This window comes from Pseudomonas sp. PD9R (assembly GCF_019200975.1).
Classification (GTDB): domain Bacteria; phylum Pseudomonadota; class Gammaproteobacteria; order Pseudomonadales; family Pseudomonadaceae; genus Aquipseudomonas.
The window spans coordinates 114180-171850 of the sequence record NZ_JAHTMR010000003.1; the positions used below are offsets into that span (position 1 = coordinate 114180).

46 protein-coding genes (2 of these 46 cut by a window edge) are annotated in these 57671 nt (G+C 59.0%); 11 read left to right on the forward strand and 35 right to left on the reverse strand.

What is annotated here, in order from left to right; genetic code table 11:
* The 11 genes from KUF73_RS08225 to KUF73_RS08275 form a co-directional block, all read right to left on the reverse strand.
* Window positions 1-881, reverse strand: partial view of an AAA family ATPase gene (locus KUF73_RS08225; protein WP_218437541.1) — the beginning only. Its footprint begins 2761 nt before the window's first position; 881 of the gene's 3642 nt are visible here — the first part of the coding sequence; the start codon lies at window positions 879-881; its stop codon lies off the left edge, out of view.
* On the reverse strand, window positions 878-2122 hold the full coding sequence (locus KUF73_RS08230; RefSeq protein WP_218437542.1) for an exonuclease SbcCD subunit D C-terminal domain-containing protein: 1245 nt from the start codon (window positions 2120-2122) through the stop codon (window positions 878-880). The genes KUF73_RS08225 and KUF73_RS08230 overlap by 4 nt, the downstream gene beginning before the upstream one ends.
* Before the next feature lie 204 nt (window positions 2123-2326).
* Entirely contained in the window at window positions 2327-3967 is a 1641-nt protein-coding gene (locus KUF73_RS08235; protein ID WP_218437543.1) for a BatD family protein, read from the reverse strand.
* Window positions 3964-5703, reverse strand: a complete 1740-nt coding sequence (locus tag KUF73_RS08240; RefSeq protein WP_218437544.1) for a tetratricopeptide repeat protein — start codon at window positions 5701-5703, stop codon at window positions 3964-3966. The genes KUF73_RS08235 and KUF73_RS08240 overlap by 4 nt, the downstream gene beginning before the upstream one ends.
* The gene (locus KUF73_RS08245) at window positions 5700-6779 is read right to left on the reverse strand and encodes a VWA domain-containing protein (RefSeq protein ID WP_218437545.1); all 1080 of its coding nucleotides are present in this window, start codon (window positions 6777-6779) and stop codon (window positions 5700-5702) included. The genes KUF73_RS08240 and KUF73_RS08245 overlap by 4 nt, the downstream gene beginning before the upstream one ends.
* Window positions 6772-7266, reverse strand: coding sequence for a DUF4381 domain-containing protein (locus KUF73_RS08250; protein ID WP_218437546.1), 495 nt, complete (start codon window positions 7264-7266; stop codon window positions 6772-6774). Before KUF73_RS08250 ends, KUF73_RS08245 begins: the two co-directional genes overlap by 8 nt.
* Complete coding sequence (locus tag KUF73_RS08255; protein ID WP_218437547.1) at window positions 7263-8207, reverse strand: DUF58 domain-containing protein; 945 nt, start codon at window positions 8205-8207, stop codon at window positions 7263-7265. The genes KUF73_RS08250 and KUF73_RS08255 overlap by 4 nt, the downstream gene beginning before the upstream one ends.
* Before the next feature lie 5 nt (window positions 8208-8212).
* Window positions 8213-9172, reverse strand: a complete 960-nt coding sequence (locus tag KUF73_RS08260; RefSeq protein ID WP_008150800.1) for a MoxR family ATPase — start codon at window positions 9170-9172, stop codon at window positions 8213-8215.
* Window positions 9173-9341: 169 nt separating this feature from the next.
* Window positions 9342-11096 (reverse strand): ABC transporter ATP-binding protein, encoded by a 1755-nt coding sequence (locus KUF73_RS08265; RefSeq protein ID WP_256345501.1) that lies wholly within the window; start codon window positions 11094-11096, stop codon window positions 9342-9344.
* Window positions 11072-12259, reverse strand: coding sequence for a YcaO-like family protein (locus tag KUF73_RS08270; protein ID WP_218437548.1), 1188 nt, complete (start codon window positions 12257-12259; stop codon window positions 11072-11074). Before KUF73_RS08270 ends, KUF73_RS08265 begins: the two co-directional genes overlap by 25 nt.
* Window positions 12260-13055: 796 nt before the next feature.
* Window positions 13056-13409 (reverse strand): hypothetical protein, encoded by a 354-nt coding sequence (locus KUF73_RS08275; RefSeq protein ID WP_218437549.1) that lies wholly within the window; start codon window positions 13407-13409, stop codon window positions 13056-13058.
* A 515-nt stretch (window positions 13410-13924) separates the two neighbouring features.
* On the opposite strand from KUF73_RS08275, the gene KUF73_RS08280 reads away from it, so the two are divergent.
* A complete protein-coding gene (locus KUF73_RS08280) occupies window positions 13925-18820 on the forward strand; it encodes an NAD-glutamate dehydrogenase (protein WP_218437550.1) in 4896 nt (1631 codons plus the stop codon).
* Window positions 18821-18982: 162 nt separating this feature from the next.
* On the opposite strand, the gene KUF73_RS08285 is transcribed toward KUF73_RS08280, so the two are convergent.
* The 4 genes from KUF73_RS08285 to KUF73_RS08300 form a co-directional block, all read right to left on the reverse strand.
* A complete protein-coding gene (locus KUF73_RS08285; protein ID WP_218437551.1) occupies window positions 18983-19693 on the reverse strand; it encodes an ATPase in 711 nt (236 codons plus the stop codon).
* Window positions 19694-19922: 229 nt separating this feature from the next.
* Entirely contained in the window at window positions 19923-20333 is a 411-nt protein-coding gene (locus tag KUF73_RS08290) for a cupin domain-containing protein (protein ID WP_218437552.1), read from the reverse strand.
* Window positions 20334-20525: 192 nt separating this feature from the next.
* Complete coding sequence (locus KUF73_RS08295; protein ID WP_218437553.1) at window positions 20526-20819, reverse strand: antibiotic biosynthesis monooxygenase family protein; 294 nt, start codon at window positions 20817-20819, stop codon at window positions 20526-20528.
* A 122-nt stretch (window positions 20820-20941) separates the two neighbouring features.
* On the reverse strand, window positions 20942-22375 hold the full coding sequence (locus KUF73_RS08300; protein ID WP_218437554.1) for a PLP-dependent aminotransferase family protein: 1434 nt from the start codon (window positions 22373-22375) through the stop codon (window positions 20942-20944).
* Window positions 22376-22579: 204 nt separating this feature from the next.
* Here KUF73_RS08300 and KUF73_RS08305 point away from each other — a divergent pair, with 204 nt between their 5' ends.
* The 3 genes from KUF73_RS08305 to KUF73_RS08315 all read left to right on the forward strand — a co-directional run bounded on the left by KUF73_RS08305 (window position 22580) and on the right by KUF73_RS08315 (window position 24726).
* Window positions 22580-23020 carry a carboxymuconolactone decarboxylase family protein gene (locus tag KUF73_RS08305; RefSeq protein WP_218437555.1) on the forward strand — a complete coding sequence of 147 codons (441 nt, stop codon included), beginning with the start codon at window positions 22580-22582 and terminating at the stop codon, window positions 23018-23020.
* 110 nt (window positions 23021-23130) lie between these two features.
* The gene (locus KUF73_RS08310) at window positions 23131-24051 is read left to right on the forward strand and encodes a LysR family transcriptional regulator (RefSeq protein WP_218437556.1); all 921 of its coding nucleotides are present in this window, start codon (window positions 23131-23133) and stop codon (window positions 24049-24051) included.
* 153 nt (window positions 24052-24204) lie between these two features.
* Complete coding sequence (locus KUF73_RS08315; protein ID WP_218437557.1) at window positions 24205-24726, forward strand: GNAT family N-acetyltransferase; 522 nt, start codon at window positions 24205-24207, stop codon at window positions 24724-24726.
* Between the two features lies 1 nt (window position 24727).
* Here the strand turns inward: KUF73_RS08315 and KUF73_RS08320 are convergent, their stop codons facing one another.
* Window positions 24728-25420, reverse strand: a complete 693-nt coding sequence (locus KUF73_RS08320) for an aspartate/glutamate racemase family protein (RefSeq protein WP_218437558.1) — start codon at window positions 25418-25420, stop codon at window positions 24728-24730.
* A gap of 78 nt (window positions 25421-25498) precedes the next feature.
* Here KUF73_RS08320 and KUF73_RS08325 point away from each other — a divergent pair, with 78 nt between their 5' ends.
* Window positions 25499-26275: a helix-turn-helix domain-containing protein gene (locus KUF73_RS08325; RefSeq protein WP_218437559.1), complete on the forward strand. Its 777-nt coding sequence runs from the start codon at window positions 25499-25501 to the stop codon at window positions 26273-26275.
* A 70-nt stretch (window positions 26276-26345) separates the two neighbouring features.
* Window positions 26346-26840 (forward strand): hypothetical protein, encoded by a 495-nt coding sequence (locus KUF73_RS08330; RefSeq protein ID WP_218437560.1) that lies wholly within the window; start codon window positions 26346-26348, stop codon window positions 26838-26840.
* Here KUF73_RS08330 and KUF73_RS08335 read toward each other — a convergent pair.
* Window positions 26796-27380 carry a hypothetical protein gene (locus tag KUF73_RS08335; protein ID WP_218437561.1) on the reverse strand — a complete coding sequence of 195 codons (585 nt, stop codon included), beginning with the start codon at window positions 27378-27380 and terminating at the stop codon, window positions 26796-26798. The genes KUF73_RS08330 and KUF73_RS08335 overlap by 45 nt on opposite strands.
* 140 nt (window positions 27381-27520) lie before the next feature.
* On the reverse strand, window positions 27521-29878 hold the full coding sequence (locus KUF73_RS08340; RefSeq protein ID WP_218437562.1) for a tetratricopeptide repeat protein: 2358 nt from the start codon (window positions 29876-29878) through the stop codon (window positions 27521-27523).
* Window positions 29879-30090: 212 nt separating this feature from the next.
* Here KUF73_RS08340 and KUF73_RS08345 point away from each other — a divergent pair, with 212 nt between their 5' ends.
* Window positions 30091-30762, forward strand: coding sequence for a DUF3313 domain-containing protein (locus tag KUF73_RS08345; protein ID WP_218437563.1), 672 nt, complete (start codon window positions 30091-30093; stop codon window positions 30760-30762).
* Between the two features lie 57 nt (window positions 30763-30819).
* On the opposite strand, the gene KUF73_RS08350 is transcribed toward KUF73_RS08345, so the two are convergent.
* From KUF73_RS08350 to KUF73_RS08430, 17 genes are all read right to left on the reverse strand, one after another.
* Window positions 30820-31812 (reverse strand): DUF3829 domain-containing protein, encoded by a 993-nt coding sequence (locus tag KUF73_RS08350; protein WP_218437564.1) that lies wholly within the window; start codon window positions 31810-31812, stop codon window positions 30820-30822.
* Window positions 31809-33437, reverse strand: coding sequence for a J domain-containing protein (locus KUF73_RS08355; RefSeq protein ID WP_218437565.1), 1629 nt, complete (start codon window positions 33435-33437; stop codon window positions 31809-31811). The genes KUF73_RS08350 and KUF73_RS08355 overlap by 4 nt, the downstream gene beginning before the upstream one ends.
* A gap of 102 nt (window positions 33438-33539) precedes the next feature.
* Window positions 33540-36053, reverse strand: coding sequence for a fused MFS/spermidine synthase (locus KUF73_RS08360; protein ID WP_218437566.1), 2514 nt, complete (start codon window positions 36051-36053; stop codon window positions 33540-33542).
* Window positions 36054-36246: 193 nt separating this feature from the next.
* Window positions 36247-37836 carry an arylsulfatase gene (locus KUF73_RS08365; RefSeq protein WP_218437567.1) on the reverse strand — a complete coding sequence of 530 codons (1590 nt, stop codon included), beginning with the start codon at window positions 37834-37836 and terminating at the stop codon, window positions 36247-36249.
* Between the two features lie 74 nt (window positions 37837-37910).
* Window positions 37911-38939 (reverse strand): HAD family phosphatase, encoded by a 1029-nt coding sequence (locus KUF73_RS08370; protein ID WP_218437568.1) that lies wholly within the window; start codon window positions 38937-38939, stop codon window positions 37911-37913.
* Entirely contained in the window at window positions 38936-40363 is a 1428-nt protein-coding gene (locus KUF73_RS08375; RefSeq protein ID WP_218437569.1) for a BatD family protein, read from the reverse strand. The genes KUF73_RS08370 and KUF73_RS08375 overlap by 4 nt, the downstream gene beginning before the upstream one ends.
* Entirely contained in the window at window positions 40360-41940 is a 1581-nt protein-coding gene (locus KUF73_RS08380) for a VWA domain-containing protein (RefSeq protein WP_218437570.1), read from the reverse strand. The genes KUF73_RS08375 and KUF73_RS08380 overlap by 4 nt, the downstream gene beginning before the upstream one ends.
* A 1-nt stretch (window position 41941) precedes the next feature.
* Window positions 41942-42934 (reverse strand): VWA domain-containing protein, encoded by a 993-nt coding sequence (locus KUF73_RS08385; RefSeq protein ID WP_218437571.1) that lies wholly within the window; start codon window positions 42932-42934, stop codon window positions 41942-41944.
* Window positions 42921-43502, reverse strand: coding sequence for a DUF4381 domain-containing protein (locus KUF73_RS08390; protein WP_218437572.1), 582 nt, complete (start codon window positions 43500-43502; stop codon window positions 42921-42923). Before KUF73_RS08390 ends, KUF73_RS08385 begins: the two co-directional genes overlap by 14 nt.
* Window positions 43499-44434, reverse strand: a complete 936-nt coding sequence (locus KUF73_RS08395; protein ID WP_218437573.1) for a DUF58 domain-containing protein — start codon at window positions 44432-44434, stop codon at window positions 43499-43501. Before KUF73_RS08395 ends, KUF73_RS08390 begins: the two co-directional genes overlap by 4 nt.
* Window positions 44431-45411, reverse strand: coding sequence for a MoxR family ATPase (locus KUF73_RS08400; protein WP_218437574.1), 981 nt, complete (start codon window positions 45409-45411; stop codon window positions 44431-44433). Before KUF73_RS08400 ends, KUF73_RS08395 begins: the two co-directional genes overlap by 4 nt.
* Before the next feature lie 14 nt (window positions 45412-45425).
* Complete coding sequence (locus tag KUF73_RS08405; protein WP_218437575.1) at window positions 45426-46469, reverse strand: hypothetical protein; 1044 nt, start codon at window positions 46467-46469, stop codon at window positions 45426-45428.
* A gap of 13 nt (window positions 46470-46482) precedes the next feature.
* Window positions 46483-47430 carry a transporter gene (locus KUF73_RS08410; RefSeq protein WP_218437576.1) on the reverse strand — a complete coding sequence of 316 codons (948 nt, stop codon included), beginning with the start codon at window positions 47428-47430 and terminating at the stop codon, window positions 46483-46485.
* A 12-nt stretch (window positions 47431-47442) separates the two neighbouring features.
* The gene (locus tag KUF73_RS08415) at window positions 47443-48849 is read right to left on the reverse strand and encodes a DUF1254 domain-containing protein (protein ID WP_218437577.1); all 1407 of its coding nucleotides are present in this window, start codon (window positions 48847-48849) and stop codon (window positions 47443-47445) included.
* Between the two features lie 25 nt (window positions 48850-48874).
* A complete protein-coding gene (locus KUF73_RS08420; protein WP_218437578.1) occupies window positions 48875-50326 on the reverse strand; it encodes a DUF1254 domain-containing protein in 1452 nt (483 codons plus the stop codon).
* A 10-nt stretch (window positions 50327-50336) separates the two neighbouring features.
* Window positions 50337-51128 (reverse strand): hypothetical protein, encoded by a 792-nt coding sequence (locus KUF73_RS08425; protein WP_218437579.1) that lies wholly within the window; start codon window positions 51126-51128, stop codon window positions 50337-50339.
* A 324-nt stretch (window positions 51129-51452) separates the two neighbouring features.
* Entirely contained in the window at window positions 51453-51878 is a 426-nt protein-coding gene (locus KUF73_RS08430; protein ID WP_218437580.1) for a YciI family protein, read from the reverse strand.
* Window positions 51879-52189: 311 nt separating this feature from the next.
* Here KUF73_RS08430 and tpx point away from each other — a divergent pair, with 311 nt between their 5' ends.
* The 4 genes from tpx to KUF73_RS08450 all read left to right on the forward strand — a co-directional run.
* Window positions 52190-52690, forward strand: a complete 501-nt coding sequence (gene tpx / locus KUF73_RS08435) for a thiol peroxidase (RefSeq protein ID WP_008030203.1) — start codon at window positions 52190-52192, stop codon at window positions 52688-52690.
* Between the two features lie 441 nt (window positions 52691-53131).
* On the forward strand, window positions 53132-54448 hold the full coding sequence (locus KUF73_RS08440) for an MdtA/MuxA family multidrug efflux RND transporter periplasmic adaptor subunit (protein ID WP_218437581.1): 1317 nt from the start codon (window positions 53132-53134) through the stop codon (window positions 54446-54448).
* Window positions 54445-57549: an MdtB/MuxB family multidrug efflux RND transporter permease subunit gene (locus KUF73_RS08445; protein ID WP_218437582.1), complete on the forward strand. Its 3105-nt coding sequence runs from the start codon at window positions 54445-54447 to the stop codon at window positions 57547-57549. Before KUF73_RS08440 ends, KUF73_RS08445 begins: the two co-directional genes overlap by 4 nt.
* Window positions 57546-57671: the beginning of an efflux RND transporter permease subunit gene (locus tag KUF73_RS08450; protein WP_218437583.1), read on the forward strand. Its footprint extends 2982 nt past the window's final position; 126 of the gene's 3108 nt are visible here — the first part of the coding sequence; its start codon is at window positions 57546-57548; its stop codon lies off the right edge, out of view. Before KUF73_RS08445 ends, KUF73_RS08450 begins: the two co-directional genes overlap by 4 nt.

The following is a 57671-nucleotide window of genomic DNA, read 5'->3' on the forward strand; positions in this document are numbered from 1 at the left end:
TCACCGACCAGGCTTTCCCAATGTTGTTGGGCCGATTGCAGTTGTTCGGCGGCGCTTTGTTGCTCGTCCTGCAATTGGCGCAGCTGTTTGAGCCAGGTGTGTTGCTCTTCAAGCTGTTTGAGCTGTGCCTGCTGGGCCTTGAGTTGCTGCTGCGCCTCGTTGAAACGTTGATCCAGTTCCGCTCTTGCTTCGGGCGACAACGGCGTGACGCCGCTGGCCTGATCCTGCAACTGCTTGTGGGCGTCACGGGCCTCTTTTGTCTTGTCAAAGGCGCGACGACCGAGGCGCGTATAGAGCGCCGTGTCGGTGAGCTTTTCCAGCAACTCGCTGCGTTCGTTGTCGTCGGCCTTGAGGAAAGCGCTGAACTCGCTCTGCGCCAACAGCACGGCGCGGGTGAACTGCTCGAAATTCAGGCCCAGTGCGGTTTCGAGTTGGGTCTTGTACTCGCCTTTCTGGCTGGCCAGCAGTTGATCCTGATCGATATCGCGCAAGCTCTGGCGACTGGCTTGCAGCTTGCCGCCGGCCTTTTCCCGGGCGCGATTGGCTTCCCAGCGCGCACGATAACGACGGCCATCGACACCGACGAAATCCACCTCGGCATAACCTTCGCCCGTACCGCGACGCAGCAATGTGCGCGGGTCGCCGGTGCCGATTTCGCCATCGGCGTCCGGCACCTTGGCGTCGCGACCGGTGTTGTTCAAGCGCGGTACGGCGCCGAACAGCGCCAGGCACAAGGCGTCGAGCAGGGTGCTTTTGCCGGCGCCGGTCGGTCCGGTGATGGCGAACAGGCCGGCACTGGCCAAGGGTTCAGCGGTGAAATCGATTTCAAAAGGCCCGGCCAGCGAGGCGAGGTTTTTCAGGCGGATCGCGAGAATTTTCATGGTTGTTCGCTCTCCATCTGTACGTCTTGCAGCAACTCGGCAAAGTCCTTCAACGTTTGTTCATCGACCTCGCTGCCGTAGTTGTCCTGCCAGGCGCGGCTGAACAGTTCCTGCGGCGTGAGCTGATCCAGTTCGATCAACGTGGCACCGTCATTGGTGCCTTCGTGGCTGCCATTGCCGGCGTATTCGGCGGCAATGCGCACCAGGCGCACAGCTTTGCCTTGCAGGGCGGTTTCCACTTGATGGCGCAAATCGGGTTGCGGCTCATCGAGGCGTACCCGTACTTCCAGCCAAGGTTGGCGATCGACGTCGGCGAGCAAGTCGATGTTTGGCAAGTCCGCCAGTTGCAACAAGATATCCGCCAATGGCGCCGGGCCGATGCGTTGCAGGTTCACCGCGCGGGGGATGAGTTTGGGCTCGACGCTGACCAGGGTTTCGCCATCGAGTGTGATGTCGAGAATCTGGTGCTGATAGCCGATCTCGGAGAACGACAGCGGGATCGGTGAACCGCTGTAGCGAATGCGCTCTTCACCGTTGACCTTCTGCGGCTTGTGCAGGTGACCAAGAGCGACGTAGCTGATGCTCGGGCCGAACAGACTGGCAGGCAGGGCTTCGGCATTGCCGATGATCAGGCTGCGCTCGGAGTCTTCCGAAACAGAGCCGCCCGCCATGTGCGCATGGCTGATAGCGATCAATGCCTGGCCCGGCTGGCGTTTGGCATTGGCCGCTTCGATCAGCCATTCGTGAACCTGACCGATACCGCGCAGGTAGTTGTCGCCCAGATGCGCGCCGGTTACTTCCGCCGGGCGCAGGAACGGCAGCGCCAGGCACCAGCCGGCGATTTCGCCGCTGGCATCCGGCAACGGCAGCAACAGACGTTCGGCATCCAGTTGACCGTCATCCAGCCACAACACTCGGCCCAACGCATGGGTGCGCAAACGGCGCATCAATGGCGCAGGCAGCTCGATCCGCGAGCCGGAGTCGTGGTTGCCGGCAATCATCACGATGGTCAGTAACGGTTGCTGCTCATGGGCGCTGACGATGAAGTCGTAGAGGCGCTCCTGGGCTTTGACCGGCGGGTTGACCGTGTCGAAGATATCGCCGGCAATCAACAGCACATCGGGCTGATCCAGTTTGAGTTGGCGCAGCAGCCAGTCAAGAAAACAGCCGTGCTCGAAATCGCGATCCTGGCCGTGCAGGTTCTGCCCGAGGTGCCAGTCGGAGGTGTGAAACAGACGCAAGGGCAACTCCGCTACATAAAAGTGATGGCCGCGAAGCAAAATGACAGCGGCGAAAGGGGAGAGAGTTTACTGGCAAACGCTCAAAAGATCGCAGCCTTCGGCGGCTCCTACAGAGATCAAAAGATCGCAGCCTGCGGCAGCTCCTACAGGGATCGATGTAGGAGCTGCCGCAGGCTGCGATCTTTTGATCTTTATCTTCTGATCTTATTTGGGATAAAGCGGCGGCAACCCAGCATCACCGGTCACGTCCTGAACCCGCTCGGCAATCGGGATCGTCCGAATCGCTCGCCACAGTTCTTCACCTTGCCAATGCTGGCCGGTTTCGCTGTACAGCGCGCCGTTCAGACCGTCGAGGGCGTCGGACAGGGGTACGAAGCGGGCGGCCATATCGGCGAGGGTTTCCGGTTGCTGCCGGGCCCAGGCGTCGAGGGCTTGACGGGTGGTGTGGGGATCATTGGCCTGGCAGGCGCGTTTGAGGTCGTCGAGTACGGTGCGCGGGCTCGGGCCGGTTTGCGCGGTGCGCAGGATTGCCGGTTGCCAGCGTGCACGCCACCAGAGGCCGAAGCCGAGCAGGGTGGTGCAGGCCAGGATCAGGGTGCTGAATTTCCAGCGCCAAAGGGTTTCGCTGTCGGCGCTGGCATTGACCGGGGCGTTGCCTGCCGGGGTGTCAACCATCAGGCTTGGGTTGGCCGCTACCTGCAGGGTTCGGGCGGGCAGGCTGGTGTGTTCGAGGTGGTCTTCAAAGGTGTTCCACCAGACCACTTCAACCGATGGTAATTCGATTGCGCCGCTACGAGCCGGCACCAGCGCCTCGCGGTCTTCGCGGCTGCCGACCAGGCCGCGTTCGCTGTTCTGGTTGCCGAGCACCGGTTGGTCCGGATAACGGCGCAGGCCGCTGGCTTCGGTGCCGGGCAGCGGCGGTAACTGCGCGCTGCCCAGTCCCTCGGCTTTGACAATCAGGCTGCGGGTCAGCGACTCACCGACCTGAAGATGATCCGGTTCCGGGTTCCAGCTCTCGCTCAGGGTCAGGCTACGCGCCGGCAACCAAGGCAAGTCTGCGGGATAGGTAATGGGTTTGGCCTTGACCGTCAGTAACAATTCGCCGGAGCTGACACGCATCAATTTGCCGGATTTTGGCGACTGCGACGTTGAGTCCGCAGTGGGTTGTGCATCCACCAGCGCGGCATTGAATATTTGCCCCGGAATGATCAATTCGCCGCTGTGTTGCGGGTAGATCGCGTAGCGCATTTCGATCACACCATGGCGAACGCCATTGATGTCTTTTTCATAAGTGCGCGATTCGCCGAGCTGTTCGATGCGTGCATCGGGAATCTGCAACGGCGGCAGGCTACTGTCGTCATACAGCGACACCGAGTGGTAGATGCGCAATGTCAGGATCGTCTGCGCCTGCACGTACACGCTGGTTTGATCGAGGCTGGCATCGATGAAGACCGGGGCCAGTTTGTTCGGGTTGTCCTGGGTTTCACTCTCGACCACTTGGACGGTGATCGGCTGGCTCTCGACGTCGCCCAGCTTCAGCGGCGGAATGACCACGCTGCCGTTCTGTCTCGGCAGCAGGGTGACGATCCAGCGGGTGGTGGCACGGTTGTCGCCGCTCAGGGTGTTGAGTTGGTTGACCTGGCGGGTGCCGCGCACTTCGAACAGCGGCTCCAGCGGCGTCAGGTCAGGTTTGCCGAACTGCGTCACGTCGGTGGATTCGAGGGTCAGTTCGATCGTCTCGCCGGAACTCAGGCGGGTGCGATCGACACTGGCGACCAGCTCCGCAGCCTGCGCCTGGGCAGTCCATAACAGTGAGGCGAGCATGAAGGCGGTGAAGCGGTTCATCGAGTTTTTCCCTGATCCTGATGTTGTTGCTGTTCGTACCAGAATTTGCGTCTGAGCAGTTCGCCAGGGTCATCCGGAATCTGCCGCAGCCATTGCTCCAATGCCTGCTGTTGTTCGCCTTGGATGCTGTCGTTGGCCGGGCGCATAGGCGGCGTGGTGTGCTGCTCATCCCCCAACTCACTGCCGGGGACTTCGTTGGTGCCGGAGCGCGCGGGTTTCGTGCGCGCTGGCTCGGTGGCAGATTCAGCCGGCGACTCGGCGGTTTTCGGTTCGTCAGTGTTCGATGGTTGCGCCGTGGCGTCGGACGGTGACTGTTGTGGCGACGTCTGCGGCTCCTCGCTGGCCGACTTGTCCGGCTCGGCAGCGGGCGGGGTGTTTTGCTGCTTGAGCAGGCTTTCTACCAGTGCCTTGTTGGTCAGTGCCGGACGCAAGTCAGGTTGGCGCTCAAGCGCCTGGTCGTATGCATCCAGCGCCGCTTCCAGCTCACCACTTTTGGCCAGGGCATTGCCACGATTGTAGTGGGCGTGGGCGTCATTGCCTTCGGCGAACCGCTGGGCGGCGCTGCTGTAATCGCCAGCCTCATACAGGGCGACACCTTGCCACTGGTGATCTTCGAAATGTTGCGCGGCCTCGGCCGGACGTTTCTGCTTGAGCAGGTGCTGGCCCTGTTGATCGGGGCGCAGCCACAAATCCTGAAAGTCGAAGGCGTAGCTCGGTTGCGGCAGCGCCAGCAACAGCGGCAAACAGAACAACCAGCCACGACGACCGGCGCAGGCTGCCAGGAATAACAGCGGCAAGAGCAACCAGTAACCCTGGTCGGCCCAAGTGTCCAGGCGCAACGTCTGGCCATCGTTGCGCAGGTTACGTGGGCCGTCGAGCAGGCCGAGGGCGCGCAGATCGGCATCGTCCAGGCGCGCGTGGCGATAGTGCCCGTCGAGGTCGTCGGCGAAGGCTTTGAGGCCGGGTTCGTCCAGATGGGGTACTAAAATCGCGCCCTGTTCATCCTTGAGGAAACTGCCGTCTTCCTGAGTGATCGGCGCACCTTCGGCGGTGCCGACACCGAGCATCAGGAACTGCATTGACTTGCCGCGCAACGCGCTGCGAATGCCCAGGCGTTCCTGTTCCGTCAGGGACGAGCCGATCAACAGGATCCGGCCATCGCCAAGGGCACCTTGCTCCAGCAGCGTCAAGGCCTTGAGCACCGCCAGATCGGCGCGATGACCCGCTTCAGGCATCAACGACGGCTTGAGTGCATCCAGCAGATTGCGGCTGGTGGAAAGGTCGTCCGACAGCGGCACGAGGGTGTGCGCACTGCCGGCGTAAACCACGATGGCAGTCTGCGCGTCACTGCGGTTTTGCAGGAGGTCGAACAGTTTTCGCCGGGCTTGCTCCAGTCGGTTCGGCTGGACGTCGGTGGCGAGCATTTCCGGGGTCAGCTCAAGGATCACCACCAACGGGTCGGCGGGTTTCTGGCTGAGTTGCTCGACACGCTCCCAACTCGGCCCCAGCAGCGCAAACACGGCCAGCAGCCACGCTACGCCGAGGGCCACCCACGGCAGTTTGCTTTCACGGCCGTTGCCGCCACTGAGCAGCACCGCGTGAAACGCTGGCGGCAGGATCATCTGCCAGCGCCCGGCACGTTTCTGCCGATGCCAGAGTTGCCAGAGCAACCAACCCAGCAGCGGCAACAGCAGCAGCCACCAAGGACGGAACCAGTACGGCCAGAGCGCACTCATCGGCGCCTCCGCAGGCGCAGGCGTTTGAGTCGCTGGCGCCATTCAGGCAGTTGCGTTTGCAAAAACAGATCCTTGGTAAACAGGCGTTGCAGCGGGTTATCCGGCCAGAGCTCGCGGGCGACCATCAACATGCTCATCAACAGCGCCATCGCCAGCGGCCAGTGATACAGCGCTTGGGCGGGGCGGGCCTGGGTCGGTTGCTGGGTCACCGGTTCCAGCTGGTCGAGCGTTTCCTTGATCGCTTGCAGTTCCTTGCCGTCGCGGGCGCGGAAGTACTGGCCACCCGTGGCCTCGGCGATCGCCTTCAAGGATGGCTCATCAAGGTCCAGGCTTGGATTGATTCCGAGGAAACCCAAAGTGCCCGTTTGTTCCGGGTCGGCACCAATGCCGATGGGGTAGATTTTTACGCCTTCCTTGGCGGCCAGTCGCGCAGCGGTGAGCGGGTCGATTTCGCCACCGTTGTTGGCGCCGTCCGTCACCAGAATCAACACGCGGCTTTGCGCCGGACGCTGACGCAGGCGCTTGAGCGCCAGCCCGATGGCGTCGCCGATGGCGGTGTTCTTGCCCGCAATGCCGATACGCGCTTCGTCGAGCCAGACGCGCACGGTATGCCGGTCGAACGTCAAGGGCGCTTGCACATAGGCCTGGCTGCCGAACAGGATCAGACCGACCCGGTCACCATCCCGGCTTTCAAGGAAGTCACCGAGCAGATGCTGGACCAGATCAAGGCGACTGACGTCTTCGTCCTGCCACTGCATGTCGGGGAAATCCATAGAGCCGGACACGTCCACCGCCACCAACAGATCACGGCCGCTGGCGGCAATCGGCAGCGGTTCACCAAGCCATTGCGGGCGCGCGGCAGCGGTCAGCAACATCAGCCACAACAGCATGAACGGTGCCTGTTGGCGCCAGGCCGGAAGATTGGCCCGGGCGCGGCGTCGGGCCAGGCCTTCGAGGTCACTGAGGAAACTGACCTTGAGCGCCGGTTCGCCGCTGTCGGCCACCGGCAACAGCATGCGCATCAGCCACGGCAGTGGCAGCAGGGCGAAGAGCCACGGCCAGGCGAACTCAAACATGTTTGCGAATCCAGGTATCGACCGCCTGGGTCAGGCCGGCGATAGCCTTGTCGTCGAGTTTGCATTCCGGTTTGTAGGCACCTTCGACCAGCACCATCCAGCGGGTCAGGCCCGCAGCCGGGCAGCGGTTGTCGAGGAATGCCAGCCATTTACGGCCGTTCAGGGTATGGCTCTGGCTGTAGGGGTAGTGATTGCGGCACAGGCGTTTGAGCAAGCCATTGAGTTGCTGCAGCCAGGCGCCGGCGGGTGCGCCGTCGTAGGGCTTGGGCATCAGCGCCAGTTCCGCCAACGCGGCGACGCGCACGGGGTCAAGGGGTTGTTCGGCGCGTACGATTGGCCGCTTGTTCGGGATGAAGCGCCGCAGTTTCCATAGACCGAAACCGATCAAAGGCAGCAACAACAGCAGCGACCACCATCCTGGCGCGGGTGGCCAGAACTCGATCGGCGGGGGGGTGATCAGCGGTTGCAGTTGATCGAGACTGTTCATCGACCTTTACCCGGCTTCTGTGGGTTCAGGTATTCGCGCAGCTGTTCGACCATCTCGCTCTGTGTGCTCAGAGGCATCAGCAACACCCGCAGCTTTTGCGCCAGCAATTCCCAACGGGCAACGCGTGTTTCGGCCTGGGCGCGGTAGGTTTGCCGCAAGTCGTAATTCAGGGTGTCGAGTTCCAGTTGCGCACCGCGCTCGGCAAAACGAAGCAGGCCGGCGGCGGGCAGGGCGTGGTCGAGCGGGTCGGAGACTGGCAGCAGCAACAGGTCGCAATGGCGCGACAGCAGGCTCAGCTGTTGCTCGGCACCCTCGGTCAGGGCTCGTTCGTCGCAGATCACGATCACCAGGCTGCCCGGACGCAACACTTCCCGGGCACGGCGCAGGGCAATGCCGAAAGCATCGCGATCGGTCTCGTTTTCGGTGTGCAGCGACTGGTTGACCCGCACCAGTCGGTTGAGCAATTGCAGCAGGCTTTGTTTACTGCGGCGCGGCTTGATCTCGTAATGCTCGTTGTCGCCGAATACCAGGCCGCCCACCCGGTCGTTATGGCCCAACGCAGCCCAGCCGATCAGGCTCGCAGCCTGGGCGGCGAGCACCGACTTGAACATCAGTCCCGAGCCGAAAAACAGCCTGCGGCTTTGCTCGACCATGATGAAAATCGGCCGTTCGCGTTCTTCATGGAACAACTTGGTGTGCGGTTCCTGGGTTCGGGCGGTGACGCGCCAGTCAATGCTTCGCACGTCGTCACCGGCCTGGTAGACCCGCACCTGATCGAAGTCAACGCCACGGCCGCGCAGCTTGGAGTGGTGCAGCCCGATGAGCGGGCTGCGCTGGCTCGGGGTGGAGAACAACTGCACTTCACGCACGCGATGGCGCATCTCGATCAGCTCGGCGAGCGTGATGCGGATACCCGGTTGGGGCGGCAGGAGGGCGTTCATCGGCGTCAAGCGACGGCTACGACGTCGAGGATCCGCTGGACCACCCGGTCCTGATCGATGCCAGCGGCTTCGGCTTCAAAGGAAAGAATGATGCGGTGACGCAACACATCGAACAGCACCGCTTGAATGTCTTCCGGGCTGACGAAGTCGCGACCGGCGAGCCAGGCATGGGCGCGGGCGCAACGGTCGAGGGCAATCGAGCCACGCGGGCTGGCGCCGTAGGCGATCCATTCGGCCATTTCCGGGTCGAACTTGGCCGGTGTGCGCGTGGCCATGACCAGTTGCACCAGGTATTCCTCCACGGCGTCGGCCATGTACAAACCGAGGATTTCCTTGCGTGCGGCGAAGATGGCCTGTTGGCTGACCCGGCGCTCGGGCTTGGTTTCGCCGTTCAAGGCTTCGCCACGGGCCTGCTGCAGGATGCGGCGTTCGACCGCCGCATCCGGGAAACCGATTTTCACGTGCATCAGGAAGCGGTCAAGCTGAGCTTCGGGCAGCGGATAGGTGCCTTCCTGCTCGATCGGGTTTTGCGTGGCCATCACCAGGAACAGCGGCGATAACTCATAGGTACTGCGCCCGACGCTGACCTGTCGCTCGCCCATGGCTTCCAGCAGCGCCGACTGGACCTTGGCCGGGGCACGGTTGATTTCGTCCGCCAGCACCAGGTTGTGGAAGATCGGGCCTTGCTGAAACACAAAGCTGCCGGTTTCCGGGCGGTAGATTTCCGTGCCGGTGATGTCGGCAGGCAACAGGTCGGGGGTGAACTGGATGCGATGGAACTGTGCTTCGATGCCTTCTGCCAGTTCTTTGATGGCCTTGGTTTTCGCCAGGCCAGGGGCGCCCTCGACCAGCATGTGGCCATCGGCGAGCAGGGCGATGAGCAAGCGCTCGATGAGTTTTTCCTGGCCGAGAATCTGCGTTGAAAGAAAGGTTCGCAGCGCTAGCAGCGCTTCACGATGTTCCATCGATGACTGTTCCTGGAAAGGGTGACCGAAAACGTTCGAATAACGCCACGGCTGGGGGCGTTACTTTAATCCATCGCGGGGGGCGGCGACTAACGGCATTTTGTGCAAAGTGCGGGGATTTGAGTTCGGTTCCATCGCTGCACGGGAAATGTTGACGATGCTTCTCGTTCTACTCCACCGATTCGAGGTCACTCAACAACAGTCTGATTGCTGTCCTGTTAACCAGATCGCACCACGGACCGTCGTCAATTATCGTGCCGTTTTGCATGACGATAACCCGGTCGAAGCGGTGCAGATGACTGACATCATGTGTCACACAAATCAGGCCTCGGCTGGCGAAAGTGTCGAATAGCAAGTCCCAGACAGGGGTGGCAAGCTTCGGCTCGATTGATGCGCTGGGCTCGTCGAACAGATTAAATCGTCCCGGTTTGTTGATCAGGCGCAGCAGTGACAGCCGTTTGGCTTCGCCACCAGAAATATTGGATGCGCTTTCAGTGAGATTGCGATGGGAAACGATATCTTCAAGGTTCAGTCGCTGTATTGCCTGGTTCAGATGTGGCGACGGAGTCACTCCGAACAGCACCGAGTTTTCAAAGGTGCCTTCCAGAAACTGCGGGGACTGAGGGCAATATCTGATGACGTTCAAATGCGTCTGCGCGCTCAATTTTGAAACTGGTATGCAGTCGATTTTCAAGTGACTTCTCAGCGGAGCATGCAACCCGGCCAGCGCTTCCAGTAACGTAGATTTGCCCGCACCACTGGGGCCGGTGATAGCGATCGACTGACTTTGGGTGAACGTGATGGCGTTTTCGATAGACAAACGAATTGTTCTGTTGTCGTTCACAACGCAGGGTTCGAGACACAGCGTCGATTCGTCTCGCGGCTTGATTTCAGATTGTCGATTGTCGTCAAAGTTTGGCAATGACAGAAGCTGTTGGAGCCGACGCTGGTCCGCAAGGAACTGATCCAGTACCCGATAGCCCTCGGTTAGAGCAGTGATATTGAGCAAGAAACTTCCTGCAATAGAGAAAATGGCAACCATTTGCCCAACGCTGATGCTTGGCTCGTTCGTCAATTGATCGAGAACCCCCCAGCTGAGTAATCCTCCCGTGGAAAGACTTACAAACAACACTTTTGCTCCGCTCAAAACTCCACCGGAACTTGCCACGGTGATCGCCGCCTTAGAGTACTGCTTAAATGCACTGTTCAAGGGTTGCGTTGCCGTGTACTCGGCAGCTTCGAGTTTTATCGATTTGCCGGTGCTCATGGTGCTGAACAAGAGTGCGCTGAGTTCATCCTCTTGCTCGTTAACCGCATCAATGTGTTTCCTGCGCCACCTGATGATTCGATGGGCGACGAATAGATAGACGACGCCAAGCAGGCTGATCGCGAAGAATACGCCACTGCCGCCTATGTAGATAAAAGCGCTACCTACGATCAGAAACTCCAGACACAGTGGCAGCCCAACGGTGACGAAAAACGTTAACAGTTGCTCATGTGCCGTAATCCCGCGCTCCACTGACTTTATAAAGTGACCGATACGCCACGAACTGAACTGGAAAAACTCTTTTCGCATCAGCTGGGCAATCCAGTGAATGGATGCGTTCAGTATTACTTTCTGAACCAGTTTGGATAAAAAGAATATTTGCATCGGATTAATTATTGCTTGTATACACCCGGCCAGAATGAAGCTCGTAGTTAGAAGTAATAGCGTGTTGAGTGCTGCGTGGTTATTGCTATTCAGTATGTCAACCACTTCGCCCAATAGTAGTGGTGGTGCAAGCGCCATTATTTTTAACGTTATTATTGTCGCAACCGTTGATATCAATAAGGCCGCGTGCGTTTTACAGGCTGTTCTAATGAAGTTCTGCATTGGTAGCCTATAGCTGTTCGCAAGAATTAAGTTGTTGTCGTCGTTTGGCATAGGATTCGCTGTGGAGCAACAAGGCACCCATTCCTAATAAGGTTGAAACGCTCCAATCCCGGAACGTAAGACTGACAAACAATGCCGTCGTCGGCGTATTGGGTGATCACTCTGTAGTAAAGAGTTTTGCCAATAGTTAAGAGGCTGTATTCTAATGAGTCGAGTTGTGTCGGAACGCTTTTTGCGAAATGTTCCAGCGGAGAGTCGAGTGTTGTAAGGGTCAGGTTTTTGACAGAATTGAAATCTATAAGAGATTTCAGTGTTTTTGAGTTTTCTAGAAAATCAAGTGTTTTCCTATCGATTGCTTCTTGCGCATCGTCATACAATTCATTGACTTGAAATTGCTCCGTCACTGCTCTTTGGATTGCAGTGCAAATGTCCAATGAACACCCTGAGCCGATGGGTGACAAATGGTGATATCCAGGTCCGGATTTAGGTAGCGCAACTGCAAAATAAACATTCATTACATCTTTTATGATGATGATTTGTAGCTTGTTTGCTAATGAAAGGGCGTAGCCGTTGTTCTGCAGCGCTTTGGTAAGCAAAGACTTAGTGGGTGTATATAGTTTCATGGCCGGGCCGATCTCACAGACCGCCATAAAGAAGCAAGATAGAATGTGCCTTTCGATGACCTCGTTGGTTCCGTGAAGCAATGCTTCAGCTTTGGTGCAGCCAAAGGCGATCCCTGAGTTGGAGGAGTAGCGGGACAGGAATTGCATGCCTGCATTTGCACTGCTCAAAGAGTCAATCTCCATCCTCGGACAAAGAAGAATATTTGGAACGAACAACTCTTTCGCTTGATCGAGTGTTGTGAGCCTCAAGCACGTTATGGGCTCTGATGAATTCCGCAGGCTAGTGAGAAAGCCATCGTGTTCTGCATCTTTCTGAGAAGCGATAAATCCACAGGGCTGAGTAATAAAGTCGTCTGTGTTGAAGTGGAAAGTGCTGAAGTGTTCGATGCTTTCAGCTAGAGCTCCAATGAGTGAGTTGGGACCTTTTCCTGCACCGGACTCTATAAGCTTATGGTTGTTGTCAAAAAGCTTTGCTGTGGCTACAAGTTCGTTGCAATCAGTATGGTGTGTGACAGCATACAGATTTAGAGAGTTAATAATTTTTCGGATTTTTTCCAAAGCTGCGGCAGGGTTGGTTTCACGCTCTGACATAAGTAACCTCATAGGGTATCAGAATGCCGAAAGGGCCCTTTCGGCATTTATCGCATATGTGCTTCTGGTGTATGTCAGTTGGTTAGCGAGGCAAAGAAGTTCACTTCAGTTGCCAGGAAGCCATTTGACAGACTCATTGCTTGGGGAAGATCATCCCAAGGGGTTATTTCAGTGCGTTTTTTACCCATGATGTTTACTCCTTGTTGTCAATGAAGCAGCACTAGCAAGTAAGTGCTGCGCTTGCGAAGTTTGTTTTCGCAAGTGACTTATTGATAGCAGTAGGGTTCTAGCGGTTCAATAGCACGGCGTCGCGAAGTTTCCTGTGTAGGTGTGAGTTTGTTCTTGCATGAAGGTGGGATGGATCTCGGAGGATTTGCAATTCTGTTGAAATTCGCGTGTTTGTCCTATCGTTTCAGCAGGTTGTGATGTTTAAAAGGATTGGATAAATGATGATTTTTTCGAGTCGGGAATTATCTATTGCTTGCGCGGAAGGCACATAAAGGGGCTTGGGTATTGGTGACGTAGAGTACAGCCCGAAGAACTCGGCTTTGTGGTGGTGTCGGGCGTTCTTGATGACGGCATCGCGAGCAAGTCTTACGCCTAGAGGCTTCGAATCGCAGACAATCTGTGGGGAAATCGTTGGGGATTTGTAGAGTATGAATACTGAGGGGGGATCTTGCGGGTGCCTTCGGGGGCAAGCCTCGCTCCTACGAAACCAAGGCGCCCGCGCGATATTGCGTCCAGCTCGAAACTGTAGGAGCGAGGCTTGCCCGCGAAGAGGCCCGCCCAGACACCATCAAAGCTGGCTGATATAAGTCCCGGTCCCCTTGAGAATGTTCTGCAAGGTTTCCTCAACTTCCGCGAGATCACTCGCATCGGTGCTATGAGTGATCTCCAGCACATCATCACCATTAAGCGCATCGGCATCCGCCGCAGCGATTTCGATCAACAGGCGGATAGGGCTGAGCGTGACTTTCACCCCGTCCAGCGTCGAAGGCTCGCCGTCGAGGGTGATTTCCAGCTCGTCTTCGTCCGGGTAGCGGGTCATCAGGAACATCTCGCCCTTGTCGCTGTGGCAGCAGAGCATGGCCATGTTGTCTTCTTCGTCGTCGCACGGGTTGACGATCAAGAGGGCGGTTGTCATTTGCATGGGGAATTCCTGGCTCGACGAGCGTTGTAAAGACGAACAAAGGGCGATTCTGCCAGCCCCGGTGAATTTCTGCTCGTCCAAGTGTCAGAGGATGTGTTGTGAACGGGCAAAGTGTTGCTGGTCATTTCTGGTACGAATGTGCCGTAAAGGCAGGCATAAAACGCCCATTTTTCCGAGCGGCTGCTAGTGTTGTTCGAGGCATCGGACGCAAGCAGCGTACCGTTGACCGAATATGTCGCAGCACCGCAAGCACAGGCCTTGCCGCACTCGTTAAGCTGCGCAACGGATGAGCACCTGTAAAGGCATTGCGCTGTTCGCGGCCCAGTCGTTTTTGCAGATGCCCATTCATGGAAGGTGAATGTGACCTGAGTGTCTCGTCCAGCTTCACCCACCTGTCGCCCTGTTTCCTCTGCCCGAGAATCAGGAACAGGGTGACGGCTAGCTTTGAAACGTAGCCCCGAAAGGGGTTTCGCGCGACGCTTCCATCAATAACAAGCCCAAGCGGAGTACCACAGATGGCGTTCTTCACCGCAGCCAGCAAAGCCGACTTCCAGCACCAACTGCAAGCGGCACTGGCGCAGCACATCAGTGAACAGGCACTGCCACAAGTGGCGTTGTTCGCTGAACAATTCTTCGGCATCATTTCCCTGGACGAACTGACTCAACGTCGGTTGTCCGACCTCGCTGGCTGTACCCTTTCTGCGTGGCGCCTGCTTGAGCGCTTCGATCATGCGCAACCGCAAGTGCGCGTCTACAACCCCGATTACGAACGCCACGGCTGGCAATCGACCCACACTGCGGTCGAAGTGCTGCACCACGACCTGCCATTCCTGGTGGACTCGGTGCGTACCGAGCTGAACCGTCGCGGCTACAGCATTCATACCCTGCAAACTACCGTGCTGAGCGTGCGTCGCGGCGCCAAGGGTGAGTTGCTGGAAATTCTGCCAAAAGGCACCCAGGGCGACGACGTCCAGCAAGAGTCGTTGATGTACCTGGAAATCGACCGTTGCGCCAACCCCGCCGAACTCAACGTGCTGACCAAAGAGCTGGAGCAAGTGCTCGGTGAAGTACGCGTCGCGGTAGCCGACTTCGAACCGATGAAAGCCAAGGTCCAGGAAATCCTGACCGGGCTGGACAACAGCCGGTTTGTCGTCGATGCCGACGAAAAAGCCGAAATCAAAAGCTTCCTGGAATGGCTGGTGGGCAACCACTTCACGTTCCTGGGCTACGAAGAGTTCGTGGTGCGCGACGAGGCCGATGGCGGCCACATCGTCTACGACCAGAATTCCTTCCTCGGCCTGACCAAACTGCTGCGCACCGGCCTGACCTACGATGACCTGCGCATCGAAGACTACGCCGTGAACTACCTGCGCGAACCGACCCTGCTGTCGTTCGCCAAGGCTGCTCACCCAAGCCGTGTGCACCGTCCGGCTTACCCGGACTACGTGTCGATCCGTGAAATCGACGCCGACGGCAACGTCATCAAAGAGTGCCGCTTCATGGGCCTGTACACCTCGTCGGTGTATGGCGAGAGCGTGCGGGTCATCCCGTACATCCGCCGCAAGGTCGCGGAAATCGAACGTCGTTCCGGCTTCCAGGCCAAGGCTCACTTGGGCAAGGAATTGGCGCAGGTGGTCGAAGTGCTGCCGCGCGACGATTTGTTCCAGACGCCGGTTGACGAGCTGTTCAGCACCGTGATGTCGATCGTGCAGATCCAGGAACGCAACAAGATCCGCGTATTCCTGCGCAAAGACCCGTACGGCCGTTTCTGCTACTGCCTGGCCTACGTGCCGCGTGACATCTACTCCACCGAAGTGCGCCAGAAGATCCAGCAAGTGCTGATGGATCGCCTGAAAGCCTCGGATTGCGAGTTCTGGACCTTCTTCTCCGAATCCGTGCTGGCTCGCGTGCAACTGATCCTGCGCGTTGACCCGAAAAACCGTCTCGATATCGATCCGGTACTGCTGGAAAAAGAAGTGGTGCAGGCCTGCCGCAGCTGGCAGGACGATTACGCCAGCCTGGTGGTCGAGAGCTTCGGCGAAGCCCATGGCACCAACGTGCTGTCCGACTTCCCGAAAGGCTTCCCGGCCGGTTACCGCGAGCGTTTCGCAGCGCATTCGGCTGTGGTCGACATGCAACACCTGTTGAACCTGAACGAAAAAAATCCGCTGGTGATGAGCTTCTATCAGCCGCTGGGCCAGGTGTCCGGTCAGCGTGAGCTGCATTGCAAGCTGTACCACGCCGACACCCCGCTGGCGCTGTCCGACGTGCTGCCGATTCTGGAAAACCTCGGTTTGCGCGTGCTGGGTGAGTTCCCGTATCGCCTGCGTCACACCAATGGCCGCGAATTCTGGATTCACGACTTCGCGTTCACCGCAGCCGAAGGTCTGGAGCTGGACATCCAGCAACTCAACGACACTCTGCAGGACGCGTTCGTCCACATCGTGCGCGGCGATGCCGAAAACGATGCGTTCAACCGTCTGGTGCTGACCGCCGGCCTGCCATGGCGCGACGTGGCACTGCTGCGTGCCTACGCCCGTTACCTGAAGCAGATCCGCCTGGGCTTCGACCTCGGTTACATCGCCAGCACCCTGAACAACCACACCGACATCGCTCGCGAGTTGACCCGGTTGTTCAAGACCCGCTTCTACCTGGCGCGCAAGTTGACCGGCGATGACCTGGACGACAAGCAACAGCGTCTGGAACAAGCGATTCTGAGCGCACTGGACGACGTTCAGGTATTGAACGAAGACCGCATCCTGCGTCGCTACCTGGATCTGATCAAGGCCACCTTGCGGACCAACTTCTATCAGACCGATGCCAACGGCCAGAACAAGTCCTACTTCAGCTTCAAGTTCAACCCGCATCTGATCCCAGAGCTGCCGAAGCCAGTACCGAAGTTCGAAATCTTCGTTTACTCGCCACGCGTCGAAGGCGTGCACCTGCGCTTCGGCAACGTTGCTCGTGGTGGTCTGCGCTGGTCCGACCGTGAAGAAGACTACCGCACCGAAGTGCTGGGCCTGGTAAAAGCCCAGCAAGTGAAGAACTCGGTGATCGTGCCGGTGGGTGCGAAGGGCGGCTTCCTGCCGCGTCGCCTGCCACTGGGCGGCAGCCGTGACGAGATCGCGGCCGAGGGTATCGCCTGCTACCGCATCTTCATTTCGGGCCTGTTGGACATCACCGACAACCTGAAAGACGGCGCGCTGGTTCCACCACTGAACGTCGTGCGTCATGACGACGATGATCCGTACCTGGTGGTTGCAGCGGACAAGGGCACTGCGACCTTCTCCGACATCGCCAACGGCATCGCCATCGACTACGGCTTCTGGCTGGGTGACGCGTTTGCATCCGGTGGTTCGGCCGGTTACGACCACAAGAAAATGGGCATCACCGCCAAAGGCGCGTGGGTTGGCGTTCAACGTCATTTCCGCGAGCGCGGCATCAACGTCCAGGAAGACAGCATCACTGTCGTGGGCGTCGGTGATATGGCCGGTGACGTGTTCGGTAACGGCTTGCTGATGTCCGACAAGCTGCAACTGGTCGCGGCATTCAACCACCTGCACATCTTCATCGATCCAAACCCGAACCCGGCGACCAGCTTCGTCGAGCGTCAGCGCATGTTCGATCTGCCACGTTCGGCGTGGTCGGATTACGACACCAGCATCATGTCCGAAGGCGGCGGGATCTTCTCCCGTAGCGCAAAAAGCATCGCGATTTCCCCGCAGATGCAAGAGCGCTTCGACATCAAGGCTGACAAGCTGACCCCGACCGAACTGCTCAATGCCTTGCTCAAGGCACCGGTGGATCTGTTGTGGAACGGCGGTATCGGGACTTACGTCAAGGCCAGCAGCGAAAGCCACGCCGATGTCGGCGACAAGGCCAACGATGCGCTGCGCGTGAACGGCAACGAACTGCGCTGCAAAGTCGTGGGCGAGGGCGGTAACCTCGGCATGACCCAACTGGGTCGTGTGGAATTCGGCCTCAATGGCGGCGGTTCCAACACCGACTTCATCGACAACGCCGGTGGCGTGGACTGCTCCGACCACGAAGTGAACATCAAGATCCTGCTGAACGAAGTGGTTCAGGCCGGTGACATGACCGACAAGCAACGTAATCAGTTGCTGGCGAGCATGACCGACGAAGTCGGTAACCTGGTGCTGGGCAACAACTACAAGCAGACTCAGGCACTGTCCCTGGCGGCCCGTCGTGCCTTGCCACGGATCGCTGAATACAAGCGTCTGATGAACGATCTGGAAGGTCGCGGCAAGCTGGATCGCGCCATCGAGTTCCTGCCGAATGAAGAGCAGATCAACGAGCGCATCGCGGCAGGCCATGGCCTGACACGTGCCGAGCTGTCGGTGTTGATCTCCTACAGCAAGATCGACCTCAAGGAGCAGTTGCTGGGCTCCCTGGTGCCGGATGACGACTACCTGACTCGCGACATGGAAACCGCTTTCCCGCCGACCCTGGTGAGCAAGTTCTCCGAAGCCATGCGCCGTCACCGTCTGAAGCGCGAAATCGTCAGCACCCAGATCGCCAACGATCTGGTGAACCACATGGGCATCACCTTCGTTCAGCGACTCAAAGAGTCGACCGGCATGAGCCCGGCGAACGTGGCTGGCGCCTACGTGATCGTGCGTGACATTTTCCATCTCCCGCACTGGTTCCGTCAGATTGAAGCCCTGGATTACCAGGTTTCCGCTGACGTGCAACTGGAGCTGATGGACGAGCTGATGCGTCTGGGCCGTCGCGCTACACGCTGGTTCCTGCGTGCCCGTCGCAACGAGCAGAACGCTGCCCGCGACGTCGCGCACTTCGGTCCGCATCTGAAGGAGTTGGGCCTCAAGCTCGACGAACTGCTCAGTGGCGAGATCCGCGAGAACTGGCAGGCTCGCTATCAGGCGTACGTCGCAGCCGGTGTGCCGGAGTTGCTCGCACGCATGGTGGCTGGCACTTCGCACCTGTACACCCTGCTGCCGATCATCGAGGCTTCCGACGTGACCGGCCAGGACCCTGCGGACGTGGCCAAGGCCTACTTCGCCGTGGGCAGTGCGCTGGACATCACCTGGTACCTGCAACAGATCAGCGCTCTGCCGGTTGAAAACAACTGGCAGGCCCTGGCCCGTGAAGCGTTCCGCGATGACGTCGACTGGCAGCAACGTGCGATCACCATCTCCGTCCTGCAACAGGGCGACGGTACTCAGGACGTGGAAACACGCCTGGAACTGTGGATGGCGCAGCACGAAGGCATGATCGAACGCTGGCGTGCCATGCTGGTGGAAATCCGTGCCGCCAGCGGCACTGACTACGCCATGTACGCGGTGGCCAACCGTGAACTGCTCGACCTGGCATTGAGCGGTCAAGTGGTAGTGCCTGCCGCTGCTGCCCTCGAGTTAGAGCCGGCTGCCTGATCAGGCGTTGAATGAAAAAGCCTCGTCTTGAGAGAGGCGGGGCTTTTTTATGTCTGAGGCTTTTGTGCTGTCTGGACCGGCCTCTTCGCGGGCAAGCCTCGCTCCTACAGGCCTACACATTACCTGTAGGCGCGAGGCTTGCCCGCGAAGGGGCCGCAGGCCCTAATACAACTTTTGCTGCTTGTTGATATCAATCATCGACACATTAGTTGTCGGGCTGGTCAATAAATTACTGAGCGACTGGTCAAACTTTTGCAGTGCCCTGACTTGCACATTCTGCTGTTCGTTAATGTCGGCAACAATCTCTTCGCTGCGTTTAAAGTCCGCCCATACAGGGCTTACGGACTTGGCGTCATGCCCCTGTGCAGTACCGATGTAATTGAAGTTCTTGTCGTAAAAGTCTGCACTGACGTCCGCCTGAATATCCGAACTGCGCGAAGTGATCAACTGACTGCGACTGTCGACGATGGCCACCACATCCGGTTTTGCAGCCTTGAGGCTTTGCATGTCCGGGTACACCGTTACCGTACCGAACTGGCGTTGCAGCGAAGCCTTGACCCAGTCCACCGCGAGGTCGGGTTTGGAAGTGGATACGTAGGCGTCGTGAATCGGCTGGACCAGCAGGCTCTGGCCGAAGCCGGTGCCGGCATTGGCCTGGTAGTCTTGCAGGTAGGCGCGGTTAGTCTGAGTATTGCGGCTGTACACGACGCCCAACGCAACCTGCCGGCCGTTGGTAATGCTGGTGGCACTGCTGCGCCCAACCGGTTGCGTAAAGATGCCGTCCAGCGAGGACACTGCGGAAGGTGCGGTGGGGATCGAGCAGCCGGTTAATACAGCAGTAATTGTCAACGTACTGACAAGCGCAAGTTTCATGGTGTTTCTCCAGTGAAACAACATCAGTCGGAAAGTTAAACTCGCCGGAAGTGGCCGGCAGTAACTCCAGACTAAACCGCACACGCAGGAATTAAATAGCCAATATCCACAGGTGTCAGGGGGTCATTAGTTTTGTTTGGTTTAAAGATATCGGGTTAATTGCCTGGAGAAATAAAAAAGCCCGAATCAATGATTCGGGCCTTTTTATTTATGGCTGTTCGTTCAGCGATCAGTTTTCCAGTGGGATCAACACTTTTTGTTCCGGCGATAACACCATGAATACCAGCAGCTTGGCAGGCTTGGTCTTACTGGCGTTTTTCGAGACCAAATGTTCAGCACCTGCCGGTTCGTACCAGAACTCGCCGGCCTTATAGGTTTTCGCGTCCTCACCCTTCACCTGCGAAGTCACTGCGCCTGACAGTACGTAGGCCATGACCGTGCCTTCATGTTTGTGAGCGATGGACGCCTGGCCGGGCTTGTAGTCAACCTCAACCATCAGGGCTTTTTCACCCGGTACGTTTTTCAGCATCTGGTCCTGCAATACCGTGATCTTTTCAGAAGCATCATGGGCAAATGCTGAAGCGGATACGGTCAAGGCCAAGGCAACAAGAGGGGCAGCACAAAAGCGCAAAACGTTCATGGTTCATCACCTGCAATGGATTAGTTGTCAGGGACAAATCTAGTCCGCTACCGCGTGCAATCAAACAGCCAATATTCGGGAAGGTCAGGGGACCAATCCAGCGTTTTTTAAAAGCAAAAGATCGCAGCCTTCGGCAGCTTCACAGGGAACGATGTGGGAGCTGCCGAAGGCTGCGATCTTTTGCTCTTGCTTTTAGCGAATCGGAAAACTGTTGAAGTCGACGGCGTTGGCCAGCTGGCAGTCAATCAAATCGATAAAGCCTTGAACCTGAGGGCTGTTGAAGTGCGATTGCATCGCTGCTTCCGATTGCCAGTGAGCGCTGACGGTCCAGCGGTTACTGTCCTCGGGGCAACGGTCAACCATATAGGACTCACAGCCCGGTAGTTCGCGCAGGGTTTCGACAATCTTTTGCAGTTGCTTGCCCAGTTCGTCCGAACGGCCGGCGACAGCCTGCACCTGTAAGGTATTGATCACTTCGTTGGACATTGCTCACACTCCTGAATCAGGCCGGACGAATCCTGCTCATTGAGGGATAACGCCCATGCAGGATAGGCCTGCACCCCCGGACCGCCAATAGCCAATCGCCGGATAAAGCGGCAGACCAATCGTCAGGCTACTTGCTGCAAGATGTCTCGCAGGCGATCCAGGGCCGTATCGATGTCCAGTGTTTCGATGGCGCCAAAACCGAGGAGAAGCCCGGCCCTTGGGGGGTGTTGGTAGAAAAAGTTGTCGATGGAATAGAGCCCGACTTCCACTTTTTTCGCCAGTTCGATCACCAGTGGAATATCGATAGGCACTTTGCACATAACGACCATGTGGAAACCGGCCGTACTCGGAACGGGGTCAAGCCAGGGCGAAAGGTCACCGGCCATCCGCGCCAATATGCGGTCGCGTCGGCCGGCGTAAATCGTATGGCAACGCCGAATGTGCTTGAGCAGGCAGCCTTCGGCGATGAACTTGGCCAGTGCCCACTGGGGCAGGGTGGAGGTGTGCAGGTCGGTGAGTTGCTTGGCGCGGACCACCGCTTCGAGGATCGCGGGCGGCAAAATCGCATACCCAAGTCGCAGCTCCGGCAGCAGGGTTTTCGAAAAAGTCCCGACGTAGGCGACGATCCCGCGCTCATCCATGCTTTGCAGCGAGTCCGTAGGCCGGCCTTCGTAGCGAAATTCGCTGTCGTAGTCGTCCTCAATGATGATTGCGCCCAGTTCGTGGGCCTTGGCCAGCAATGCAATCCGCCGCTCCTGGCTCATCGGCATGCCCAGCGGGAACTGGTGGGACGGGGTGACGTAGATCAGCCGGGTGCCGAGGGGAATCTTGTCCACCTGAATGCCCTCAGCGTCCACCGGAACGCCGATGACCGTCGCGCCATGGGTACCGAACAACAGGCGTGCCGGCGGATAACCAGGGTCTTCCATGGCGACAATGCTGCCCGGACGTATCAGCACCCGGGAAATCAGGTCCAGGGCCTGTTGAGCACCGTTGCACACCACCACATCTTCGTCCTGGCAATTGACCCCGCGCGAGAACGCGATGTGCCGGGCGATGGCGTTACGCAGCGCTGGCAGGCCTTCGGGCAGGCTGTAGAAGCCCTTGGAAGCGGAGATCTGGCGCAACGCGTGGGAAGTGCAGCGTCGCCAGTCGTCCTGCGGAAATTGGCCCTTGCTGGTGGCGCCGCCAATGAAGTCGTAACGCAGCGACCCTTCCAGCGTCGGGTGGCGCAGAAACACCGGCAGGTTGCGCCAGGATTCGATCACCTCGAACCCCGCCAGCTCCGAATGGCTCTGTTTGCGCTCGACCTTCGAAGCCCGGGCGTTGACGTAGGTGCCTTTGCCGATCACCCCGGTGAGGAAGTTTTCGTAGGTCAGTTGAGCGTAGGTGTCGGAGATGGTTTTGCGCGAAATGCCCAATTGCTCGGCCAGCAAGCGGCTGGGCGGGAGTTGGGTCCCTGCTGCCAGACGACCCGTTTCGATGGCGCTGCGCAGTTGGTTGTACAACTGGCCCGCCAGGTCCTTGCGGCCGTTAATGACAACATGTAGTTCCATACTGGCGTAGCTCCGGGCAATTGAGGCGCGTGTGCGTCGCGCCAGATTACGCTCATCCGCTGGCTGTGCAGAAGTTGCGTGGCCGAAAAACTGTCAATTGGCCTGGCGTCGAGTGGTGCGCGGTTATTTCGCTGAATTGGACCTGTAACGCTCACGTATCAACCGATACGGTAAATGGCACACCACCGCCGCATGAGGCCCGCCATGAACCCCCGTCTGGATTACTACAGCGCTTCACCCAAAGCGATGAAAGCCATGATCGCCATGGAAGCCCTGACCAGCAGTTTGAGTATTGAATCGGCGCTGCTGCACTTGATCAAAATCCGCGCTTCGCAGCTCAATGGCTGCGCATTCTGCACCGACATGCATTCGGTAGATGCCCGGCGCCTGGGTGAAAGCGACCGGCGCCTGTATTCCATTGTGGTGTGGCGCGACAGTAATTTCTTCAACCCCCGTGAGCGCGCGGCGCTGGGCTGGACCGAGGCTGTGACGCTGCTGTCGGAAAATCATGTGCCGGACGACGTCTACGCGCTGGCGCGGGCGCAATTCAGCGAAGGTGAACTCGTGGACCTGACCATCGCGATCACCACCATTAACAGCTGGAATCGTCTGGCGGTGAGTTTTCGCCAAACCCCCAGCATCTGAAAAGATCAACAGATCTAAGCCTGCGGCTACGATCTGTTGATCTGTCACACCAGATTCATGAATGGTCGGCAGGATAAAACGAGTAACAACTATTTGACAGGGAGTCGACGATGCAATTCTTGGGCACTTTCCCAGGGGCCGATATTGATCCGGTGCTGGCGCAATGTTTCAGCGTCACCGCCCGTTGCGGCTGTTTCATGCAGGCGGCCCGCCGGCTCAATATCAAGGCGACCCTGTTGCGCAAGCAATTGGCACAGCTTGAAACGCAGCTGCAATGTTCGTTGTTCAGCCCGTCGGACAATGGCGTTGCCCTCAGTCGTGACGGGTTGCAGCTGCATGCGCAACTGATCGCACTGGCCCACGAGCGTGACCTGCCGGTGATTGAACAACCGCAAGTGCGCCTGGCTGTCGCCGAGTCGATCCTGCATGACATTCTGGGTCGCGATCTGGTGGCCATGTTGCGGCGCAACGCCAGCGTACGACTGGACATCATCAACCTCGACAGCGAACTGTCCCTGCAAGCGGTCAGCGCCGACGTGGTTGTGTGGCTGGCCGGAACCGATTCGCCGCTCCCCGGCCCGAGCTTTGCCGTGGCTGAGCCCCGGCGTCTGGCTCGGCTCGATTACCTGCCCCACATCGCCAAACGCTACTCAAGGGTTGCCTCGCGTCCGGAGAGTCTCGACGACCTCGCAGACTTCCTATTGGTGCAATGGCAGCATGACCGGCAAATCGACAGCTTCCGCCCCTGGAACACGCTGGTGGAGCAACGCCTGGCCGGGGTCGTGCAATTGCATTCGTACGAATTGATGCTGGAAATGGTCCGTTGCGGTGCGTGCATTGGCCTGCTACCCGGCTACATGAGTCGTTTTGACCGTGGTTTGACCGGTTTGCCAGAGCTGTTCAGCCAACCGATGCAGCGTCAGGTGTGGATGGCGGTGAATGCCGAAACTCAAAACGAGGTTCAGGTGCAGACGATTGTCGAGTTGATCCACAACACCTTCCACGAGCGCAGCGAATGGTTCGAGCGTTGACCAGGTCAATGTAGGCGCTGTCGCAGGCTGCGATCTTTTAGCGGCATTGACCAATATCAGGGGTTTGCTTTTACACTCCGGATTAAAGATCAAAAGATCGCAGCCTGCGGCAGCTCCTACAGGGGGCGAGATCTACTTCAAGGAAGATTTACTGTGACGTTAACCGAACCCGTTATCACCCTCGAACGCCTCAGCGAAGCTCACATTGAGGGCATCGCTGCGCTTTACCACGAACCAGCCGTCGCCCGTCAGACGCTACAAATGCCGTTTCCGTCCACCGAGACCTGGCGCAAACGCCTGGACTCGGACAACGAACGGGTGGTGCAACTGGTGGCGCTGCACCAAGGGGCGGTGATCGGCAGCATCACCCTTGAACAGTTTTCACGCATCCGGCGCAGCCATGCCGGCAGCTTTGGCATGGGCGTTGCGGCGGCGTGGCAGGGTAAAGGTGTTGGCTCACAACTGTTAGAGGCCGCACTGGATATTGCAGACAACTGGATGAATCTGCGAAGGGTCGAACTGAGCGTTTACGCGGACAACGAAGCGGCCATCAGGTTGTATCGCAAGTATGGCTTTGAAGACGAAGGCCTGTTTCGCGACTACGCGGTGCGTGACGGGGTATTCGTCGACACCTTGAGCATGGCGCGCCTGCGTCGCCGGCCCAAGGCCGGTTGAATCACTCGCCCAAGGCGAACGCCACCGCTGCCTTCGCGTGCAGGGCAGTGGTGTCGAGCAAGGGCAGGGCGCTGTGTTCCGGTTTGATCAGCAGGCTGATTTCGGTGCAGCCGAGAATGATCGCCTGGGCACCGCGGCGGGTCAGTGACTCGATGACTTGCTGATACACCTTGCGCGATGTCTCGCTGATCACCCCGACGCACAGTTCGTCGTAGATGATTCGGTGCACCGCCTGGCGTTCATCCGCCTCCGGCACCAGCACGGTCAACCCTTGTGCGCTCAGGCGATCCTTGAGGAAATCCTGTTCCATGGTAAACGCCGTGCCCAGCAGCCCGACTTTCAGTGCGCCGGCATCGACGGCTGCCTGGCCGGCCGGATCGGCAATATGCAGGAACGGAATGTCGATCGCCGCCTGAATCTGCCCGGCTACCTTGTGCATGGTGTTGGTACACAGCACCACGCAATCGGCACCGCCCGCCTGCAAGCGCTGCGCCGCATCCACCAGTATCAGCGCCGCATCGTCCCAACGACCGGCATGCTGGGCCTGTTCGACAGGCCCGAAGTCGACGCTGTACATTAGCAATTTTGCCGAACGCAACGGCCCGAGCCGGTCGCGCACCTGCTGATTGATAAGACGGTAATACTCGGCGCTGGACTCCCAGCTCATGCCGCCGATCAGGCCGATGGTACGCATGTTGTGCTCCTGTTGATGGCTACCCAATGCCCAAGAGTGTCCCGTGGATTGCATTCCCGATCTATCAGGAAATTTCACATGCCCAGCGTATTGAGCCAAGCGTTGCTCGGCGGCCGACTCTGCGTGCAACTGTTGCCCCGGTCCGCCTACAGCGCGCGTGATCCTGCGCAATGGCAAACCCTCGGGGTAACGCTGGAACGCCAGCAAGGCGTGCATGCGATCGATTCGGATCACCGGATTGATTTTGACACCTTGCCCGGCGTGTTGGCTTATACCCCAATCGGCGTCGAAGTGTTTTCCGAGTCCGCGACGGGCGGGGAATACCTGCTGATGCGTCTGGATGAGGCGTTCGCGGGTGAGCATTTACCTGCCGTCGATCATCGGCTGCAAACTTCGGGTAATCGCCAGGTGCTGGATCAGGCGCGGCAGGTCCGGCGGCTGTTACTTTCACTGCAACCCGACATGCTGGCACTGGAGCAATGCGCCCTGGGTTTCGTGGGGCTGGTCCAACCGAACAGCGAATACCGCCAGCAGGCGCAGCCCAAGGTTTTTGCCCGCGTGCTGGACCAGATATCCGAACAGTTTCATCAACCCCTGACCCTGGCGCAGTTGGCCGCCACGTATGGGCACAACGAGTTGCGCTTTCTGCGCGACTTCACCCGCGCCATCGGCCTGACGCCGCATGCCTACCTCGTCGAAGTACGGTTGCAGGCAGCTCGGCGGATGATCGAGCACACCGACCTGCCGCTGGCCAGCATCGCCCTGGATGCCGGCTTCGCCCACCAGTCCCACATGGGCAGCGCTTTTCGCAAATATCTGGGCATGACTCCCAGCCACTACCGCTCGCGCTTTTAGTCGTACGCCGCTGGCGCGCTTCTGCCATGCTCAAAGTCCGCAGCACCGCTTCAACCAAAGGAACACCGCAATGGACGACGTACAACAACTGGGCGAGATGCTTCGTCACTACGCAGAAAGCGAAGCGCACAAGAAGCAATTGTTTGAATCGCAGTCGGCCGAGTGGGCCAAGCGCATTGGTGCACTGTTCGATCAGATCCAGCAGTGGCTGGAACCGGTCAAAGCGCCGAATCTGCTGGAGGTCAGCCGTGAAGCGTATGTCGCGTCTGGCCCGAGTGTTGCGGTGGAGACATCCACCTTCAAGACCGAAAAACTGAGCATCCTGATCGCCGGCAAACCGGTGGAGTTCGTGCCGGATGTGATGGGTGTTGGCGGGCAGATTTCAGTGGCGGTGATGGGCTTTACGGCGGCGCGCTATGGCAGTGTTTCGCTGGTGTGTCAGCCGCCTTCGGATGGCTGGCAGTGGCGCAAGACCAATGGCCTGAAAGACCCGGATACCTTTGCCTTCGATGCGAACTTTTTAGCGCAACAGTTGCAGGTTCTGATCCCCCGCGAGCGCAGCTGAAACACCAAAATCCCCGTCTTCTTGTCGGCGCTGCCGCAGGCTTTGAGCTTTTGATTTTGTTTTTAAAAGCAAGATCAAAAGATCGCAGCCTTCGGCAGCTCCTACAGGGCTGCGTGGCATCAAACCTTTCAACCTGTCAGTCGCGCTCTGATGCTTGTTGCGCCGCAAGTTCATCGTCAATACCACACAAGAACCGCATATACCCCACTGTAGGAGCTGCCGAAGGCTGCGATCTTTTGATTTTGTTTTTAAAAGCAAGATCGAAAGATCGCAGCCTGCGGCAGCTCCTACAGGGCTGCGTTGCATCAAACCTTTCAACCTGTCAGTCGCGCTCTGATGCTTGTTGCGCCGCAAGTTCATCGTCAATACCACACAAGAACTGCATACCCCACTGTAGGAGCTGCCGAAGGCTGCGATCTTTTGATTTTTTAAAAGCAAGATCGAAAGATCGCAGCCTTCGGCAGCTCCTACAGGGCTGCGTTGCATCAAACCTTTCAACCTGTCAGTCGCGCTCTGATGCTTGTTGCGCCGCAAGTTCATCGTCAATATCACACAAGAACTGCATACCCCACTGTAGGAGCTGCCGAAGGCTGCGATCTTTTGATTTTTTAAAAGCAAGATCGAAAGATCGCAGCCTTCGGCAGCTCCTACAGCGCTGCGATCTTTTGACTTTTAGCTGATCACTTCAACGCCGGATCACCCATGTTCATTTTCTTCCAGCCCTGCAACAACACCTGGGCTTTGGGTTCCTGTCCGCTGTCGAGGTAGTACTGAATCAGCGCCAGCCGCGCGTTGCGGTTGGCGGGCTGCACTTTCAGCAGCCTTTCCAGTTCTGCACATGCCTCATCAACCTTGCCGCTGTCGTGCAATGCCACGGCCAGCACGTAGCCGAACTGCGCGCTCTGCGGTTCCAGTTGCGCGGCTTTGTGCAGGAACGGCATGGCTTGGTCCGACTTGCCCGCACGCACCAGCGACAGGCCCTGGGTATGTTGCAGCAGGGCCGCGTCCGGGTGTTCCTTGAGACTCTCGGCCAGCAGCGCCTGTGCTTCGGGACTGCGGCCATTGGCGTCCAGCCATTGCACCAGCGTTACCAATGCCGGGTAGAAGTCCGGGTCACGCTTGAGGGACGTGCGCAACAAGGTTTCGACTTCGCCGCCGCGTCCACTGGCCTGATAGAGCATGGCCAGGTTCAAGTTGGATTCGGCGCGCTCGGCGAGGCTTTTCTGCACGGTTTCGTATTCGGCGATGGCGGCCTCCCAGCTCCCCTGAGCGTTGCCCAAACCATTGCGTGCCACGCTGAGCAAATCCCGCGCCGCTGTAATGCGTATGGCTTTCACCGGGTCACTGAGTAACGGCGATAGCAGCGCTGCGCGTTCCTCTGGCGGCAGGAACGCACTGATGGCGTGGACAGCGCTCTCACGCACCTGTGGTGCCGGGTTGTTCAAGTCTTTGGTGGCTAGCTTCAACGCCTGTTCGCTTGGATACAGCGGCAGTTCGGCCAGTAACGTCGCCCGTTGAATCGCCGGCAGGTTGCTGCGTTGCAGTTGCTCGTACAAGGCCTGCGCCGCGCCGGGCTGACCGTTGCGAATCAGCCACAGGCTTTCGTCGTAACGCGGGGCCTCTTGCGCTGTACTGGCGGTGTTCCACAGCTTGAACTGCTCGGTGATCTTGTCGCCTGCCTTGCCCTGGTGGCAGGTCAGGCAGGCATCCGGCGTGCCGAGTTTCGCTGCGCGCTCGGGGTTGGGGATACTGAAACTGTGGTCATGGCGGAAGTCGTTGCCCATGTAGAACTTGCCGGGCATGTGGCAATCGATGCACTGCGAGCCCGGTTGGCCCATGGTGTGGCGGGTGTGTTCGATGGAATCGTAATTCTTCGCTTGCAGGCCCTTGCCGTCGACGCCTTCCACAGTGGTTTTGCCCGCCGTGTTGTGGCATTGCAGGCACACGCCATTACCCGGCGCCTTGAGTTCGGTGCTGTGGGGGTTGTGGCAATTGCTGCAGCGCACCCCCTTGTCGAACATTTTGCTCTGGGCGAAGGAGCCGTGTTCGAACACTTCGTCCTTGATTTTGCCGTCCAGGGCATACAACTCGCGGGTCAGCGCGCTTGGCAGATAATCATCCATCAAGCGTTTGCCGACAGTAAATCCGTCACCTAATGGCGCGCGCCGGGAGTGGCAGCGGGCACAGGTCTCGATTTCGACAGTGGCGTTCTTGTCCTTGAGGTCGACGGCAAATCCGGCATGAATCAGGTCGGTCTTTTTCGCCGTCCACTCCAGGTGATTCGAGGCGGGACCGTGACAGGCCTGACAGCCGACACCGAGGCTGTTCCACTGGCTGTCGAAAGTGTTTTTTGCCGCGTCGAAGTTGCGTTTGAAGCCCGTGGTGTGGCACTCGACGCACATGAAGTTGGCGTTTTGGCTCGGTTTGCTCCAGTGCAGCGGGTCTTTGAAGTTCACGCCCTGGCCCGGATAGAGATGAAACCAGCGATGTTTTTCGGTATCCCAGGCCACGCCGAGGGCTTGCAAGCGACCTTCGCCAACTTCGATCAGGTATTGCTGCAACGGTGCGATGCCGAAGGTGTAGGCAACTTTGAAGTCGGCGTTTTTGCCGTCGATGCCGGGCGTGTTAACCCAGAAGCCATCGTCCTTGCGCGAGAAACGGGTGGTTTCATTTTCCGCTTTGAAGGTGACGTTGTTGAAGTCGCCGAGCATGGTGTCGGCATTGGCTTGCTGCATCGCCAATTGGTGATGGGAACCTTGCCAGTCCTTGACCTGCGCGCTGTGACAGCCCTGGCATTGTTGCTCGTCGACCATTTTTGCCGGCGTCACAGCGACCGGTTGTGGCTTGGCGGGTTGGGCGGCCGGCGCGCTGACCGGTGCATAGGTCACGGGCATCGGTTTGCTGCTGAACAGAAACCAGCCGATGCCCACGACAGCCAAAAGCAATACGCCAATGGTGACGGGAAACAGGTAGCGATTAATCAGGTTCGGTTGCGAATCAGGGTTGGGCGTTGCTGCATTATTTTTATGTTTCGGCATTGCGACTTCCGTAGTCCAGGTGCATTTGCCGTCAGGCGCGCGTTCAGCTTGATGCAGCTTTGCCGGATGACCGGCGTCTGTCAAATGACGGTTGTGATCCGTTATGCAGCATTGGATGAATATTCTGACTTTTGATCGCGAAAAGCTATTTATTGGCTATACCTGTACATCCCTTACTCGTTCCGATGACGATCCACTTACAGGAGTTACGCATGAAGTTAGCGTTAATGATGAGCAGCGTATGCATGGCCTCGATCGCGATGGTCGGTTGTGCCAGCAAAGTCGTGGAGCCCGATCAGTATTCCGGTTTTCTCAAGGACTACAGCCAGCTCAAGGAAGCCAAGTCGCCGTCTGGCGCAACGGTGATGCGCTGGGTAGATCCCAAGCTCGACATCAACAAGTTCACCCGTGTCTACGTCGAGCCGACCCAGCTCTATCCCAAGCCACAACCCACTGTGAAAATCCCCCAGGCGACCCTGAACGGCATCACCGGTTACTACGATCAGGCGCTCAAGCGTGAAATCGGTAAATCCCTGCCGTTGGCAACGGGTCCTGGTCCGGGTGTGATCGTGGTGCGTGCCGCGATCACCGCCGTCAGCAGCAAGACCGAAGGTCTTAAGCCTTACGAAGTGATCCCGATTGCCCTGGTCGCCGCAGCGGTCAGCACGGCCAGCGGCATTCGTGATCAGGAAACCGACCTGGCCACTGAAGCCGTGTTCCTCGATGGCGGTACCAATCATGTGCTCGCCCAGGTTGTTCGCAAGGGCACCGGTAAACCGCTGGAAAACGACTCCCAAGTGATGAAGGCCGATGACGTCAAAGGCGTAATCGATGGCTGGGCGTCGGATTTGCATCAGTCGTATCTGAAACTCAAGGCCAAATAAGCACCTGAACGCTTTACCCGCACGCCCGCGGTTGTTGTCTGAAGAGCAACCTGTTGCTCAATACTCGGCGCGGGCCAGCCGGTTGTAATAGCTGATGAGGGCGTCATAGCTGCGGGTGACGGTGTAGAAATCATCGCTCAATCGCTGCGGTTGGGCTTTGTTTTGCCAGTCCTTGTGCAGGGTGCCCAATGCTTTGAGGTACTGCTGCGTCGGCCTGGCAATTTCGGAATAGAGATAGATCGGTACTTTGTCCCGGTCACTTTGCGCAAATTGCGGGCGGAGGAACGGTTGACCGGAGTCCCAGGCCCGCTGCAGATCTTCCGTGGTTTTTGCCAGTGCCTGGGGCGTCAGGCTTCTGTTTTTTACACCTTCGCTGACCAGGTTCAGGGTGTCTTTGGCCTGAATCATGTAGGCAAGCAGATACCAATGGATGTCTTTACCCAGACGCGTTTCGAGCAATTTGATTTGCTGGCGGCGTTGTTCAAGGTCTAGTGTCTCGACGCGTTGTTTCAAGACGGTGGACGCTTCAAGATAGTCATCAGCCTTGAGCTTGAACTGTGAGGCAACGGCAGGCGCAAAGTCGTAGGTTCGCGATGAAAAGAAACGCTCTCGGTAAAAGTTGATCTGCTCAGTCAGTGGCGTCACACGTTGCAGCGCCTGTACGTAACGGTCGGCCATCAGCGATATCGGTTTGTCGTACTGCAAAAGGTTGAGCTTCTCGCTGATCTTCGCCGAGCAGATGTCCTTTTGCACGTAGCCTACATTCCACGGACCATTGTCGTTGAAGTCATGCTGGTTAGCCTCCCAGGCCCCAGTCGGATCTGCGGGATTCTGCGGGCGTTGATACAACGCATAGGCCACTCGCCAATGCACGTCGACCCGATTGAGGCAGTCGATGACCGGGCTCTGCGCGTTGGCCTGGGCCGTGACGGGGGCGTCGTGGTTATCGAGCCACAGGTCGATGCGGGCAAAGGGTTTGCTGGCCCCTGTCAGGCCCATCAATACGAGCCCCAGCACCAACCCGACAGGAAACAGAAAGTTGGGATTCATGGCCGGTACTCCTTGCCATACCACTGTTCGACGGTCGCGGGCGCGCTGCATTCGGCGGAACTGGCCGGCATGCGACTGCAAAAGCGCTCTGCCCACTGCTGCAATCCCTGGTTGTGGTTGACCGTGCCCTGGTTGGAAATCACTTTGAGCACACCGAGCAGGACGATCAGCAGCAAGACGCCTGCGCCTGTCAGGCCGCGTTTCAAAATCGGGCTGGAGCGTTCCCAGGAAACACGCGGATTGAGCCGTCGTCTGCGCAGCAGGCCGACAGCCAATAACGTCGTCACGTAGACGCTGCTGGCGATCAGGCCGAAGACATAGCCCAATCCCACGGCCATGACCGCGCCGGGAATCAGGTCGCGCAGCCACCCGAACCATGCCGAATCAGGGTTGCCACCCGGCAACAAGCGCGCACTGAGTTGATCATCCAGCAACCACCAGCGATGGGCGAGTTGATGGCTGGTCCAGTGGAGCGCCGCGCCGCCTATTCCAAAAATCACCGACCAGAACACGGCGATGCTGATCAAACCACCCAGGCGAGTGCCCTCGGGCGCGTACTGCACAAAGGTGCCGATCAGGCAGGCAAAGGCGATCCCCAGGTACATCGGCCAGCTATTGAAGGTGTGCTCCCACTCACGCCAGAAGAAGGGGGTTGCGCCAGGCATTGCCTCGCACAGTGGCCGATGGTTGGCGTATAGCGCCGAGCTCAATTGACGGCACTGCACCCAGTCTTCATCACGCAGGCGCCGGGCCAATGCCCGACGCTGGCTGAAGCTCCATGGGCCCAACAACAGGCGTGCGGCGCGATGCTCTGGCGTTGCACAGGGTTGAGTGGCCAGAAGTTGCTGGCGAGCAATGAATATCGGCGCCTCATGCCGGGCAATCAAACCCTTCCATTCGGTATCCGGGCACGTGTTGCCCGCGCCCGTGCACCAACCCTGGCCGATGCTGACCGCCTCGAAAATGGCCGATGACCAGTAACGGCTGTCCAGTAACAAACGGCTCAACAACCGATTGAACCATTGGCGGTGATGCTCACCATTGAGCCAGCGATATTGCGAGCGTTGCGCATAAGCCTGCAAAAAACCGTCGCTGTCTTCGCGCTCAAGGGCCTCGCGCAAGGGCTGCACCATTCGCAGCTGCTGGAGCTCCAGCAACAGATCGATCTGTTCTTCATCGAGTTCAAGACGTTGCCAGGCACTGAACCAATGGAACGTGTCAATCGCCCACTCCAACTGGGCCTGGGATGTTTCGGGATGTTCGACGCAATGACGCAGCAACGCGTTTTCCAGTGCGTCGACCGCGCCGTGATCAAGGGCAGCGGTATATTGCCGTTCGAGCTCCCGGGTACCGATGCCCTCCAGCGAACGCGTGCCCCCGTGCGACGTGGCGACTTCCATTACCGAGAGGTCATTCAGGACCCAGGCGCCCGCGACGCCCTGACTTTCCTCGCTGAACTGCTCCCATTCCTTGTGCTGCAAGGCTTGTTCGTAGGCATCACGCAGGCGCTGAAACCCCTCGGGGTCTTCATCGGGCCGGGTCTGTTTGAGCAATGTCGCGTATTGGCGTTTGATACTGCGCGTATCGGCGTCGGCCGAGAGGCCAAGGACAGTCCAGCAACTCATTTGCGTGTGCAACTCCATGAAAACCTGCGACGCGATTCAGTGGTGGCAATATGATTCTGCGCACACTACCTGTTTCGCGTCGAAAAGTCCTCCGGGCCGGGCTCAGTTGCCGCCAAACCACCGGAAATACGGGTTCCCGCCATCCCCGCGCATCACCTCACGCGCATCCCTGGCCCAGGCGTCCCGGTCACCGTCATACGCATGCAGGCTTGCCCGGTAGAACAGCATCAAGCGTTGCTGGTGGGTGTTCATCCGTTCGATGAAACCCGCATCGGCATTCACCAATGGCGGCGCGATGTGCAGATCCAGCAAGGCCGGCAGCACGCGGGTGATTTCCTTGGCGCGTACCCATGGCGCATATTCGATTCGCGGCTGGTCATCGGTCACGGGTTGCGCGTCGGCGGCGAAGCGTTCAAGGCCGGCGCGATCAGTGACCCAAGTGGCGAGCAATGCGGCGGACGAACCGATGCCGACATCCTGCAAGGTGCTGCGCACGCTGTCCTGCTGAAAGCGCTGGGTGATTTTTGCGGCATCCAGTTCGATCGGTTCCAGTGAACCCACCAGCAACATCTCGTGGAATTCGCTGGTCCACAAAGTGGCGTAAGGGAAGACATCAAGAAAGCTGCGCACCAGCGAGCGCGAGTCGTCGATGTTTTGCGTGGGCAGTGGCAGCCACTGGGCAACCAGGCCCTGTTTCTGCAGACGGCTGGCGGCCAATTGGTAGAAATCTCGGGAATACAGGTTCACCACGCCGGCAGCGGAGGGCGGTGGTGGTTCAAGCGTGATCAGATCGTAGCGCTGCGGATTACGCAGCAATTCCTGGCGACCGTCGCGCAGGCGCACGTCAACGCCCGGATCGGCCGCCGCATTGAAGTTGCCCTTGAACAGCGGGGCGGCTTTGACCACTGAAGGCAGCAACTCGGCGACGACGCGATGTTCCAGACCCGGATAGCGGGTCAGGGCACCGGCGGTGATGCCGGTGCCGAAACCGATCACCAGCGCCGAGCGCGGTTCACCGTTGTGGATCAGTAGCGGCAGCAGCGCCTGAATCCGCATGTAGCGCAGGGACGGCATGGCGTCGCCGGTATTGGACACGCCCTGGATATACAGACGCTGGAAGGCTTTTTCGCCTTTGCCCTGGGTAACCACGGCGACAGTGCCGCCGCGTCCTTCTTCGTAGAACGCCAGCGTGCCATTGCGCGCGCCGGGCAGCAGGCTGGCCAGTTTGTCCATCGGGGTCAGCAGCGCCAGCGCCACCGATAACAGGCCGATCGCGACCACGCCCTGACGCCGGCCTTTTTTGACCCCATGACCCTTGCGCACCGCGAAATAGCCGATTCCGGCGGCGATGATCGCCAACAGGCCAAGGGTGCGTACCAGTCCCAACAGCGGGATCAGCACAAAACCGCAGAGCATCACGCCGATGATTCCGCCCAGGGTATTGAACGCCACGACTTCACCGACATTGCGCCCCACATGGTCGCGCCCGACGCTCAAGCGCAGGGCCACGGGAAACGCGGCGCCAAGCAGCACGGTCGGCACAAACACAATGCTCAAGGCTGCCACCGCAAAACGGGCACTCATGCCCAGCAATTCACTGGCCCCCAATGACAGCATCCAGGCCTCTGCCACGCTTTGTACGACTACCAGCCAGCGTCCCAGCAAGGCAATTTCCAGCAGGGCGATCAACCCGGCGCCGGCGATCAACAGGCCGAATACGCCCCAGGGATCGCGCAGGCGATCAACCCGACGGGAGAGCAGGGCGCTCCCCAGAAAAAGACCAGTGAGGTACGTCGCCAACACCACGGCGAAGGCGTAGGTGCGCGTGCTCATGAACTGCACGATGGACTGCGACCAGACCACTTCGTAGCCGAGCGCCACGCCGCCGGCAATCGAATACAGCCACAGCGCCAGGCGATCCGGTGCTTTCTCGGCGTGGTGTTTGGCCGGGGCTTCAACGGGCAGGGAGCGATGGCGCTGGAACCATATCGCACCGGCGGCGGCCAGCAGGTTCAGCATTGCAGCGGCCAGCGCACTGCCGCGTACGCCGAGGGTAGCGATCAGCACGAAGGCGGCGAGCAGGGTGCCGGCGATGGCGCCAGCGGTGTTCGCGGCATAAAGATGCCCGCCGGCCTTGCCCAGTTGCTGCGGGTCGGTGGCCAGCGAGCGAACCAGCACCGGCAGCGTGCCGCCCATCAGCAACGCCGGAATGCCCACGAGGGCAAACGGCAGTACCCAGGCCGCGAGGCCTACATGTTCTTCCAACCAGGCAAACGGGCTGGCCGCGAGGCTCATGGCAAACGTCGCGCCGACACCCAATATCGCCACCAGCACTTCCAGCCCGGCATACAACAGCACCGGTTGCTGCAAGCGGTCCGCCCAGCGCCCGAACACCAAGCCGCCCAAGGCCAACCCTGCAAAGAACGCACTGATCCCGGTGGTGATGGCGTACACCTCGACGCCCACCACCAACGACAGTTGCTTGATCCACAGCACCTGATACACCAACGCCGCGGCGCCGGAGACGAACAGCAACAGGGCGGGGATCAACAGCGCCGGGGAGGCGACGTTCGGGGCAGGTATGGCCGACGACTTGCTGGCGACACGTGAGGACATGGGTTTGTTGCCTTATACAGTTAGCCAATAAACATCAATCAATGTAGGAGCTGCCGAAGGCTGCGATCTTTTGATCTTGATCTTAAAAAGCAAGATCAAAAGATCGCAGCCTTCGGCAGCTCCTACAGGGAGTGTGTTCACACTCCGGAAATAGGGCCGCTCGCCGATGAAGGCGAGCGGCGGTCACGCGGTTTTACTGTGGCGCGGGTGCAGCTTTCATTTTTTCAGCAATTTTTGCATCTACCGCAGCACGGATCTGGTCGATGCTGAAGCTCGCCGGTTTCTGGCTTGGTGGATATTCGATGAACGTTTGCAGGAACCCGGCCGCTTTTTGTACCGCTTGGGCGGCCAGGTAGACGTTCTTGGTTTGCCAATCGTAATACTGGTCGGAAACCACGTCGGCGCGTTCGTACGGGTCCATTCTCAGGTTGAGAATTTTCGGTACGCGCAGGCACACGAACGGTTCGCTCCAGACTTTAAAGCCGCCTGGTTCGCGCTGTTCGCAGAACACTACCTTCCAGTTATCGAAGCGCATCGATACCAGCACGCCGTCGTCGTTGAAGTAGTAAAACTCCTTACGCTCGCCTTTTGGCTGTTGGCCGGTCAGGTACGGCAGCTGGTTGAAACCGTCCAGGTGCACCTTGAAGTTAGTGCCGCCCGACGTCGGTGCCCAGCCTTTGAGCAGTTTGTTTTTCACGTCGGTTTCGCCAGCCGCTGCAAGCAGCGTCGGGAACCAGTCCATGCCCGAGAACATCTCGTTGGACACTTCACCGGCCTTGATCTTGCCCGGCCAGCGAATGATCGCCGGTACGCGATAAGCGCCTTCCCAGTTGGAGTTCTTCTCGTTACGGAACGGCGTGGTTGCCGCGTCCGGCCAAGAGAACTGGTTCGGGCCGTTGTCGGTGGTGTACACAACGATGGTGTTGTCGGCAACTTTCAGGTCGTCGATGGTTTTCAGCAGTTTGCCGACGTCGGCGTCGTGCTCAAGCATGCCGTCCGCGTATTCGTTGCCAGGCATGCCGCTCTGGCCCTTCATCGAATCGCGTACATGAGTGAACACGTGCATGCGCGTGGTGTTCATCCAGACGAAGAACGGTTTGTCCGCCTTGACCTGTTTCTCGATGAACGCCTGCGCCGCAGCGGTGGTTTCGTCGTCGATGGTTTCCATGCGCTTGGTGGTCAGCGCGCCGGTGTCTTCGATTTTACCGTCCGCAAAGCTATGGATTACACCGCGCGGAGTGTTGGCCTTGACGAACTCGGCGTCATCCTTGGGCCAGTACGGCCGCTCGGGTTCTTCTTCGGCGTTGAGGTGATAGAGGTTGCCGAAGAACTCGTCGAAACCATGGTTGGTCGGCAGGTATTCATCCTTGTCGCCCAAGTGGTTCTTGCCGAACTGGCCCGTGGCGTAGCCTTGGGACTTGAGTGCCTGGGCGATGGTGATGTCACGTTTTTGCAGGCCCACCGGAGCGCCCGGAATACCGACTTTCGATAGACCCGTACGCAGCGGCGTCTGACCGGTGATGAACGAAGACCGTCCGGCCGTGCAGCTGTTCTCCGCGTAATAGTCGGTGAACATCATGCCTTCCTTGGCGATGCGGTCGATGTTCGGAGTCTTGTACCCGACCACGCCCATGGAATAGGCACTGATGTTGGTCTGGCCGATGTCATCGCCGAAGATCACCAGAATGTTGGGTTTTTCGGCTGCCCCGGCAGTTGCCGAAATCGCCATGACCGAGGTCGCCACCAGCGCGAGCTTCGGTAGCCATTTGCGTATGCGAGTCATCTGACTTGCTCCTTCCTTTTCTCTTACGTCGCTCAGTGCGACAAACGTTTTTAGCGGTCCTGCGTTACGCTTTTTTATTGCACTTGCTCGGTGGTGGCGGCGTCGTAAGGGTAGATCCGGCGCCATTCGGCAGCCATGTCGACGACGGTCCAGCCACTTTTATTGGCTATGTCCAGGGCCTTGTCCAGGCGGCCGATTTGCGATTGGCGGTCATAGGCCCATTCGCGTTTGGCGTCGGTGTGATGCACCAGCCCCATAAATCGTTTGCCCGGCCCTGCGGCAGTCCACTGCAACATTTGCAGGTCACCGTCAGAGTTGCCGAACGCGAGAATCGGTCGCTTGCCGATAACGGCGTCGATGCTTTCCGGTTTGCCCGGACCGTCATCGTTGTGCGCCAGTTTGGGTGTGCGCAGGATCGACGTTTTGCCATCCTTGTCCTGAAACGCGGTGACAAACGTGGTGCCGATCACCTGCTCGGGCGGGATGCCGTAGACCTTCTCGGCAAAGGCGCGCATGAAGCCGGTGTCACCGCCGGAGACGATGTAGGTCTTGAAGTTCTGGCTACGCAGGTAATCGAGCATTTCCAGCATTGGCTGGAAGACCATTTCGGTGTACAGCTTGCCGGTTTTCGGATGTTTGGCCTGGCTCAGCCAGGTCTTGGCGTAGTCATCGAAGGCTTCGGTGGTCATGCCAGTATGGGTTGCCCCAAAGATCTTCATGATCCCACCCATGCCGGCGGCGGCCAGGGCCTTGTGGTCATTTTCCAGTACCGCCTTGAACGGCTGGGTGGTTTTCCATTCCGGGTGCTGTGGCGCCGTGCGCTTGACCTCTTCCAGGGCAAACAGCAACTCGAAATACATCGGTTGCTCGCTCCACAAGGTGCCGTCGTTGTCGAATACGGCGATGCGGTCCTCGGGTTTGACGAAGTCCTTGCTGCTTTGATCGGTCACTGCCTGGACGAACTCGATGATGTTCTTTTTCGACGGGCCATCGTTCCATGACGGTAATGGTTCGGCGGCCTGCACCAGCAATGGCAGGCTCAAGGCCAGGGTCAGCAGAAACTTAAACCCGTGAATCTGGCGCAGCGATAGCGGGTTCATCATGGGAATTCCTTCTCGTGAACGGGATTGAGTGGTCGCAGTGCGGGAGCGACTGATTCTTTGTTGTGTTCGACCTGACTATGCAGCGTAGTCAACGATTCCTTTAGTTGAAGCAGCGCTTGATCTTTGGTTGTCTCGCGGCCGTAACACGCGCGCAGGAAGGCTTGCAGGCGCGGGCCGAAACCGGTGAGTTTGAGGCCGACGTGGCTGCGACGGGTCCACAGGTACAAGGCGCTCAATTGCGGTGGTTTGGCGTCGAGCTGCGGCGGGATTTGCCGCCAGGCACAGTCGGCGGATTCCAGCCAGGCAGCGTGCCGGGCACGGCGACGTGCCTGCCAGCCGAGGTACGCGCGATGGGCATACGGACGGGCAAACCAGGCGAGCAGTGTGATTCCGAGAAGTAACGCCAATAGGCTCAGGGCCACACCCGAGAGGTGCAGGCGATGGGTCTGGCCGAGTTTTTTCAGGTCTTCGGTGATCGAGAACACCGGCCGATAAGCGCTGTTGGCCGTGGCTTCGAAGGTCACGGCGGGGACTTGTGCCGTACGGGTCTGCTGGCTGCTGGCGTCCCACCATTTCAGTTCGATGGCGGGCAGGGTATGGCGACCTTCGGTGTCGATGCGGTAGGTGACCGTGTCGATACGCTGCCCGCCGGTGAAGTTGCCACGGCCATCGTCGAGCGTGTTGACCTGCGGGTTTTTCGCGTAGCGACTGAGCCCGGTGATATCAGCCAGCGGCGGCGTCGGCAGTGACATGGCCAGTGCGCCGTCGGCTTGCAACGTCAGTTGTCGAGTGAGGCTGTCACCGACATTCAACGGCGTGGCCGAATGGGTGACTTTCTGCGTGAATTGCAAAGCTTGCGCGACGAGAACAGGTTCGCCGGGTTTGAACCCCGGTGGCTGATCGGCGACGAAGTGCAGCGGCTGGCTTTGAGCGCTCAGCTCGGCGCTGGCCTGACCCGGCGTGGCGCGTACGGTCAGGGCCGGGATGTCAAAGCCCTGCGCCACATTCGGGGTGATCTGATAGCGATAGCGCATGCCGTTGAACGATTTGCCATCGAGGGTCTGGTTCAGGTGTTCGGCGTGGCCGTCGGACGGCATCACCAGCGCATCCGGCACTTTCAGGTCGGGCAGGGTGGGAGCGTCGGTGAACCAGGTGTCGGTGAGGACATCAAGTTGCAGTTCGACGATGCCGCCGACCATGGCTGAGGTGGCGGGTTGCAAGGTGGCCTGGACGCGCAGTTCAGGCTCGGCGGCGAAGGCGTTAAGGCTGAGAAAAGAAACCAGCAATGTGCTGAGGAGTCTGGTGCCTGATCGGCCGCCATCGCGAGCAGGCTCGCTCCTACAGGGGGATTGAGGTGCAAACAGTTCCATTGTGGGAGCGAGCCTGCTCGCGATGGCGGCGACACGGCCTATCAGACGGCTCATGGCTTAACCCCCGCCTGATCCTGCAAACTGAATTTCTGCTTCAAGAACTTCGCTGGCGAGGTGCTCAGGTTTTGCAACCATTGCTCATCCGACGCCGCCTGTTCGGTTTGCACCGGTTTGCTCTGGCCCTTGCCCGGTGCCTTGTCCATCTTGATTTCGTCAGGTTTGACCTCGGGGGCGTTTTGTTCGGCGCTTTCGGTGTCTTTCTGCAAGGCGATGGCCAAGGCCAGGTTGGCAGTAGCTTCCGGGAACTGCGGCTGCAACTTCAGCGCCTGGGTGTAGGCCGCGATTGCCCCGTCGAATTTGAATCGGCGCACGTAGATGTTGCCCAGATAGAAATACGCCTGAGGCGTTTGCAGACGCGCAAAGCTGGCCAGCGCCAGATCGAAATCAGCGGCGTTATAGGCGGCAATGCCTTTCCAGTAAGGATCGACAAAATGCGCGGCGGCCTGCGCAAAGTGTTGGTGTTCGAAGGCCCAGCGGCCTTGCTGGTCCGGGGTGAAGAACGCATCGATCAACGCATTGGCTTGTGCCGGTGCCGGTTGCAAGCCGATACCCAGTGTCAGCAGCAACCCGGCCATCCAGTTCACGCTCCAGCCCTTGCGCACGCTGAAGAACGCGATCAACAACAGCGGCCAGCACAGCCAGTAACCGGCGTCCTTCCAGTGCAATTCACGCTGTTCATCGCTGGCACTCTGGAAGTGCTGCTGAGCGTGCAGTTCTACCCAATCCAGATCGTCGTTGTTCAGCGTCAGGCTGCCTAGCGGCGCGTCCAGTTTTGATGCCAGTTGCTTGAGCGAGGCCTGATCAAAATGGCCAAGCTCAGGACGGCCGTTGCTGTCGGTGCGCGGCTGGCCGCTGGCATCGTGAATGACGCCGCCGTCCTCGTTGCCGATCGCCAGAATCAGGACTTGTAGCTCGCTGCCGTCCAGTTGTTTATCCAGACCAGCGAGTGCCGAAGTGTCTGCACCGTCGGTCACCAGCAACAGCGTGCCCGGCGTGTTCTCGGCTGCCAGCAGGCGCGTGGCCTGGTCGATGACTGCGCCGACATTTTTACCCGGTTTGCCGATCAGGTCAGTGCCCAGTGCCTGGATAAAGGTGTCGAGCAAGGCGGGATCGTCCGTCGGCGGCAATACCAGATGGGCGCTGCCAGCGTAGGCAATCAATGCATTGCGCGCGCCTGCGCGACGCTGGATCAGGTCATGCAACTTGTGTTTGGCCGCTTCCAGACGAGTCGGTTGCACGTCGTTGGCGTCCATGGATGGCGACAGATCGACGGCGATGATCAGCGGCGCACGGTTTTCCAGAAAGTCTGGCCGATCCTGTTCCCAGGTCGGCCCGGCGGCGGCCACCGCCCCCAGCACCAACAACGTGCAGACAAGATGCACCGGGCGCAGCCAATGCCTGTCCTGCGGGGTGATCAGCAGGTGCGGCAGCAAGTGTTCGGCGATGTTGCCGCGCAAGCGACGTTGCAGGTCACGGCTGCGACGCCACAGCACTGGCAGCAGGGCGGCGAACGGCAGTAGCAATAGCCATAACGGACGCAGGAAGTGGAAGTCGCTGAGGTTGATGTCCATCTCAGACCTCCTGCCGCGAATGCGCAATGGGCAAACGCGGACGCAGCAGGGCGCCCAGGTGATAGAGCGCGAGTACGGCGATCGCCGCCCCCAACGGCCACCAGAACAGATCGCGTTTGGGCTGATGGCTGAGGGTTTTCACCTGATGCGGGGTGAGTTTGTCGAGGGTGCTGTAGACCTGATCCAGTGCGTTGCGGTCTTCGGCACGGAAGAACTGGCCGTCGGTGGTGGCGGCGATCTGCTGCAAGCCTTGCAGGTTGACCCTGGCTTCACCTTCGGCGTTGGGGTCGCCGATGCCGATGGTGTGAATCACCACACCTTTGGCGGCCGCCATGGCGGCTGCGTGATCCGGGGTAATGGCGCTGCTGGTGTCGTTACCGTCGGTAAGCAGGATCAGGACTTTTTCCTGTTCGTGGGCCTGATCAAGCAGTTTCAGGCTCAAGCCGATAGCGTCGCCAATGGCTGTATTCGGGCCGGCCATGCCGATGCCGGTGTCGTCCAGCAACAGCGACAGGCTGGCGTGATCGAGGGTCAGCGGGGCCTGCGGATAGGCGCCGCTGCCGAACACGATCAGGCCAAGGCGATCTTCTTTGCGCTTGTCGATAAAGCCGTGTACCACTTCCTTGACCGCTGCCAGGCGATTGATTTTCTGGCCATTGGCGTCGGTGAAATCAGTGGTTTCCATCGACTGGGAAAGGTCGATGGCGAGCATCAGGTCGCGCACCGGTTGCTGGCGTTCGATGGGTTTCTCCACGTACACCGGCCGGGCTGCCGCCAGTAGCAATAGCGCCCACACCAACAGGTTCAACAGCAACTGCCAACGGTTATTGCGGGTGCCGGCCGAGCTGGGTGCCTGGCCGACCGCACGGCTCATCGCATTGAAAAACGGCACGCGCACAGCGCTGCGCGCTTCACGATAATCGGGCAAGTAGCGATAACCGAACCACGGCAATGGCAGCAGCACTAACAGCCACGGGTAATCAAGCTGCCACATGATGACGCTCCACCCAGAGTTTGCAGGTGTCGAACAGCTGTTGGCGCTGATCGCTCGGCAGGGCGCGCAGAACTGCTTCAGGAGCATAAGCCAGCACTGACAGTTGTTGACTGAAGTTGGCGGGCAGGGGATGTGCAATATGCCCCTGCAAGAATGCCTGCCAATCATCTTTACCTAACACCGCAGGACCCTGTAGGAGCGAGGCTTGCCCGCGAAGAACGATAACGCGGTCTGCCTTGGAGACCGCAGCGCCTGATTCGCGGGCAAGCCTCGCTCCTACAAAGGACGTGTTCGGCATAGAGATTGCGGTGCGCTTTAGCAACTCTGGAAGCTCACGCAACGCACTCAAATCATCACTGCGCTTTTGCAACTGTGCCAGCCGCACCAACGCCTCGCGCCGATAACGATCCCGCCGCCATTGCCAGTAACGCCGGGCCCCCAGCAGCACAATCGCGCCGACCAATACCGCCAGCAACACCCACCAACCCCACGTTTGAGGCGCATAACTGACCGGCGCTGGCAGCGCGATCTCCTTGAGTTGCTCAATGCTCGGGATGTTCGGGTTCATCGCCGTCCTCCGGCGAGTTTGCCGAGTTCGGCACGCAACTGTTCCTGCGCTTTGGTGGCGGTGCTGAACATCATCAGCGGCACCTGGCTGCGGCGCAGCAGTGTCGCAACGTCCTTGAGGCGTCCACCGAGAAAGTCGCCCAACGGCTGGTGCACCTGACGGCGTTCCACCGCCAGCTCCACTTGCAACTGGCCCTGGGTAATCAGTAGTCGGCCGTTTTTCGGCAGGTTCAGCGCCAACGGATCGTAGACCTGCATGGCGATCACATCGTTGTGCGCCGCCAACTGCCGCATCAGTTGCAAGGTGCGCTCACCAGCGCCAGCAAAGTCGCTGACGATGCAGATCAAGTGATCGTGACCGGCCAGCGCCAGGCATTGCTGCAAGACCTTGTCCAGCTGGTCTTCGCCTTCGGCGTCCGGGTTGGCCGCATTCAGTTCCTGGTTCTGTTGGGCGATGCGGCTGCACAGCGCTTCGATCCGTTTGCGACTGCGCAACGGCGCGATGCTGTCGATGCGCTGATCGTTGAATACCAAGCCGCCAACCCGGTCGCCAGCGTTGAACACCATCCACGCCGCCAGCGCGCCGAGTTCGGCGGCGACGGCGGATTTGAAGCTGCGTTGCGAGCCAAAAAACATCGACATGCGCTGGTCCACGAGGATCAACGCCGGGCGGTCGCGTTCTTCGGTGAAGGTGCGCACCACCGGTTTGCCGGTGCGCAACGATGCCCGCCAATCGAGGTGACGCAAATCGTCTCCCGGCTGATAGCGACGCAGCTCATCGAAATTCAAACCCCGGCCACGCAGACGCGACGCATGGTTGCCGGCCAGGATGCTGCCGCGTGGCTGACGCGCAAGAAAACTCAGGTCACGTGCCTGGAACTCCAGCGCCATTAACTGCGCCAGAGAGACGTAGACCCGCCCATCGATGTTCATGCAGGGATCGCTACTTTATCGAGCAGGCGGTCGAGCACCTGATCGGCTGTCACGCCGTCGGCGACCGCGTCGTAGCTCAGTTGCAGGCGATGGCGCAGGACCGGGTGCACCACGGCGCGCACGTTGTCCGGCGAGACAAAATCCTGGCCTTGCAACCAGGCATCGGCGCGGGCGCAACGGTCCAGGCCGATGCCACCGCGAGGACTGGCGCCGATAGCGATCCAGCGACCGAGGTCGGCATCGTAGTCGGCCGCGTGGCGCGTGGCGTTGATCAGGTCGATCAGGTAACGGTCAATGGCCGGAGACACGTGGATGGCACTGACTTCCCGGCGTGCGGCGAAGATCACGTCCTGAGACAGTTCGAAGCCGCGCACCGCAGCGGTCTTCGCACCGAGTGCCTGTTCTTCTTCACGCAGCAGGCGCAGCACCTGACTCTCGTTTTCCGCGCTCGGGTAATCGAGCAACACCTTCATCAGGAAGCGGTCCATCTGCGCTTCCGGCAGCGGGTAGGTGCCTTCCTGTTCGATGGGGTTCTGGGTTGCAACGACGATGAACAGTTCCGGCAGTACGTGGCTGTTACCGGCCACAGTGATTTGCCGCTCTTCCATGGCTTCGAGCAGCGCGGCCTGGACCTTGGCCGGGGCGCGGTTGATTTCGTCGGCCAGGATCAGGTTGCCGAACAACGGCCCTTGCTGAAAGAGGATCTCGTTTTTGCCGTCGACCTGATGCAGCACCTCGGCACCGGTGATGTCCGAAGGCAGCAGGTCAGGCGTGAACTGGATGCGACTCATCTTGGCATCCAGGTGCTTAGCCAGCGCTTTCACCGTGCGGGTCTTGGCCAAGCCTGGCAGGCTTTCCAGCAGCAAATGCCCGTTCGCGAGCAGGCCCAGGAGAATCTGCCGAATCACCTGGTCCTGGCCGAGCACCGCTTCGGCGATGCTGGCTTGCAGGGCGTTGAGGTCATTGAGTGCGGTCATGGGTTGTTCCTCGCTCAAAACATGAAGGTCGGAATGACCGGAATGAAGGACAGACGGAAATTCCAGCGGCTGCTGATCAGGTCGTCAGGATGAATGGCTGAATACTGGATCTCCCCGGAAATTCGCACCGGCAGCTTGCCGAAGTTGAAGATCCGACCGGCGCCGAGGCCGATGGGGAAGGTCACCTTGTTGCCACCTTCCGCCTTCCAGTTGACCGTGACGTTGGGGGTCATGCCGATCCGCCATTGCTCGGGGCCGGGGATGGCGCGCTGGATGAAGTATTGAATGTTGGTCAGGCTCACATCCTTACGCTTGCTGTCGCCGCCGACCGACCACCAGTGCTGCGGAAACAGGCCCAGGGTCCAGTCTTCGCCCAGATAAGCGGCGACGAACGCCGGGCCCAGGGAGTATTTGCCGGTGCCAAGCACGTCTTCTTCGGCAGTGGGGAACATCGCGGTGGGGCCGAAACCCCAGACCATTTTGCCGCCCCCGGCAAATCGAATCGGTTCCTTGGGCGAGAACACACCAACGTACGCCAGATCGCCGAAGCCGCTGGTGCGGTCGAACGGGTCCTGGATGACCGAGGCGAAATCGCCACGGTCGCTGAGAATGTCGCTCGGGCCCATGCCGATCAGATTGCCGGCACGATGGTTGACCGGGGCGCTGACGTAGCTGATCGGCAGGCGGTTGATCAGGTTCCAGTCCTCACCGATGGAAATCGGGAACGTCGGCATGAAACTGTACTTGCCCAACATGCGTGTGCCGTTGCTGTTCGGGCCTTTGAGTGCGGTGTAGTCGAACTGGTTGAACAGCAGCACCAGATTGCCCACCGGGTTATCCATCAATTTGGAGATCTGTTCGGTGGATGGATCGCAGCCAGCCTTGACCACTTCCTTGAGGTCAATGTCGAAGTTCTGTTGCAGCCGATGACAGGTTTCCGGATCACCCTTGGCGGCGGGTTGTGTCGGCGTATTGCCCAGTGCGGGCAGGTCGCCGCTGGCGCACGCAAAACCGCTGAACAGGACGCTGCAAAAGGTCAATCGCGTATTGATCGCCATCCCTGGCTACCTCCTAGAAAAACGCCAAGGTCATGTTGGCGGAGATACCGTTGCCTTCCGGGCGGTTCTTGGTGTCGAACTCCGGCACCCAACGCAGATTGAAGCTGGCCTGGGCATCAGCGAACTTGCCGCTCCAGCCAATGGCGGGGCCGGCACCGACGGAACGCCCGCGGAAACCACTGTTGGCGCCGCTGCCGCTGTCATCGTTGATCTGCTGGATGTAACCCGCGGCGACACCGGCCGCCCAGCCGTTGCCGAAGCCGTGTGTCCATAACGCATCGAGGGTAAACAGGTCGCCGTTCTGATAATCCGTTGCGTCGTTTTCGGTATAGAACTCCAGGCCGCTGGATAAGGTGAATTCGCCACCCTTGCCGTCGAGATGGGTAAACGCCACGGTGGGCATGAAGGTGTAGGTGTTCTGCCCGGCGTTGGCCAGGCGATCGTCGTTGTAGGCACCCGTCGGTACGTAGATCGGCAGCGAGAACGAGATGTGGTTGACCGCGTCGAAGTGGTAGCCGGCGGCAATGGGCGTCACCAGCATGTCGGCGAATTGCGTGGCTTTATCCTCGGTGCCCAGGGTTCTGCCACGAGGGCCGGTAATGCTTGCGGTCACGTCGGTGTACTGCACCGGTACGCCGATGGCCGAGGCGTAGTTCCAGGCACCCTTGCCGGTGTCCCAGACGTGGGTGAAGTTGGCCATGGTGTAGGAGACTTTCATGTCCAGGCCTGTACTCAATGCGCCAACAATCGGCACTTGAGCGTTGCCCTTGAGATCGCCGTCGTACCAGATGCTGGTCAGGGACATCACCCAGCCCGGCTCCGGCGGCACGATCCCGGCATTGGAAAACACTTGCTGGCCGGTGATCGGTCGACCGACACCGCCTTCAACCGCCATCACCAGCGGACTGCCGCCGACCATGCACAGCGCCAACAGGGGGCGCACTACGAAGGGCTTGATCATGACTGACTCCGCTTACTGGTTTTGTTGGTTGACGGGCGTCAGCAACGGCATTTGCCATTGACCGTTGGTGACTTCCGGTTTAGGCAGATACAGGCGCAAAACGCCATAGAACGGGCCGTTCGGTGCTGGCAGCCAGTTGCTTTGCAGGGCCTTGGCCGGCGCCTTGTTTTGCACGTACAGGGTCAGGCCACCGTCGCTGTCGAGCTTGAGGTCGGGCAACATGCGCGAGTTGATCAGGTAGCGATTGAGCGGGTTGGCATACAGCAATTTGTTTTTGCCGTCGTACATAGTGAGCGACCAGAACGCATCCGCCGGGGGCAGGGCGCCCTTGTCGAAATGCAGGGTGTAATCGTGTTTCGAGGCATCGACCGGTTGGCCGTCCTTATCGACGAAGTAACCGATGTAGTTCGCCTCTTCGGCGGAGTTGCCGAAAATGCCCATGTTGGCGCCAGCGTATCGGTACAGATAATTGCCCTTGAGGTGGTCGCGGGTGCCGAAGAACTCGCCGCTGGTGACTTCGTGAGTATCGACTTTGGTTTTCTTGAACTCGGCGAATTCAGCCTTGCCGTCGGCGATGCCGTCTTCCAATGCTTTGCGTTGATCGGCCGTGAGTGTGCTGACGTTGAACGGCTTGCCCGCCTCGATGCCGATTTTTGCAAAACGCCCGAGCAGGTCTTTTTCCACGTCCTGGGTCGGGGCGAACGAGAGCATGAAATTCAGGTAGCGGAACAGGTCCGGGTTGTCAGTCATGCCCGGAACGGGTTTTGGCCAGGCGATTTTCGGCGCGGCAGGCGGCGCTTTGTGTTTGTCGTAATGGCTCAGGGTTTCAACTTTGTAGCCTTTCTGGATTTGATTGACCTTGGCCAGGTCTTTGCCATCGAACAACTGCGTGCGATACAGCGCATAGGCAATGTTTGTTTCGCTGCGCAGCAATCGGTCGATATTCAGCGGCTGCTGACCTTGCCAGTTGGGCCCGGCGATCATGAAATGGCCGCCATTGTTGCCGGTACTACGGGTCCCCAGATAGGCAAAGTTCTGCGTGTACAAATCGATCAACTGCACCGAGTAATAGCGGTGCTCTTCGATGGGCGGCAGGGTCAGCACCAGGGGTTCGGCACGCAAATCCATCCAGACGAACGAGTAGGGCGTGTCTGCGTTGGGCGTGATAATTGCGGTGTCTTTTGCGGTGAACGCCTTGGCAGTATTGCCAATCTGGTTGAACGGTGCCTTGAAGTTCGGGCCCTTGGTGTCCACGGCCTGGGCGTAGAGCGTTTTGTACATCTCGACCACCGGGAAGCCGTACAAATAGGCTTCCTTGGCGATACCCCGGGCTTCTTCAGGGCTGGCGGTAAAATCGGCCCAGGCGCTGGTGCTCAGGGTGAGGGCTAGTCCGGTCAGTAGAACATTGTGCTTATTCATCGTGCGTCCTTGTTGGAATCCCGCTTCATTCAACGAGCGTGATGTCGTCGAGTTTCCAGCTCTTGTCGAAATAGGCTTCAGTCGGGGCATACAGGCGGAAATAGCTGAACCAGTGTTTGCCCGGCAGCGTTTGCACCCAATTGTTTTCGAAACCTTTTGGCGCGGTCGGGCCGAAGTACAGGTCCACCGAGCCGTCGGCGTTCTTCTTCAGATCCTGGCGGGACGACAGGTCGGCCTTGCGCTGCGGGTTGTCGATCAGGCAACGGCTGTCGATGTCGTACACGGTCATCGACCAGAACTGCTTGGCTGGCGGGTTGGCGCCGACGTGCAGGCGATAGCGCTTGCCGCCATCGAGCCAGTTACCCTTGGCATCGGTGTAGGCGCCCAGGTAGGTCTGGCCAAGGCCCGGGGTTTTCGAAACCATGCCTTTGGTGTTGGTGACCGCTTCGTAAAACCAGGCACTGCGCTCCCACAACTGGTCGTAATAGGCGACGCGCTGCGACGGTTCGGCGATGTTCAGCACGGTGTCCCACTGACGGTCGGGCCAGTACTGGGCACCGGGGAAGCGTTTGGCGAAGGTATTGGCCTTGGCGATCAGCTCGCCCATCTGTGCGCCTTGTTCCAGGGCTTTGCGTTGGTTGTCGTTGGGATTGAAGGGTTTGCCCTTTTCGATACCGAGGCTGGCAAGCATGGCCATGTAGAAACGGTCGCGTTCGTTGACCGGTTCTTTCTGGATGATCTGGTGCAAGCGCTCCCAATACGCCAGGCCTCGTGGCTGGGTGCCGGACCAGGCTTTGCCGCCGGGGGAGAGCAGCTTGGTCTTGCTCGGCTCGGCGCGCTTGGCGTACGGGTACATCTTGAATTGCTCAACCAGCGCCTTGCCCTTGGCCGGGTCCGGATCAAGCACGCGGAAACCCACGAGCACGTTCATGGTTTCCGATTTGGCCAGGTAATACTTGCCGGCATCTGCCGGTGGCTCGGCGCCCGGTGGCAGCACCAGGTATTTGCCACCCTTGCCTTTGTCGGGGCCGGTCTGCCCCATGTCGATGATGGCTCGCTGCCAGAAATCACCGATGCCGCCCGCCGTCGGGCCGGGTGGTAATTCGATTACCAGCGGGCCGGTTTCATTAAGGTCGACGAAACCGAGGATGTACGGTGTGGTGGCGTTGGCGGTGATCACACCCAGTTTGTCTTCGTAACTGTTGAGCACCATCAGGTCACCGCTGTGGGCGCCCAGTTTGTCGCGGAACTCTTCCTGCCATTGCGCATAGGACACCAACGGCAATGCCCATAGGTAACTCTGGGTCGCCTGCTGGAAATCCAGTTCCGCGTACAGTTTGGCGATCGATTCATGGGCCGGCAGTTCGCCTTCCATGGCAATTTTGCCGATCCGGGTGTCGAGGTCCTGGGCGCCGACTCCGCAACTGACGAACATCGTCATCAGGCTGAAACCGGCTGCGCGAAGTGCAGTGTTCATAGTGATGTCCTTACTTGCCAAACGTAACGTTAATACCAGCGTACAGGGTGAACTGCGGCAGGCCATCGCCTTGGCGCTCCACCGTCCACTGGGGTTCGACGAAGGCGTTGAGGATGTTGGTGCCGGACTTCCACGCTTTACCCACACCGAGTCCGATCGGGATGTAGTGAGTGTCGTTTTTCAGGTCGAACGTCCAGGTGCCTGTGGAACGCAGGTACCAGCCTTTTTCCAGGTTATGGATGATGAAAGGCTGAAAGGTCGCCGATTCCACATGGGGACGGTCGTGATCGCCGGCAAACGAGCTCTGGTACTGAACCAATGCACCGAGCAGGCCGCGCGGCGAGGAGTCGATGGCAATGGCGGACAGGCCGGCCTGCCACTTGCCTGTGCCCAATTCATCCTGTTCCGCGGTCGGCGCGGTGATTTGCGGGCCGATGCCCAACTGCACGCCTTCGGTCTTGAGCAGGAAAATATCGAACAGGTTCAGGTCGCCGATACCCGTGCTGTAACCATTGTGTGGATCGGGACGGGTACTGACCGGAAGTGTGACGCGGAGCAATTGCGGGACGCCGATGAAATCATTGGGAGCCATCGGCAAGGCGCCGCGCAACAGCGCGTCGTTGGTATGGACGTTGGTGTCGTACAGCTTGGGCGTGTAGTAATCCTGCAGGTTGACGCCGGGTGCCAGGTTCAGCGGGTTGTTACTTTTGTTGGCAGTCTCGGCATTGTCCGCCTGCGCACAAATCAAAGGCACAAACGAAGCCGCCAGAAGAAAGGCGTGCGTCCCCATTTTGTTAAACATGATTCCCCGGTTCCTTGGTGGCTCATTTGAATAACTCGGCACTTGGCGGCCGTTACGACGTAATCTCTTTGCTATCAAGCCTGTAGGACACGTCTTGTTGACGCTAGCAGCTAACCAGTAATTAGCCAGTCGAAGGGATTAATTCTTTAGTTTTGTGTGCAAAATCTCATTATTTTTGTGTACTAAAAAGTTAATACGAATCAGGCGGTTGGGCGAGGGAGTTAATGCCGACATGACAAAATCCGCCCTTCGTGCGAACACAAAAGGCGGGTATCAACGGGTTTTTGGTGAGGATTCAGAGGCGATCAGTCACTAGGCAACTCGTCAGTACTTCCTGCTCTCCCCAAACACACGCTCTTCCTGCTCCTGCAGTTCCGGCGTTAACTCGGCGCCGAAATCCTCCATTTCAAACACTTGACGAATTTCAATCTCGGGTTCGGTACCCGGCATCGGGTTGGGGCAACGTTTGACCCATTCGATGGCTTCTTCTCTGGACTTCACCTGCCACAGCCAGAAACCGGCGATCAATTCCTTGGTTTCGGCAAACGGGCCGTCGATCACCGTGCGTCTGTCGCCGGAAAAGCGCACGCGGGCACCTTTGCTGCTGGGGTGCAACCCTTCGCCGGCGAGAAGGATGCCGGCCTTGGCCAGTTCTTCGTTGTAGTTGCCCATGGCAGTCAGCAGTTCTTCGCTGGGCATTACACCGGCCTCGGAATCCTGACTGGCTTTGATGATGATCATGAATCGCATGGTTTTATCTCCGCTGGATTTGAATTGTTCGTTTCTAGTCGAACAAGCACCGCGTGAATCGACAGCATGGCGAACAAAATATCTCGATACCCAAACCCCTGTAGGAGCTGCGGAAGGCTGCGATCTTTTGATCTGGATCTTCAGCGGTTTCTCAAGAAATAAAAATTAAAAGATCGCAGCCTTCGGCAGCTCCTACATCGGTAAGTGGTGACTTACCACAATTTGTATCCATAGTAGGTCGCCGGCCCATTTCATGGTTAACTTCGGCCTCTTCAAAATTCTCCACAACAACGATCAGAAGGACTCAGTTCATGGCTCAAGTCACTCTTAAAGGCAACCCGGTTCAAGTCAACGGTCAACTGCCTCAAGCCGGTTCCAAGGCGCCAGCCTTTTCCCTGGTTGCCGGCAATCTGTCCGACGTCACCCTGGCGAGTTTCGCCGGCAAGCGCAAAGTGCTGAACATCTTCCCAAGCGTCGACACCCCGACCTGCGCCACTTCGGTTCGCAAGTTCAACGCCCAGGCCAATGATGTCGCCAACACTGTTGTGCTGTGCATCTCCGCTGACCTGCCTTTCGCTCAAGCTCGTTTCTGCGGTGCCGAAGGCCTGGAAAACGTACAGAACCTGTCGACCCTGCGCGGTGCCGAGTTCATCGAGAACTACGGTGTTGCCATCGCTGACGGCCCACTCAAGGGTCTGACCGCACGTGCCGTGGTTGTTCTGGACGAAAACGACAACGTCCTGCACAGCGAACTGGTCAAGGAAATCGCTGAAGAACCAAACTACGAAGCGGCTCTCGCTGTCCTGAAATAAGCATCACTTACAATTGTTAACGGCCTAGGGGGCGTTCTCATTGAATTTCCCCACCGCGTTGTCGCCTTAAAGCGGGCCAGGCAAGGCGCAGGCCGCTGGTAATGGTCGTTCCCTTTCCAAGGCCTGCAACGCAGGCTGGCCCGCTTTAAGGCACAACCCGAAGGGCCGGGCCTGCTGTTGTGCAGGGCTGCGTTGCTCGAAGCTTGTTTGGAATGACCAAACCACGCTTCTCGCGCCTTGCCCTGCGCAACAGCAGACCCGGCGCGGCGGGGAAATTCAATGAGAACGCCCCCTCTGTCCATGCCGTTTTCATTTGTGCTTCAGTGTCTTAGATAAATCTCCTGTTACGTAAGCTGAAGGTAAATTGCCGGTAAAGGCGCTTTGCTTAAGACACGCCAGTGCTTATCGTTCAGCCTCATGTAAAAGAAGCCCACGCGCCCAATGGTTGATCACTCAATGCAATCCTCCGCTCCCCGTAGTCCCCGTCGCTGGCTGTTTGGCCTGCTGGTTCTGTTGGTCATTGCTGCACTGTGCTGGAAATTCTGGCCCGGCAGCGCTGCGCCGAAGGAGGGGGCAGGGCAGAAGGCCGTGGCCGGACACACCGGCAAGGCGGGTGGGATGCGTCCGGGGTTTGGCGGGGCGACGGGTCCGGTTCCGGTGCGAGTGGCGCCAGCGGTCAAGGGCGATTTCCCTTTGTATTACAAGGCACTGGGCACGGTCACAGCGCTAAATACCATTAACGTGCGCAGTCGCGTTGGCGGTGAACTGGTCAAGATCTACTTCGAAGAAGGGCAAATGGTAAAAGCCGGCGACCAGCTTGCCGATATTGACCCGCGCCCTTACCAGAATGCCTTGCTCCAGGCCGAAGGCACCTTGCTGCAAAACCAGGCGCAGCTGAAAAATGCCCAGGTAGATGTCGAGCGTTATCGCGGCCTGTACCGCGAGGACAGCATCGCCAAACAAACCCTGGACACCGCTGAAGCACTGGTCGGCCAATATCAGGGCACGGTCAAGACCAATCAGGCAGCGGTCAACGACGCCAAGCTCAATCTCGAATTTACTAAAATCCGTGCCCCGATCGCCGGGCGCGTAGGCCTGCGTCAACTCGACGTCGGTAACCTGGTGGCGGCCAACGACACCACGGCATTGGCGATCATTACCCAAACCCAGCCAATCAGTGTCGCGTTCACCCTGCCGGAAAACAGCCTCGACGTTGTGCTGGCCCGCTATCGCAGCGGTGCCAAACTGCCGGCCGAAGCCTGGGATCGCGGTGACACCAAACTGCAAGCCACCGGCGTATTGCAAAGCACGGACAACCAGATCGATGTCACCACCGGCACCCTGAAATTCAAGGCGCGCTACGAGAACCGCGACCAGTCGCTGTTCCCTAACCAATTCGTCAATGTGCGCCTGTTGGCCGACACCCTCAAAGACGTGGTGCTCGCGCCTTCCGCCGCCATCCAGTTCGGCACCAACGGCACGTTCGTCTATGCCCTGGACGGCGACAAGAAGGTCAAGATTCGTCAGCTGAAAATCGGCGCCAGCGACGGTGACAACACCGTGGTCACCGAAGGTCTTTCGCCCGGTGACCGCGTGGTGCTGGAGGGCACTGATCGTCTTAAGGATGGCAGCGACGTGGAAGTGGTCAACAGCCCTGAGGCTGTCCCAACCAGCCCGGCCGGCCACCTGCAAGGCAAATCGGCAGCCAGCACGACTGAGCCGGCGGCCACCGACAAGGCGAAAAAGGGCGGAGCATGAATCTCTCGCGGCTGTTCATCCTTCGCCCGGTAGCGACCACCCTGAGCATGCTGGCCATTGTTCTGGCCGGCATGATCGCCTATCGCCTGCTGCCCGTGTCGGCATTGCCCCAGGTCGATTACCCGACCATTCGCGTGATGACGCTCTATCCCGGTGCCAGCCCGGATGTCATGACCAGCGCCGTGACCGCGCCGCTTGAGCGGCAGTTCGGTCAGATGCCCGGCCTGACGCAAATGGCCTCCACCAGTTCTGGCGGCGCCTCGGTATTGACCCTGCGCTTCAGCCTCGACATCAACATGGACGTCGCCGAACAACAGGTGCAGGCCGCGATCAACGCCGCAACCAACCTGCTGCCCAAGGACTTGCCGGCCCCACCGGTGTACAACAAGGTCAACCCGGCGGATACGCCGGTGCTGACCCTGGCCATCACTTCCAAGACCATGCTGTTGCCCAAGCTCAACGATTTGGTCGATACGCGCATGGCGCAGAAAATCGCCCAGATCAGCGGCGTCGGTATGGTCAGCATCGCGGGCGGTCAGCGTCAGGCAGTGCGGATCAAGGTCAACCCCGAAGCGCTGGCGGCCAACGGCTTGAACCTCTCGGATGTGCGCACACTGATCGGCGCCTCCAACGTCAACCAGCCCAAGGGCAACTTCGACGGCCCGACCCGGGTTTCGATGCTCGATGCAAACGATCAACTGACTTCACCCAAGGACTACGCCAACCTGATCCTGGCCTACGCCAATGGCGCGCCGTTGCGGCTCAAGGACGTCGCCGAGATCGTCGACGGTGCTGAAAACGAACGCCTGGCGGCATGGGCCAATGAAAACCAGGCGGTATTGCTGAACATCCAGCGCCAGCCCGGGGCCAACGTCATCGAAGTGGTGGACCGGATCAAGGCGCTGCTGCCGAGCATTACCGACAACCTGCCGGCCGGCCTTGAGGTCACGGTGCTGACCGATCGCACCCAGACCATTCGTGCTTCGGTCAAAGATGTGCAACACGAGTTGCTGATCGCTATCGCCCTGGTAGTAATGGTGACTTTCCTGTTCCTGCGTCGGGCCAGCGCCACGATCATTCCGTCGGTGGCCGTGCCGCTCTCGCTGATCGGCACCTTCGGCGTGATGTATTTGGCAGGTTTTTCGGTCAACAACCTGACCTTGATGGCCCTGACCATCGCCACCGGTTTTGTGGTGGACGATGCGATCGTCATGCTGGAGAACATTTCCCGATACATTGAAGAGGGTGACAGCCCGCTAAATGCGGCGCTCAAGGGCGCCAAGCAGATTGGCTTCACGCTGATTTCCCTGACCCTGTCGTTGATCGCAGTATTGATCCCGCTGCTGTTCATGGCGGACGTGGTGGGGCGGTTGTTCCGCGAGTTTGCAATCACGCTGGCGGTGGCGATCCTGATTTCCCTGGTGGTGTCCCTGACCTTGACACCGATGATGTGCGCGCGGCTGCTCAAGCGTGAACCCAGGGAAGATGAGCAGGGCCGTTTTTACCGTGCCAGTGGCGCGTTCATCGATTGGATGATCGCGGCTTACGGGCGCAAATTGCAGTGGGTGCTCAAGCATCAACCGCTGACGCTGTTGGTGGCTATCGGCACCCTGGCGTTGACGGTGTTGCTGTACATGGTTGTGCCCAAGGGTTTCTTCCCGGTGCAGGACACCGGCGTGATTCAGGGCATTTCCGAGGCACCGCAGTCGATTTCCTTTGCGGCGATGAGTGAGCGTCAACAGGAACTGGCCAAGGTCATCCTGACCGATCCAGCGGTCGAGAGCCTGTCGTCCTACATTGGTGTGGATGGCGACAACTCGACACTCAACAGTGGTCGCCTGCTGATCAACCTCAAATCCCACAGCGACCGTGACCTGAGCGCGACTCAAGTGATTGCCCGCCTGCAACCGGAACTGGACAAACTGGTCGGCATTCGTCTGTTCATGCAGCCGGTGCAGGACCTGACCATCGAGGACCGTGTCAGCCGCACGCAGTATCAATTCAGCATGTCGTCACCCGATTCCGAACTGCTTAGCCTGTGGAGCGGGCGTCTGGTGGAAGCGCTGGCGCATCGGCCAGAGCTGACCGACGTCGCCAGCGACTTGCAGGACAAGGGCTTGCAGGTCTACCTGATCATCGACCGTGATGCTGCCTCGCGGGTCGGGGTGTCGGTTTCGAACATCACCGATGCGCTGTATGACGCCTTCGGGCAACGGCAGATTTCCACGATCTACACCCAGGCCAGCCAGTACCGCGTGGTGCTGCAATCGCAGTCCGGCGAGAAGATCGGCCCGCAAGCGCTGGACCAGATTCACGTCAAGACCACGGATGGCGGGCAAGTGCGCTTGTCCAGCCTGGCGCACATCGAAGAACGTCAAGCGCAATTGGCGATCACCCACATTGGCCAGTTCCCGGCGGTGATGATGTCGTTCAACCTCGCGCCCGGCGTGGCGTTGGGGCATGCGGTGCAGATCATCGAGCAGGTGCAGAAAGACATCGGTATGCCGATCGGCGTGCAGACCCAATTCCAGGGCGCAGCCGAGGCTTTCCAGGCGTCGCTGTCGAGTACCTTGCTGCTGATTCTGGCGGCGGTGGTGACCATGTACATCGTGCTGGGCGTGTTGTACGAGAGCTACATTCACCCGATCACCATTCTCTCGACCTTGCCCTCGGCGGCGGTCGGCGCCTTGCTGGCGCTGATCCTCAGCGGTAATGACCTGGGAATGATCGCGATCATCGGCATCATCCTGCTGATCGGCATCGTGAAGAAAAACGCGATCATGATGATCGACTTCGCCCTCGATGCTGAACGCAACCAGGGTATGGACCCGGAAACAGCAATCTATCAGGCCGCGCTGCTGCGTTTCCGACCGATTTTGATGACGACGCTGGCAGCCTTGTTTGGCGCAGTGCCCTTAATGCTGGCCACCGGTTCCGGGGCTGAATTGCGTCAGCCATTGGGCCTGGTGATGGTCGGTGGTTTGCTGGTAAGTCAGGTGTTGACGCTGTTCACCACGCCGGTGATTTACCTGTACTTCGACCGCCTCGGTCGGCGTTGGGGCCACAAGTCTGAGCCCGTGGAAGCGGTAGAGCAGCCATGAATCTCTCCGGACCTTTCATCAAGCGCCCGGTCGCGACCATGTTGCTGAGTCTGGCGATCATGTTGCTGGGCGGCGTGAGCTTCGGCCTGTTGCCGGTGTCGCCGCTGCCACAAATGGATTTC

Excerpts from the sequence above, each read along its gene's own strand:
- KUF73_RS08235 (WP_218437543.1), bottom strand. The coding sequence starts at position 3,967 with ATGAACCGCTTCACCGCCTTCATGCTCGCCTCACTGTTATGGACTGCC.
- KUF73_RS08240 (WP_218437544.1), bottom strand. The coding sequence starts at position 5,703 with ATGAGTGCGCTCTGGCCGTACTGGTTCCGTCCTTGGTGGCTGCTGCTG.
- KUF73_RS08245 (WP_218437545.1), bottom strand. The coding sequence starts at position 6,779 with ATGTTTGAGTTCGCCTGGCCGTGGCTCTTCGCCCTGCTGCCACTGCCG.
- KUF73_RS08250 (WP_218437546.1), bottom strand. The coding sequence starts at position 7,266 with ATGAACAGTCTCGATCAACTGCAACCGCTGATCACCCCCCCGCCGATC.
- KUF73_RS08255 (WP_218437547.1), bottom strand. The coding sequence starts at position 8,207 with ATGAACGCCCTCCTGCCGCCCCAACCGGGTATCCGCATCACGCTCGCC.
- KUF73_RS08260 (WP_008150800.1), bottom strand. The coding sequence starts at position 9,172 with ATGGAACATCGTGAAGCGCTGCTAGCGCTGCGAACCTTTCTTTCAACG.
- KUF73_RS08265 (WP_256345501.1), bottom strand. The coding sequence starts at position 11,096 with ATGCCAAACGACGACAACAACTTAATTCTTGCGAACAGCTATAGGCTA.
- KUF73_RS08270 (WP_218437548.1), bottom strand. The coding sequence starts at position 12,259 with ATGTCAGAGCGTGAAACCAACCCTGCCGCAGCTTTGGAAAAAATCCGA.
- KUF73_RS08275 (WP_218437549.1), bottom strand. The coding sequence starts at position 13,409 with ATGCAAATGACAACCGCCCTCTTGATCGTCAACCCGTGCGACGACGAA.
- KUF73_RS08280 (WP_218437550.1), top strand. The coding sequence starts at position 13,925 with ATGGCGTTCTTCACCGCAGCCAGCAAAGCCGACTTCCAGCACCAACTG.
- KUF73_RS08285 (WP_218437551.1), bottom strand. The coding sequence starts at position 19,693 with ATGAAACTTGCGCTTGTCAGTACGTTGACAATTACTGCTGTATTAACC.
- KUF73_RS08290 (WP_218437552.1), bottom strand. The coding sequence starts at position 20,333 with ATGAACGTTTTGCGCTTTTGTGCTGCCCCTCTTGTTGCCTTGGCCTTG.
- KUF73_RS08295 (WP_218437553.1), bottom strand. The coding sequence starts at position 20,819 with ATGTCCAACGAAGTGATCAATACCTTACAGGTGCAGGCTGTCGCCGGC.
- KUF73_RS08300 (WP_218437554.1), bottom strand. The coding sequence starts at position 22,375 with ATGGAACTACATGTTGTCATTAACGGCCGCAAGGACCTGGCGGGCCAG.
- KUF73_RS08305 (WP_218437555.1), top strand. The coding sequence starts at position 22,580 with ATGAACCCCCGTCTGGATTACTACAGCGCTTCACCCAAAGCGATGAAA.
- KUF73_RS08310 (WP_218437556.1), top strand. The coding sequence starts at position 23,131 with ATGCAATTCTTGGGCACTTTCCCAGGGGCCGATATTGATCCGGTGCTG.
- KUF73_RS08320 (WP_218437558.1), bottom strand. The coding sequence starts at position 25,420 with ATGCGTACCATCGGCCTGATCGGCGGCATGAGCTGGGAGTCCAGCGCC.
- KUF73_RS08325 (WP_218437559.1), top strand. The coding sequence starts at position 25,499 with ATGCCCAGCGTATTGAGCCAAGCGTTGCTCGGCGGCCGACTCTGCGTG.
- KUF73_RS08330 (WP_218437560.1), top strand. The coding sequence starts at position 26,346 with ATGGACGACGTACAACAACTGGGCGAGATGCTTCGTCACTACGCAGAA.
- KUF73_RS08335 (WP_218437561.1), bottom strand. The coding sequence starts at position 27,380 with ATGAACTTGCGGCGCAACAAGCATCAGAGCGCGACTGACAGGTTGAAA.
- KUF73_RS08340 (WP_218437562.1), bottom strand. The coding sequence starts at position 29,878 with ATGCCGAAACATAAAAATAATGCAGCAACGCCCAACCCTGATTCGCAA.
- KUF73_RS08345 (WP_218437563.1), top strand. The coding sequence starts at position 30,091 with ATGAAGTTAGCGTTAATGATGAGCAGCGTATGCATGGCCTCGATCGCG.
- KUF73_RS08350 (WP_218437564.1), bottom strand. The coding sequence starts at position 31,812 with ATGAATCCCAACTTTCTGTTTCCTGTCGGGTTGGTGCTGGGGCTCGTA.
- KUF73_RS08355 (WP_218437565.1), bottom strand. The coding sequence starts at position 33,437 with ATGAGTTGCTGGACTGTCCTTGGCCTCTCGGCCGACGCCGATACGCGC.
- KUF73_RS08360 (WP_218437566.1), bottom strand. The coding sequence starts at position 36,053 with ATGTCCTCACGTGTCGCCAGCAAGTCGTCGGCCATACCTGCCCCGAAC.
- KUF73_RS08365 (WP_218437567.1), bottom strand. The coding sequence starts at position 37,836 with ATGACTCGCATACGCAAATGGCTACCGAAGCTCGCGCTGGTGGCGACC.
- KUF73_RS08370 (WP_218437568.1), bottom strand. The coding sequence starts at position 38,939 with ATGATGAACCCGCTATCGCTGCGCCAGATTCACGGGTTTAAGTTTCTG.
- KUF73_RS08375 (WP_218437569.1), bottom strand. The coding sequence starts at position 40,363 with ATGAGCCGTCTGATAGGCCGTGTCGCCGCCATCGCGAGCAGGCTCGCT.
- KUF73_RS08380 (WP_218437570.1), bottom strand. The coding sequence starts at position 41,940 with ATGGACATCAACCTCAGCGACTTCCACTTCCTGCGTCCGTTATGGCTA.
- KUF73_RS08385 (WP_218437571.1), bottom strand. The coding sequence starts at position 42,934 with ATGTGGCAGCTTGATTACCCGTGGCTGTTAGTGCTGCTGCCATTGCCG.
- KUF73_RS08390 (WP_218437572.1), bottom strand. The coding sequence starts at position 43,502 with ATGAACCCGAACATCCCGAGCATTGAGCAACTCAAGGAGATCGCGCTG.
- KUF73_RS08395 (WP_218437573.1), bottom strand. The coding sequence starts at position 44,434 with ATGAACATCGATGGGCGGGTCTACGTCTCTCTGGCGCAGTTAATGGCG.
- KUF73_RS08400 (WP_218437574.1), bottom strand. The coding sequence starts at position 45,411 with ATGACCGCACTCAATGACCTCAACGCCCTGCAAGCCAGCATCGCCGAA.
- KUF73_RS08405 (WP_218437575.1), bottom strand. The coding sequence starts at position 46,469 with ATGGCGATCAATACGCGATTGACCTTTTGCAGCGTCCTGTTCAGCGGT.
- KUF73_RS08410 (WP_218437576.1), bottom strand. The coding sequence starts at position 47,430 with ATGATCAAGCCCTTCGTAGTGCGCCCCCTGTTGGCGCTGTGCATGGTC.
- KUF73_RS08415 (WP_218437577.1), bottom strand. The coding sequence starts at position 48,849 with ATGAATAAGCACAATGTTCTACTGACCGGACTAGCCCTCACCCTGAGC.
- KUF73_RS08420 (WP_218437578.1), bottom strand. The coding sequence starts at position 50,326 with ATGAACACTGCACTTCGCGCAGCCGGTTTCAGCCTGATGACGATGTTC.
- KUF73_RS08425 (WP_218437579.1), bottom strand. The coding sequence starts at position 51,128 with ATGTTTAACAAAATGGGGACGCACGCCTTTCTTCTGGCGGCTTCGTTT.
- KUF73_RS08430 (WP_218437580.1), bottom strand. The coding sequence starts at position 51,878 with ATGCGATTCATGATCATCATCAAAGCCAGTCAGGATTCCGAGGCCGGT.
- tpx (WP_008030203.1), top strand. The coding sequence starts at position 52,190 with ATGGCTCAAGTCACTCTTAAAGGCAACCCGGTTCAAGTCAACGGTCAA.
- KUF73_RS08440 (WP_218437581.1), top strand. The coding sequence starts at position 53,132 with ATGGTTGATCACTCAATGCAATCCTCCGCTCCCCGTAGTCCCCGTCGC.
- KUF73_RS08445 (WP_218437582.1), top strand. The coding sequence starts at position 54,445 with ATGAATCTCTCGCGGCTGTTCATCCTTCGCCCGGTAGCGACCACCCTG.